We start from the raw sequence: 44208 nt of genomic DNA, 5'->3' as shown, positions 1-44208 counted from the left end.
TTGCCACTAACATAGTGGCAGTCACCGGGATGTCAGCCTGCCACAAGAACCGCATCGGCACCCCGTTGAAATGCCCGGACCACAAACTGGGGATTTACCCGGCCGGAACAGGGTACGCGAATAACACGTACATTGGGAGGATACTGAATTCTGTTTAAACCTGCAAGGTCGGCACCGGCGTAGGCACACCAATTGCAACAAAAAGCAACTATCTTGGGTTCCCAATTCTCCGCCGCCGGTTGAGTCGCTGTCCCTTTATCTACAGACATATCGCATCCACCTCCGCTAGGATCTGTTCGTTGGTAAATCCTTTCAGGTTCGCAGCCCCGGAACGGCAAGTTACCGTGCAGGTGCCGCAGCCCTGACATAATCCGGGGTTAACCGCCGCTACTTGGCGCTGCACTTCTTTTCCATGAACTCTTTCCTTGATTGTTTTCAGCTCAATGGCCTTATAAGGACACACCGGTACGCACAGGCCGCAACCGGAGCAGATACTTTCGTTAATTGAACATATCATGGGATCGGTAGCCATTTGGTCTTTAGAGAAAAGCGCACAGACTTTGGCTGCAGCAGCACTGGCCTGGGCCACCGTATCAGGAATATCCTTCGGCCCCTGGCAGGCCCCCGCCACATAAACTCCTGCCGTAAAGGTCTCTACCGGACGAAGCTTAGGATGAGCTTCCTGGAAGAAACCGTCCTTATCCGTGGTAAAGCCGACAATTTGTGCCAACTGGCTGGAACCCACACTGGGTACCATGGCGGTAGCCAGCACTACCAGGTCGGCTTCTACCTCCACGGGACGGCTTAAGAGAGTATCTTCCCCTCGTACTATTAATTTTTCACCCCGTTGGAATATCTTAGATACCCGTCCCCGGATATAAACAGCTCCTTCATGCAGAGAACGCTGATAAAATTCTTCATAAGTCTTGCCTGCTGTCCTGACATCCATGTAGAATACGATAGCCTGCGAATTTGGAATTTTTTCGAGAACCTGGTGAGCATGCTTAGCCGTGTACATACAGCAGGCACGGGAACAATAACTCTTACCTTTCGCCTCATCCCGCGAGCCGACACACTTGATAAACACTACTGTCTTAGGTTCTTTTCCGTCGGAAGGTCTTACAATTTTGCCTTCCGTTGGACCGGAAGCGTTAGCCATTCTTTCAAAATGCAGACCGGTAATAACATCGGGATATTTTCCGTAACCGTACTCCCCGTAAGTTTGCGTCCAGTCAAACAGGTCATAACCGGTAGCCATAACGATGGCACCGACTTTCTCGGTGACTAGCTTATCCTCATCTTCGTAATTAATAGCTCCCACCGGGCAGACCTTCTGACAAACGCCGCATTTGTTCTCCGTCAGCTTGCGGCAATTTTGGGCATCAATTACCGGCTTGTTGGGTACTGCCTGCGGGAAAGGTTTATATATAGCAGTTCTCTTGCCCAAACCCAGATTGAATTCACTGGGAACCTTCTTGGGACATTTGGTCTCACACAACCCGCAGCCGGTACATTTTTCATAGTCCACGTATTTGGCCTTCTGCCGAATTTTCACTTCGAAGTTCCCTATATATCCGGAAACTTCGGCTACTTCTGAATAGGTATAAAGTTTAATATTAGGGTGCTGCGCCGCAGCAACCATCTTGGGCGTGCTAATTCAGGCAGAGCAGTCGAGGGTAGGGAACGTCTTATCTAGCATAGCCATTTTTCCGCCTATAGTCGGTTCCCGTTCTACCAGTAACACCTCATATCCGGCATCGGCGATATCCAGAGCCGCCTGCATACCGGCAATACCAGCGCCGACGACCAACGCCCTTTTAGTCACCGGAATACTGCTTATCTGCAACGGTTCATTTTTCAGAACCTTAGCCACACTCATCCGAACCAGTTCCATAGCTTTGACCGTAGCCTTTTCCTTATCTTTACTGTGAACCCAAGAACACTGTTCCCTTATATTGGCTATTTCCAGTAAATAGGGGTTTAGTCCGGCACTTTCCAAAGTCTTACGAAAAGTTGGTTCATGGAGACGCGGCGTACAGGAGGCCACTACTATCCGATCAAGACGGTGTTCTTTAATGGCCTTACGTATTACTTCCTGACCCGGCTCCGAACACATGTACTTGTAGTCGGTAGCAAATACAACTCCCGGAATTTGCTTAGCCGTTTCGGCTACTTTTTCCACGTCTACTACGCTTGCAATGTTTGAACCACAGTGGCATACAAAAACACCAACTCTCTTCATGCCTCTTCCCTCCTCGTTGTAGGATGTCGTAACAAGTCTTTTTCATTTATTAACGTCTTAGCGTCAACAAAGTGACGTTCTATTCCGAGTTCCTTGGGGGCATATCCCATAGCCAGACCTACCAGTTCTGTAAAATAGAAAATGGGAAGATTGTACTTGATTCCATACCGCTGCTCTACTTCTTTTTGTCTCATATCCAGATTAAGCAAACATAGGGGACATGCGGTTACAATGCATTCCGCTCCCGCTAGCTGAGCATGGTATAAGATGTCATTAATCATCTTCAATCCTATCTCAGGCTTAGTAGTCGAATGAGCGGCACCACAACACTCGGTCTTATAAGGCCAGTCGACCGCCGTACCGCCAAGAGCTTCCATTAATTTATCCATAGTAGTAGGATTCTCCGGATCGTCAAATTCAGTTAATTGCGGCGGTCTAACTAACAGGCAACCGTAATAAGCAGCAACCTTTAAGTTGGTGAGCGGTCTCTTCACTTTTTCTTTAACGGAATCTAGTCCTACATCCGTAACAATTACATCCAGCAGTGCTTTCACCTGATTCGATGCAGAATAATTCATCTCAATAATATTTTCAATCGTCTGACGGGTAGCAGCTGATTCTCGAACCGCCTTGGCCGTAGCCTTCAGACGACTGAAACAGGCGGCGCAGGGAACAACTACATCCAGGCCTTCCTTTTCCGCTATAGCTAGATTGCGCGCGGGCAAGGCAAGAGCCAGTAAGTGGTTAGTATTATGGGCGGCAGAAGCACCGCAACAATTCCATTCGGGGATTTCCCAGAGTTCAATGCCTAAATGCTTGGCTACCGCCCGGGCAGACAGATTATATTCAATACCGGTTGCATGTAGAGAACATCCAGGATAGTAGGCGTACTTCATCAGCCCTCACCCCCTTGTGTCTTAACCCTTTGAAATATACGTTTAACAGCACCGCCGTCCTGAATCTTATCCGCCTGCAGGTGAATTTTACTGTTTTTGAATAACGTCGGGGCCAGGTTGGCATCTTTGAAAAATTGACCTGTCTTTAAATTATACTGTAATATCAACCCCATTTCATGGACCCGTCCGTACTTTTCTACTGAGTTTAGAAAGAGATCGGCAAAAAGATCAATGTTCCTTTCCGCCACCATTCCTCTCCTTTTAGCTTCGATCCGAAGCGTCTCCATAACTTTTGCCAAATCTATGTTTTTAGGACACCTGACCGAACAAGTTTCACAGCAGGCACACAACCAAATAGTATGCGAGCTCAGAGCCTCCTGCTCCATCCCTAACTGGATCATACGCATTACTTGACGCGGGGTGTAATCCATGGCAAAACTTACCGGGCACCCCGCCGTGCATTTCCCACACTGGTAACAACTACTGGGATCAACATTGCTATGCTTCTGAATATATTCCCGAAAACTATTTCCGTTTTTAAGCGTTTCATTTAACTGAAGCTTCTCCATTCTATCCCCCTCTTTTTAACAAGATGCGCTCTTGTACTGTTCAGCACAAATAAAGCAAAAAAGAAACCTACGCTAATTAACACATAGGGATAACGTTCGCTATCAAATTATTAATTTCCTGCTGATTTTTTAGAAATTTGCCGAGTCTTTGAGCACAAAAAAAGAGTGGGCATTAAGCCCACCCTATCTATTTAAAGGCTTCCCCGTGGCATGATCTGCAGATCTGCCGTGAGGGAAGCCTGGTATTGGTTTGTGGATTATGAACCAACCCCTCATGGCAGCGGGTACAAGCCATCTCCATAGCAAAATGTTTTTGATTGTGGGGGCCGTTGGATTTATCAACTACTTCTTGATGGCAGCGAAGACATCTTCGGGAAAATGACCAGGTTTCACTGTTAATCTTAATAGGAGTTTCATAAGTTTGCGTAAAATGGTGATAAACTTCTCCTAAGGCCTTAATCTTAGTTTTGATCAAACCGACTAATCCGGGATCAGAATGACACTTGAGACAATTGACATTTCGGTGGCTGGATGTTGTCCAAGAGGTATAAAATTCTTTCATTTCATGACAAGACGAACAAAATTCCGGCCTTGAGGTGTATTCAATTCCTAAAACTATAAGTGCAGTTATAGCTAATACGAAAATGATAAATATTCTAAAGTTCATTTATCACCGGCCCCTTTCACTAATTTAATATCTCCGTTCGTTTTACTTTTAACCTGCAAAATTATTGTTAACAAACACAGAATCTACACTACTTACAAAGCATTGGGTGCATAAATAAAAACCGAATTACTAAAAATAAACGTTGTGAGAAAAAATACGAAAGGAGGATAACCCAGGTGGCTAAAGTAATGGCTGTTTTTGACAATGTTAACCAAGCTCAAAATGCAATATCATTTCTTCGCCAGGCAGGATTTGACCGGGAAATCTCCTTGGTGACTAAAGAAGAACATTATGACCAGGGAAACAACGGGGAAGCTCAAAATCCCGTTGGCAATGGAGTAACTACCGGTGGAGTCTTGGGTGGACTGACGGGCCTCGCTGTGGGTGCCGGGGCGTTAGTAATTCCCGGATTGGGACCCCTTATTGCGGCCGGACCTCTTGCCGGACTGATATCCGGCGCCGCTACCGGAGGCATAGCCGGGGGATTAATTGACTGGGGTATCCCGGAAGAAGAAGGCCGGAAGTACGAAGAAGATGTGCGGCAGGGGAAAACTCTCGTTTCGGTCCAGACTACCGAAGATAAAGTTCCGCAAGCCGTCAACATACTGAAAGACAGCGGCGCGGCTGAAGTGAAGAAACATTAGAAAAAAGTGCCCTGCTGGATAGGGCACTTTTTCATATCTTGAATATATTTACTATAGCTTTTAACCGGTCCGCTGTGGCCGTAAGGTTAAATCCTGTCTTCTTTCCTTCGTATCTTAGATTTTTCAATAGTTCTAAGATTCCGGTATTGATAAGATACCTCCAGCCACATGTACACCAGGACTAAGTAAATCAGCGCTCCTAATAACATGGCATATACTCCCAGAAAACGATAAAGTAGATAAACTTCCAGGCTGAAAATAGCCATCAAAACTAACCCCATCCCCCAACCCCAGACCGCCAAGATCATTTCCGAAAATACTTTTTTAAAAGCTCCGCGCAGTATATGCCAGTTCAATTTATCACACCTCAGTTAACTTCTTTCCCAAATTTCTCTGCCAGAGAATTTTCCTCCATTTATTCTGGATAAAGGTTCTAATTCCTTCTTAAATTCCTTAAAATTACCTATTCAAATAACTGAAAAATTTAGCCGGTTTCTTTCTTTCTCTTTTTCTTATTCGCCCGTCTTCTTTTTTCCTCGGCCGCTTCAACACTGGCTCTTAAGGCTTCCATAAGATCTACCACTTTTGCCTCTGTTGGCCGATAAGGAATCTCAACCTTCTCTTTAGCTAATTTTTTTTCAATTAGTTCCCGCAACGCTTCTCGGTACTCACTGCGGTATTTGTCCGGTTTAAAAGGTGTTGAAAGGTTTTCAATTAAAGTAACAGCCATCTTCAATTCATTATCATGGATTTGTACTTTACCGCGCATCTCCGGAATATCTTCAGGCGTGCGAATTTCTTCCGGGTAAAACATGGTTTCCATCAAAAGCAGATTTCGGTATAAGCGGATACTAGTCAGGTGTTCTTTAGATCTTAAAACCACCTTGGCCACAGCGACCTTGCCTGTTTCCTTTAAAGCTTCATAAAGGAGACGATAAGCTTTCACTCCGTACTCACCGGGGGCTAAGAAGTAAGACTTTTGATAATAAATAGGATCAATTTCCTCTAAGTTTACAAAATCAATGATGTCTATAGTTTTAATTGTATTCAAAGGAAGTTCTTCCAAATCCTCATCCCGCAAAACTATATACTCACCTTTTCTATATTCATAACCTTTGACAATTTCCTCCATACCAACTTCCCGGTCGCACACGGGGCAAACCTTTTTATACTTTATAGGAGTTTTACATCGGTCGTGTAAATAAGTAAATTTAATACTTTTGGATTCTGTTGCCGGATACAACTTTACGGGAATATTTACCAGGCCAAAAGATATGGCTCCTTTCCATATGGTACGCATGAATTTTCCCCTTTCTTTTTTGCCATTATTATTTGGGGAAAAATATTTTAAAATGTATAAGTGAAAAAAGTTCTTCCGGTGACAGAAAAAATACAACATATATAAACCAAAACTACAAAAAATATAAATGGTGCGTAGTATAATAAATTATTTTCAAGGAGGTTCTTTATGGCTAGAAGGCGCGGTTTAATGTCTGAAGAACTCAAGTATGAACTGGCTAAGGAACTGGGGGTAGACCACATCGTCCGGACTGAAGGTTGGGGAGGCGTTTCTTCCCGCAACTGTGGTAACCTGGTGAAACTGGCCATAGAGCGCGCCGAAAGGAGCCTGTTGGAAAGAGAAAAGGTTTAACCTGCGCACCGGGCGCCGGGTTCTCCCGGCCTACATATTATGAACCTTGAAAATAAAAAAACCCCTTCATGGGGAACCTTATTGCAAAATCTTAACTCTTATAAAACATTTTATGAAATATTATATTTTTTTATTTTCCTATATAACGTACTACGAGCCACCCCTAATTTTCGGGCAGCCAAGCTTATATTTCCCTCACATTCCCGAATAATCTCCAATAACATATCCTTTTCCGCTCGTTCAACCGGCCCTAGTTGTACAGCCGTTGTGTCCGCAGGGGTTGAAGACATAAGTTCTCTTGGAACTTGATCAATTCTTAACTGTGGTTCGTTAGCCAGGACTACCATACGGTGAATAACATTTTTCAATTCCCTGACATTACCCGGCCAATCGTAATTCATGAACAAGTTTATTACTTCAGGATCAACCTTGTAATAGCTTGCCCCAAATTCATCTAAAAAATGTTCGACTAAAGAAGGAATATCTTTTTTCCTTTCCCGTAAAGGCGGAATTCTTAAAGTAATTACATTTAAACGGTAGTAAAGATCTACCCGGAAATGACCAGCCTTAACTTCTTCCATTAAATCTTTATTGGTAGCTGCAATAACTCGCACATCAACTGGGATAACCTTTTTCCCTCCAATACGTACCAGCTCTCTTTCTTCCAGCACGCGTAAGAAGTTGACCTGTTCCTCCAAAGACATTTCTCCAATTTCATCAAGAAATATAGTTCCCCCATTGGCCAGCTCGAATTTGCCAGGATTTCCGTTCTTACTGGCCCCGGTAAAAGCTCCCCCTACATAACCGAACAACTCACTACCAATCAATTCCTTCGGTATCGCTCCACAGTTTATAGAAACAAAAGGCTTATACCTCCGGCTGCTGGCCGTGTGTATTGCCTGCGCCACCAATTCCTTTCCGGTACCGCTCTCTCCCAGGATTAAAATAGTGGCCTCACTTTTAGCAGCTTCTTTAGCCATTTCTAAAGTCTCTTTAAAAGTTTCATCTTCACATATGATGTCCTGAAAAGTATATTTGGCAGAGAAGTTATGTGGTCGGGTTTCTACAGGACAACGTTTAGACCGTCTTACTATTACCAGCGCACCTATTGGATTCCCATTTCTTTCAACCATTTTTGCCGTAGCCTTGTAACCGGACAACTTACATTGTTCTTCAATTTTAATTTCTTTTTCCCTGATTCTCTGTTCCGTTACTTCTCGACTTAGAGTATAAATGTTGTTAAGTAGTTTTTTGGCTGGCTGCCCTACTAATTCTCTGGTATCAATAGCCAGAACTCTACTCACTTTTTCATTTACCTGAATAATCCTACCTCTGGAATCTAAAGCTATAATTCCGTCTGTGCTATAATCTTTCTCAGCCTGAATAAAAGCTTCCATTATTTGTTGCTGCTTCAATATATCTTGTTTGAGCAGCTCCTTTTCAATAGCATTGGCCTGGGCTACCACAATTCCTAGACTATGTGGCTGGTGAGATTGTCGATAACCGGTGAGATCCAAAACCCCAATAAGCTCTCTGGTAACAGGATCTCTAATAGGTGTTGCCGAACAAGTCCAACCATGCCACCCTCTGCAGAAATGCTCTGCCGCAAATACCTGAACGGGTTTATTTATGCTTATAGCTGTACCTATAGCATTGGTCCCCGCCCCCTGCTCACTCCAATCGGCACCGCACACAAAGTTCATTTCGGAGGCCCTATATTTAACTTCTTCGTTTCCGTATATTTGTAAAATGCGTCCCTTCGCGTCACACAGTACAACCAGGTGGTTAGTCCCTTCAATAATATCTGCCAGCAATCTTAGATAAGGTTCCGACACCTGTATAAGCTCGTTTTTCATCCTAATCTCTGCCAATTCATCATCAGTTAAAACAATCATTGCTCTGAGAAGTTGGGGATTAATACCTCTTTCTTCACACCTGCGCCACGATTCACCTATTACGTTCCTCACGCGGCTAGTTTCTAAGTCCCGGTAAGTAACAAATGTTTCCCATGATTTTTCCAACTTTCTGCTTAATTCCTTAAGGTCACAACCGCAAGCCGATGGGGTGACTAGCCACGAGTTTTCCACAAACAGCCCTCCTTTCTTCCTTTAAATTGTCTTAAAATTAAAAATTATCTCATTATTTATGTTATCACTTCTCCTTAAAGCCGGTCAATAAAACTGTCCCCGTTGGAAAATGCCGCTCCCTAATGGTCATTTTAGTCTGTGAATTGCATTTCATAATATCTATCTGCTCAACGGTTATATTCAAGAGTAAATGGTTATTTATCGTGGTTGAATGGAAATTCATCCGTTTATCTTCTCGGTCACACCGGTTGGTTGCAATGATGCCATTAAGTTACATTTTTTGCAATTTTCTTCGAATCTTTATTAAAAGATTAATTTTTATTACAGTTGCAGCTACCACCTTTTAATGTTATAATATTTACATCAGATGGCATCTTATGGGAGCCATACTGCGATTTTCATAATTTAGTGCAGTTGTCCAAAATTGCCGCTTGGAGCCAGGTAGGACCAAGACGGAAGGAAAGCAGGAAGAAAGCTTTAACCTTCTGGATTCTTGTCCGGAAGGTTTTTTAATTGTCGGGTCATAAACATCGGAAGGGGGGGGGACAGGTATGGCTGTAGTTTTTGGTATTGATAATTTCCGTTTCGTAAATTCCGTGCAAAATAAAGCGGATCTAAAAACTTGTCCTAAATGTAGAAGTGAAAAAATCGCCATAGGTAAGATAGCCGGGCCGGTGAGTTTTTTTGCCAGTGATGATTTTTCTCAAGAAGGAGAACCAGTTTTGATATCCAGCATTTTTGCCGTTTACTGCGACCACTGCCATGAAGTAACCTTAAAATTAGGATAGAAGTCCTTCCTTGTTTTGGAAGGACTTCTGCCACTTAAGGAAGAATACCACTCTACACCATTATCCAATCAATACGTCCTCACCTTTCAACCAAAGTGGCAATACCCTGCCCTCCACCGATACACAAGGTGGCCAGACCTTTCGAACTGTTCCGCTTGAGCATTTCATGAATCAGGGTAACCAGAATCCGAGCGCCACTGGCACCAATGGGATGTCCTAGAGCTATTGCCCCACCGTTGACATTAGTCTTGTCTGGATCAAACCCTAATTCTCGACTTACGGCTACGGCTTGGGCCGCAAATGCTTCATTTGCCTCCACCAAATCAATTTCCTCAACAGTCCATCCTGCCTTATCCAGAACTTTCCGGGTAGCATAAACTGGCCCCATTCCCATAATCGCGGGGTCTACTCCTGCTGAAGCATAAGCCACTATCCTGGCCAACGGCTGAATTCCTAATTGCCGGGCTTTTTCTTCTGACATAAGGACTAAAGCGGCTGCTCCATCGTTAATCCCGGAAGCATTACCGGCGGTAACGGTTCCATCCTTTTTGAAGGCAGGCCGTAATTTGCTCAGCTTCTCCACCGTGGTTCCGAAGCGCGGGAATTCGTCCTGCTTAAACTCAATGGGATCGCCTTTTCTTTGAGGAACCTTCACCGGAACGATTTCATCTTCAAACCTACCAGAAGTAATAGCCTTCTCGGCTCGTTGTTGACTTCTGGCCGCAAATTCGTCTTGCTCCTCCCGGGTAACGTTATATTTAGCCGCAATATTTTCGGCAGTTATTCCCATATGAACATCATTAAAAGCACACCATAGACCGTCATTGATCATGGAATCTATTAATTGATCATTCCCCATACGATAGCCCCAGCGAGCCTTACTTAAAAGATAGGGAGCGGCACTCATATTTTCCATACCACCGGCTACTATGATTTCCGCATCACCGGCCCTGATGGCTTGAGTTGCCAGATTGACAGCCTTTAAGCCCGACCCGCATACTTTATTGATGGTAAAAGCCGGCTTTTCTATCGGAATTCCAGACCGGACAGCTGCCTGCCGGGCCGGATTTTGTCCTAATCCAGCCTGCAAAACATTACCCATAATTACCTCATCTACCTGGTCCGGAGTGATTCCCGCCTTTTCCAAAGCAGCCTTAATTACCACACTTCCCAATTCAACCGCCGGCACTCCTGCTAAGGTTCCACCCATACTTCCGATGGCAGTCCTGACCGCACTGACAATTACGACTTCTCTCATGTTTTCCAACTCCTTTCCTAATATTTTTTTATTTTTTTAAAATTAAAAAAATTTTATGCTCAAATTTTCTCGCCTCATCCAGGTAAAAACTCAGCAGTCCGAAGGATGAATTGCTGTTTCCATTCAGGCTACAATTTGAGACAGGTCGGCAATTGGCAGTAAGAATAGTCAAAGGCTAAAATGATAATAATATAACAAAATTGGCAAAGGCCGACTTATCTCCCTTTGAATTGGGGAGTTCTTTTTTCCAGAAAAGCCAGGATTCCCTCCCTACTGTCCTCACTTTTCCCGGCGGCAATCATGGCTTGACGTTCTTTCTCCAGTTGAGTTTCCAGCGTCGGTAACAGGAAACTATTCAGAAGCATTTTAGCTTGAGCAAAGGCAAAAGTAGCTCCCGCGGCCAGCTTTTGGCCCCATTCCTGTGCCACAACCAGTAGCTCCTCCGGTGGTACTACCTTGCTGACCAGTCCCATCTGTAAAGCTTCTTGCGCATCGATAACCGGATCCGTGAAAACCAGTTCGCTGGCCTTACCCAAGCCTACCAGTAAAGGAACGAAAACAGTCCACCCTCCATCCGGTACCAAACCGTTGGCCGTGTAAGCCTGGCGGAATTTTGCCGTATCGGAAGCAATACGCAGGTCACAAGCTAAAGCCAGGCTCATTCCGGCTCCAGCGGCAGGCCCGTTGATGGCTGCGATTACCGGGCGGGGTAAAATCCGGAGATCAGTAATTGCTCTATGTAATACTTTGGTGATGTCTCCGATAACTTTGTCCAGTTGCTTTGTCTTCACTCCTTCCTGCATGACCTTGAGATCGCCGCCGGAACAAAAGGCTTTACCCGAACCAGTAATTATTACCGCCCTAATCTGGGAATCATTACAAAGCTCCAGCGCTCTCGAAAGCTCTTCCGCCATGGGAACATTGATGGCATTGTAGAACTCCGGCCGATCCAGGGTGATAGTCGCCACACCCTCATCCACTTGAAACTTGATATTCTTAAAATCCATTAAACACCTCCCCCTCCGTAAGTTTATTTTCTTTAATTTAAGTTATAACTTCAAATAATTTTCTTTCTACCGGAGTTAGGATTTCAGCTCCTTTCTCCGTAACTAATACAGTGTCCTCTATATCAACCGCCCCCCAACCTGGAATGATAAACTTTGGTTCGATAGCCAGTACCATACCTGCTTGTAGGGTTACAGACTCAATAGGATCGAGAGTCGGTGGTTCATCATTCTCTAAACCCACCCCATGACCTATGTATTTCCCCTTCATTCTTCCATAACCTTGAAAGTATTCCAGATAACCTAGTTCCGAGGCAGTACTTTCGGCCACGTTATACAAATAGTCTGACTTTACTCCCGGTCGTATTTCTCTTATAACCCTGTCTTGTATTTCTAGGACTGCCTCGAAAATTTCTTTTTGCCGGCTGTTGGCCCTTCCTGCCACATAAGTTCTCGCAATGTCAGCATGATAACCATGCCGATTGAGCGGAATATCAATGACCACCAGTTCCCCTTCTCTTATCACTTTAGTTGAAGCTCCCCACGCCAAAGAGGGACTAAGGCCAATTCCCGTAACCGTCATAGCGCTGCCAGATATTTCCCAACAATTTTCACCAGCCGCTATGATACCATCCGGATGTAAAGAAGCATCCCAACGCCGGTTTCTGACTATTCCTTCCAGCTCACAAGCCCTCAAAGACCCCAACACCCGGGAAGCCAATTCCAATTCGGTAATACCATCCCGGAGATTTTCCATAATTGCCTGGTGAGCTACCTTGTAGAGGGCAGCTGTTTTCTTAATAGCTTCTATCTCTCGGACGTCCTTCACCATCCGCTGTTCTAAAATCAGAGGAGAAATATTCTTAAACAAAAAACCTGCTAATTCCCTCTTTATTTTGTTATAAAGCAGCGCCGGTAGTACATCTTCCGTGATTCCGATGGTACCGCTTTTTATTCCCCGCCGTTCCAGTTCCTGCTTGACAACCCGTAGACTCCCCCCATCAACTTGACACTCCGCCGGCAGAAAAGTTTCCTTCTTCACAAAATCCCAAGCCCGCCTGATAAACAAGATCGGTTCCCCGTCCTGCGGCACAAAAAGATTACAGGGCTGGGCCGTACCAGCATAGTAATAGACATCCCTCGGATGCATTAAAAGGGCTCCTGTAAAAGCATGATCCTGCATCAGAGATTGTAGCCTTCTTAACCGATCTAGCAATATTAATTCCTCCCCAGGCTCAAAAATCTTCTCCCCCCAGGGCTAAATCATCAGGATCAACTGCCCTAGGAATATCTTCTCCCTCCTGGCACCATACTCTTTTAAGACCTGTATCGCTTAGCAATGACATCACCTGGTCAATGTGACGGTCGGATGCTTCCCCTTCCCCTCTCATCCTGAAGGCCGACTGATACACAATGAGGTTGACATCTATGTTCCTGTCCAGAGAAGCCAGTCTTTTGCCCATACTGAACAATTCTTCCTCCGAAATAAGTTTGGGATGATAAGGAAGGCCAACTGCAAGGTGAAGTTTATTGGCATACTTAGCAACTATATATTCAATGCTTTGCCATGCAGTATCTAAGTACCTCCTGGCAAGCTCCTTGTTCTTAACTCCAGTTATCTTTATGAAAGTATCAAGTTCCTGGGCCTTAAGGTCCGGAGAAATATCGGTCATACCTGCATCATATAGCTCATCAATATAATCTTTCGTAAGAACCGATGCATTGGTATCTACCTGAATTCTAAGCTGTTTATATTTAGCCTTTAGTTCTCCAATAAAAGCCACTAACCACCTGCGGTTTAAAGTCGGTTCTCCCCCTGATATTCCGATCCGGAAGTTGCCCTTGGAACCTATCATCTGGTTAACCAAACCGGCGGCCTCCAATGGGTTTAAAGGCGTTCCGGTAGAGGCAAAGGTGATGTTCCAATTATGACAGAAATCACAGTTGAAATTGCAACCGCAGGTAAAAACAGAAACACTGGCATGAAAATAGTTCGGGTAGAGCGATACCAGCCTAAGGGGCGGATGTCTCTCGATTTCTTTCGGTTGGGTTATTATCTCCATTTCCTCCAGGATTTCCGTACAACAACTCCTTACCAGCTTATCATTAACCAATACCGCGCAATTAAAGCAGCCTCCACTACAGCAATTCTGGGAAGATCTTAAGTTTTTCCCGATAAATTCTAAAGCCTGGCCAACAGTTATGCCGGCAGGTACGGAGTAACGTTCTCCATCAACAATAACGTTTGTCGAAACCCGGTCCTGGTTAAAAAAGTATAACGATCGCGCCCCTGTAGGACAGCCTTTAACACATATTCCACAACCCAAACAAATCTTATTTCCACCAGGGCATTCTACTAAATATTCACAAAAGCCACAATTAATACATTTTGAATTTCGCTTTATCCTGGCTAACATTTTTACCTACTCCCAAATGATCTTTATTCCGCCGACCTCGGAGGCAAATCTCCACCGATAATTGTTCCAAAATTCTTCTTCCATCTGCGGCGTTATATTTTCGGGATTAGTCACTTTATACTTTTCGCTAAAGTATTGATAAAATTCCTCCTTTTGAGGAATATTTAGAACCAGTTGGTCGATTCTGGCTATAGGAATAAAATCTAAAGCTGATTCTAAATCCTCAATTATATTAACAACGCTTCCCTTACCAAAGGTGAGACAATGATCTAAGGCAATGTAAATACTATCAGGAAACTCTACATTGTGGTAGTAATTAGATACTGTTTCCATAATTACCTTCTTACTGAGTTCCGTCTTTGTCAAATATAATTTACTGGAGTTAGAAAACTCCATATAGAACACCGTCCCCTCCGATTAATAAAAATTAATTTACCTTTGGCCCCCCGAAGGGAGGCCAAAGGTCTATAGTAAATTTTCAGCTTTATTTAAAGAACTCTTCCTTCGGCTCATAGCCAAATTCTTCTTCCGTAAGAGGTTCCCAGGAGTCTGGGAAGGCCATATCAGGTTCGTTCTTGAGGCCTTCAAACCACTGGCTGAGGAAGCGTTTTCTCGCGGCCTTACCTCTATAAGGTAGTTCATGATAGGGGATATGAGCATACATCAGACAGTAAGCAGGTCCCATAGTTGCTCTGTTAACTAAATGTTGATCCATAATGCAGTTCATAACAACCGGTTGTCCTTTCTCGGCGATGGAGTAAGCTTTCTTGAGGTCTTCTCTGAATTTTTCTGATCGGTTGCAAACCATACCGTAAGCACCAATCGATTCGGCAAATTTTTCAAACTGAATATCGATTGGCCGCTCTTCACCCATCTGCTTATGACCTTGCCAGATATTACCGTAAACATCCTGATCACCGAGCACATCCCAGTTCGGCCCGTACCAAATATACTTCATACCGGGCATCCAGCCACCATTATTAGTCACGAGATAAACAATAGGTAGTTTATGTCTTACGGCAACCTCTACGTCCCATCCGGCGTTCATCATACCGGAATCGCCCATCAGGGCCAGTATGGGCAGGAGCTCACCCTTCTCCATATCGCCAAAGGCGGCACCTATCGCCTGGCCAACACCGTGTCCTACGCCAGCCTGGTCGTTGGCCGTGATACAGGAGGCAGGTCTGGTAAACTCCAGGTAGGGCATGACAAAATCGGACATGGTATAACCGTCAATCATTACTCTCGTCTTGCTACCATACAGTTCATCATTGACCTCTCTGATAATCTGCGACATATAACCATAATGCAGGATATCTTTTTCCCGGTAGCGCGGATGATCCGGTCCATACTTGTAAGCTTTATCCCGTCGTTTGGATACCGCTTGCGCATGGCTTTCCTGGCACTTCCTCAGCCACTCATCTCTTTCCGGACTGAGCTGTGCCTGCAAGTTGTTGGCCTTGATATAATCGTTAAGCTGCTTGAACACCGCCTTTAAATTCCCCAAGAGAACTTCCAGGGTTTTAATGTAGGTCCATACCTGCTCCTGACAGTTGGAAATTTGAATTGTCTGAGGCCAGCCCCGGCCGTAACCATCGAAGAAACCTACTTTCAAGCCGGCACTGATCATCAAGTCAATGTCTTTTCTAAAGGGCGGGAACCCCCGATGATAATTTTTGTGTTTTTCAGAAATTACCGCCCGGCCCAACCTTCTGGTGGTGAAAGGTATCTTCATTAAATTAACAAATTCTTCCATTTCTGGCCCTGCTTGATCCCAGGCCGCCTGATCTCCTATGATAAGGAACGGTCTCTTGGCCTCTACAATAGCTTTAGCTGCTTTGGCCACAGCCTCCGGGTTGGCAGCGGAAGTAAGCGGTTTTGGTGTATCCTCGCCGCGCCATTTTTCTACGTAATCGCTATGTTTCTGGAAGAAGCCACCCCAGTAATGCTGTCTCATCTCATCGTCTTTGGAGAATAAAAGGTCAATACCCAGCTCAAAGGCCACCGGTGCTCTGGGCGCCGCCTGGGCGATTTTGAAACCCCTGGTCAGGAATTGTTTGACTTGCCACGGGTAGATTACCCGCGGGCTCCACTTGGTAACATGTTCGAAGAAACGGTGGGCATAACTCTCCTGAATGGTGTTAAATAAGCCGTCGTGCTCAACCTCAATTCCGCCAGCCAAGTAAATTATCGGCGTGTTGGAAAGCCAGGCTTGTTGCATGGCCGAAAAGGAGTTGCCTGTACCTGGTCCGACCGTGCCGTAGCAAACAGCAGGTTTTTGGGTGACCTGCGAATAAGCTTCACCGGCATAAACGGCATTTTGTTCGTGGGCAAAGGTAATTGTTTTGATCCCTATGCGGGAAATGGCGTCTATAAAATGCCAGATATGTCCTCCGGGAACTCCGAAAGCAATATTAACGCCCTGTTCCCTCAAAATCTCGGCTATATATTTCCCTACGCTGGGATAAAGTTCCCGTTGCCCTAAAGGAATATCTAATTTCTTTTGGGCTTCTTCATCAAATTCGATGCCTAATCTTACCATTCACTATCTCTCCTTTCTTTTGTCTTACTTTCAGTTTTCTCACCTAACTTTTTCGTTTGCAAATCCCTCTGCCCCCGCAAGCGCTCCATTCCGCCCCTACAACATATTTCCCACCTCCCTACACTCAACCATTAACCCCTCCAGCTAAAACTCTTTCTAAACATACTGCCTTTTAACCGGTATAAACAGCCATTAATATTCATAAAAACCTTTCCCCACTTTACGTCCCAAGTAACCAGCAGTTACCATTTTTCTAAGTAACGGGCACGGGCGATACTTGGAATCGGAAAAACCTTCGTATAATACCTCCATAATGGCCAGACAGGTATCTAATCCTATAAGATCAGCTAATTCCAGCGGTCCCATCGGTTGGTTGGTACCAAGCTTCATGATGGTATCAATTGACTCCTTAGTAGCTACACCTTCATACAGGGCGTATATCGCCTCATTAATCATGGGCATCAAAATTCGGTTAGCCACAAATCCAGGGTAATCATTTGCTTCACTGGGTACTTTCCCTAACTCTTTAGCCAGTTGAACTACCGTCTGGTAGGTTTCGTCACTGGTCTCAAACCCTCTGATCACTTCTACCAACCGCATGACCGGGACCGGGTTCATGAAGTGCATACCGATTACTTTGTCCCGGCGGGTAGTAGCCGTAGCTATTAGAGTGATAGATATAGACGACGTATTAGTCGCTAAGATAACATCGGGTGAACATATCTGGTCTAACCGGCGAAAGAGGTCCAACTTAAGCTGAACCTTTTCGGTAGCGGCCTCCACCACAAAATCTACTTCCTTGAATTCTTCCAGACTGGTAGTGGTCCTAATCCTTTCTAATATTTGGTCCTTATCAGCCGCACTGATCTTGTTCTTGTCTACGCTTCGTTGGATGTGTTTGCTGATAGTCTTTAAGCTCCCCTGGAGGATCTCTTCATTAATGTCATTCAAGATTACCTTAAAACCCTTGCTAGCGGCCACTTGGGCTATACCACTGCCCATTTGGCCGGCTCCGATTATACCTATGGTTTGAATTCCCATCATCCAACCTCCTCCACGATTTTCCTCTTAGGCGAGACGTATTCAGACCCATTTTCTTGCCTGTTTTCTCGTCTCCAGCATCTCGAAAAATGCCTCAATCCGGTTCTTAACCTGGGCGTCGGCATAATCCCTGGGATCCACCATGTCACCTTCTAGTATCAGAGTGGGAATGCCGTACTTTTCCTCAAAGATTTTTCTCTGGTATGGTAGAAAGCCGGAACTTATTTTACATCCGTACAGAATAAAACTGATGATACCATCTACCTGATAATCAAGAGCCTTGGGAATGATCAGATGGGGTAATTTTTGTCGCAGAGAAGTCATGTACCAGACCCCGTACAGGTACTTTCTGGCCAAACTTTCATATGGTTTAGCAGGATCCATTCGACCGCGACTGTAGTGAAAATACTGAGTATAGGTTTCTATCACGCTTACTGCATCGAAGTTGTGCAGATAATTAAAGATTCCTAAAGTATACCAAGGCGGAATATTGTCAAACAAAAGACGAAACCTCTCGTTTTCTATCACCCCTATCCCTTTTTCCACCCTTTCCTTCACTTCGTCTCGCAAACGGCGGTAGAAATCCACTGCTTCCTGGCTTCCGGCCCACTGGACTATAGGCATCAGACAAGACAACATATCTTCTGAGGCGGCCGGAGAGGGAACATTTTTCCGCAACTGCTGAACTTCTTCAAACAAGGCAGAAGCCTCGCCCGACAATCTCACTACTTCTTTGAGACGGTCTTCATCCAATTTTTTGCCAGTAACTTCCTCCAAGAAGTTCAGGCAGCGCTTGATCTGGTCCACCGTGTACTCCAAGTAATGTTCCTCTATCTGGTCCAAAGTCATGCGCGGAGTAATGTAAGGGACCTCCAAAATAAAGGTGGGAACTTTGTAATCATAAAAGCGCTCCATCTGCCGCCACCATTTCAAATGAAACATACAAGCCCCACTGTCACCCAGTAAAAAGTCAGGTTCGGGCATCCCGCCTCCAGCAAACGGGAGGTCCAGATTCTTCCCCCCCAGCATATACCCGTAAGTATTACGGAAGTATCCGCAGAGATCACGGGCAAAACCTGCACTCTCCGAAATCTCCAGCAGCGGCGGCGTTATCTGTTTTGCCGCACAAGAAGCATTAAAATTCTCCGGGTATACTGGAAGCACATTATCAAAAACCCAGGTAAGGTCCACAACTCCCGCACCCGTCACCCAGCCAACTTTTTTCGACCGGTCTTTCTTAACCCGGTTGGCCTCCTGATAATAGGCCTTGAGTAACGGGTATACTTCTTTTGCTGTATTCAACGATTTTTTAGATTTATCGGTCTTAATGGATTTAGCTGACATTTTTCTGCTCCCCTATCATTTCAAAAAATGCTTGTAACCTTGTTTTGAGCTGCCCAGCACCGATTGTTCGCTCTATCTCTGCCGACAGTACCGGCAACCCGGCCTTTTCCAGTTCCTTAATCATGAACGGCCGGTCCATCTGCTGCGAGTCACACCATTTGTGGGTAGTAAATATAACTGCGTCTACTCTGTACCTTTCGACCAGGTCCAGGATATGTTTGACTCTGTCTTCCGCCACAAATTCAGAACACATGGATGAACAGGGGATACGCTCTAATTTATATCTGGCCAGGGCCTCCAGCGGCGGCAAATCGGTTGCGACCTGGTCCCAGAAATATCGGCTTCCCGTACACAAATCGTCGGACACCACCATTCCGCCTAATTCCTCCACGAGTTCAAACAATTCCAAGTCCGGCAGTACAGTTCCGGTAACATGGATTCTAGGACCCGAAAATTCTTTCTTTACTCGTCTCTGTGCCTCTTTGATTACCTCCCGCAAAATAGCGTTGGCCTCTGATTTTGGAACCTCCATCACCCAACGAGCTATCTCTCCAACCTCAACGCCAGTCAGGAGCGGTATCTTCTCCTGCCCCCTCAGGTCGTAAACCCGGCGGAGCAGCTTCCTGTTCTCGTTATAAACAGCGATGGCATCTTTCAACGCATCATCCGTTATCTGGCTGCCGATATATTCTTCTAAGGACTCTTTAAAACGACTAAATTCTCTGAGCAAAAAGCGAAAAGCCAGATCAGTTTTGGCGTTATGGGGAAAATGGAGAAACTCGGTATAAGAAAATTCAACGGTTTCCATGAGAACCTGGATCAGGTTGCATCCTCCCTCGCAGGAATACGCTCCCACCACTCCATCCAGGTTGGCGTATTCCCCTTGCAGGCCCAGTTCTAAAATACTTCGACCGTAATGACACATATAAATGGAATGATACTGGTTGGCTTCTACAATGTCGACGGGACTCCCTAAAAACTTTACCGGAAATATGCCGGCGGCAAAAAGGATCTCTTCAGGCACGTGGTTACACATGTACCCGAATACTTTATTACCAGTGTCCTTCCATCGTTTAATACTTTCATTTTTAATCGGCAAAGCATCGTACGTCTTTCGTATTTTCTCAATCATTTAAACAGGCCCCCGCATCTAAATTTTCAGTATTTTCTGAACGTTACAGTTGCAAGTTAGCAGTACAAATTACCGTCTTTTTTCCACCAAAATGGCACAATCAGGGCATACAATCTGACATAGGCTACACCCGTTGCATTCCTTTTCTCCATGCCCCGGTTCTACGGTGGGAGTACCGTAAACCCCTAGGTATTCAGACCAGCCCAGGGTTTGCCGAGGGCATTTCTCGATACATAATCCGCAGCCTTTACACAGTCCTGTAACTATGTGAAAACGAGCTTTTTCTAATTCAATGGTTCTGGTCTTAAAAGCCACCGACACCACTTGTCCCTCCTCTGAAACATTTCTGGACTAAACCTATACCTTCTTCCAGGGCTTTGTGGTTCAAAACGCGCAATTGGGGATCCTGTTGAAATCTATGCCCTAGCTTTTTCTCTAAAGCTTCTTTAGCTTTGGCTTCAGTAATCACCCCGGTAGCTTTTATTATGGTCCCTAAGATAATTACATTGAAAACTCGAGGATTTAACTTCTTTTTGGCAATTTCCAGCGCGGGTAGTTTAACCACTTCCCAAGCGTTGTCGGGTAAATCTTTTTCCACTCCCTGAATAGATGAATCGTATACAAATATGGTAGCACTGTTGACGTACTGGCGAGTTCGCCTGACTGCCCGGTCACTGAGTGCAACCACTACATCGGCCTTGTCAAATTTGGGAGACCCTATCTTTTGCCGCGACACCTGAATAAAAGCTACCGAAACCCCTCCTCTCTGTTCCACCCCGAAGTTAGGGATATAGAGGGCCTGCTTCCCTTCTTCATAAGCTGCTTCGCCTATTATCTCCGCTATCGCTTGAACCCCTTGCCCGCCTTCTCCGGCTATCACTATCTTGGTTATTCGGGACATGCCGCTACCTCCTTTTCTGCTGCGGTTACTCCTATTTCACCTACTTTGAAGTATTTGGTCATTTCTTCTTCGAGAAACTTCCAGGTGTCTCGGGCATTGGTACGCCAATTAGTGGGACAGCTCGATAAAACTTCTATAAAGGAAAAACCCTTGCCCGCAATCTGATGTTCTAAAGCTCGCAGGAAAAACCGTTTGAGCTGCCTAACATTGGCGACTGTGCCCCGGGCAACATATGCATTTTCTCCGGCTATGGCTTTAACCATCTCCGGCCCTTGGGTAGGAAATCCTGCTTCCTCTACTGTTCTTCCGTAAGGAGTTGTCTCGGTCTTCTGTCCTAATAGAGTAGTAGGTGCCATTTGTCCGCCCGTCATGCCATAATTGGTGTTGTTTATCAGGATAACTGTTATTTTTTCGTTACGGGACGCCGCATTTACCAGGTGCTGGGAGCCAATGGCATAACCGCCTCCATCTCCCATATAAGCAATACCTATCACTTCTGGCCGGGCCCGCTTGATACCGGCGATAACCGGTGTGGTGCGACCGTGGTGTGTCTGCACCGTATCGACATCAAAAAAGTCCCACGCCAGCAAGGAACAGCCTATATCACAGCCGAATACTACTTTGTTCTGAATGTTCAACTCATCAATGGCGATTCCCAGAGCTTTAAGAGCCAATCCATGACCACAGCCGGGACAAAATTTGTGCGGCTTGGAAGCCAATCGCCAGCATCTAGGCATCTGCGCCAAGGAATTCATTTACGGATGCCTCCTTTATCTTTCCCGTGCCTCAATTCGGTTACCTTAGCTACAATTTCGGCAGCAGTCACCCCAACCCCAGGTTTTAAATGCCCGGAAATAGAAGCGTTCGATCCGTAAATCGCTATCTGTACCAGTTTTTGCAGCTGACCGTAGGCTGATTCGACCACTAACAATTCCTTCACCCGGTCGGCAATTTCCCGCAGGTGCTTGACAGGAAAAGGCCTTAAGGTAATTGGTCGAAAGTATCCCGCGGCAATTCCCGATGCGCGAAGTTCTTCCACCGCCATCCGGGCAGCCCGGCTCACTACACCATGGCTTACTACAACTATCTCAGCGTCCTCTATGGCCCAGGTTTCGTATTCCTCGATTTCCCCAGCAACCGCTTCATAGTCCCTTATATGTCCGGATATTACTTCATATAGTTCTTCCTCGGTGTTATAAGTGTTACGCAGGTGAGCAGCTTCTCGGTCAATTCCAATGATACCCGGTCTTACTACATACGGCTCAGGATCTACCAGTTGTATACCTCTTAACTCGGGATCATATATTTCCAAAGGTTCCCGCATCTTGGCCTGGTATCCGTCGCCCAGAACAAAGGTGGGAAACCTGTATTTCCAGGCTGTGTTAAATGCTTTAATGGTATAGTCAAATAGTTCCTGGTGGGACGCAGTTGAATACACAACTCTCAATCCCTCTCCGTTGCCTCCAAAGCAGGTCATGGTTACTTCCTGTTGCGAATAGATAACCGTGGCTGTTGAAGGACCACCCCGTTGTTGAATGATAACTACCGAAGGAATGCGCATCATTTCCGCCATGGACATGGGTTCCTGCATCAGGGTGTTTCCGGGTCCTGCCGTAGCGGTAAAGGCTTTGACTCCCGACAGGACCCCTCCCAAAGTGGTAAATCCCGCCGATAGTTCATCCTCGGTCTGCAAAAATTTTCTTCCAAATCTGGGCGCCAGCCGCGTCCAGTAGTGCATGATTTCGTTCTGAGGCGTGATTGGATAACCATACATGATTTCCGCTCCCGCCGCCAGAGCAGCCCATGCTACTACTTCATTCCCCGTCATAAATACTTTTTTCTCGCCCTCAATAGGTTTCCTCAGCATAGTTTTTATCTCCCCCGCAAAATTAGCTACAGTTCTTTAAATCATCCGTTCCTGTCCTCTCCAGTAAGGTTCCCGCAACGATCTTTTGATAATTTTGCCGGTAGCCGTACGCGGGAAATCTTCTACAAAATCGACGCTGCGGGGACGTTTATAACCGGCAAGTTTCCCCTTGCACCACTCTAATATTTCTTCCTCCGTTGCTGTCTCGCCGTCCTTAAGCTTGACTACTGCTTTAACCTCTTCACCCCATTCTTCATTGGGAACTCCAATCACCGCTACTTCCGAAATCTTTGGATGTTTAATCAGGACCTCTTCAATCTCTGCGGGATAGATGTTCTCTCCTCCGCTGATTATCATGTCGTGTTTCCTGTCCACCAGGTAGTAGTACCCCTCTTCATCGAAATAGGCCATGTCACCCGCTGTAACCCATTCCCCATTTATTGCTTCTTTCGTTTTCTCAGGATCTTTATAATAGCCGACAAATGCCGACCGCGTCTTGGCCCAAAGCACTCCCACCTTGCCCGGTTCGGTAACTTCATTTCCTTCTTCGTCTATCAGTTTGATTTCTATCCCCGGATTAGGCTTTCCAATGCTCCGCACTTTCCTCATCTGATCCTTGTGCCGCAAAGTCGTCAGCGCACCGGTCTCGGTCGAACCATAACCTTCACTAAACCGGGCATTCTTGAAAAACTGTAATGCCGCCTCTTTAGTCTTGGTGTGCAACGGCGCGGATGAGGACCCTACGGACTGTAAGGACGATATGTCATATTTATTTTTAATTTCATCCGGCAGCTCTAAAATGCGTGTAATCATGGTCGGTACCATGGAAGTAGTCGTTACTTTCTCCCGCTCTATTATCTGCAGAACCTTCTCCGGATCGAATTTCCCGGAAGGGAAGATTACGTTGGTCCCCCCTACCCAGAAAGTTATAAGGGTGGCCCATATGCTGTTGGAATGACAAATTGGCATGATGGCTAAAAAAACTCTCTTGGATATGTCTATGCCTTTACGGTTCGCATTCCTTATCAAGGCGTTCTTGATAATGTCCAGAGTACCCCTCGTCTGGATCATCGCTCCTTTGGGAAATCCCGTAGTTCCGGAAGTATAACCTAAATAGAATAAGTCTGTCTCCTTTTGCTCTACATCATCCGGCTCATAATCCGGTTTTCCTGCAATGAAATCTTCGTAGTTAATCAAACCTTCAGGTGTCTCTTCCTTCTCCCCTACTACAATTACTCTTCCCTTGGCTATGTTTGGAATATTATCCCACTTCAAATCCTTAACAAACTCAGTACCTAATACCAGCCCTACAGAATCAGAGTTGTTTATGATATATTCTCTCTCCGCAGGCACTAAACGAAAGTTTATAGGTACGGAAACTACTCCTATGCGCGCTAAACCGTGATATATCTCCAGAAATTCTATACAGTTATGCAGGATTATAGAAACTTTGTCGCCCCGACGGAAGCCTTTCTCTAACATGGCATGGGCAAACTGGTTGGCTCGAGCGTTCAATTCGGCATACGTCACCCGTTTGTCTTCAAAAACTGCCGCTATCTTATCCGGATGCCTCCATGAGTTTATCCTTAGACCGTCGGCAAGATTCACGAGCCATTCCTCCTTTGCTTAATTTTTACAACTTTTTTGATTTTTCAGGATTTATTTTTGACTGTGACTTGGTTGCTTCGATAATTTTCCCGCGCTATTACGGCTGCTCCCAAAGCACCAACAATTTGAGGCTCTTCAGGCACCCGTATACTAACGCCTATCTTTTCTTCCAGGGCATTTACCATCCCCTTATTTTTAGCAACTCCACCGGTCATAACTATACTCCCTTCAACATATTTCTCGGCCGTCTTACTTCTTAACAAAGCATAAACCCTACTGGCTACAGCCCGGTGGATACCAGCTACAATGTCGGCCCTTGAGGTTCCTTCGGCAATGCGGGAGATTACTTCGCTTTCGGCAAAAACAGTACAGGTGCTACTAATTTCGATATGATTCTTAGACTGGGCAGCTAACTCCGCCAGATCATCTACCTTGACTTCCAAAGCGTTGGCCATTACCTCCAGAAAACGTCCAGTCCCAGCTGCACACTTGTCGTTCATCGCAAAATCAATTACCATGCCGCCCTTTCCCAGTTTGATTATTTTGCTGTCCTGTCCGCCAATATCAATGACCAGCCGGGCATCTGAAAATAACCAGTGAGCTCCTCTCGCATGGCAGGTAATCTCCGTTACCTGTTTATCCTTAAAGGGCACACTAACTCTTCCGTAACCTGTAGCTACAGTAAAATAAATGTCTTCGTAACTAAGCCCTAAACGCTCCAGTATTCTATCCATTACCCTTCGTGCAGCTTCTTTACCGCCAATGCCTGTAGGGATCACTTCATATCCTACTATTTCCCCTTGTTCATCGATAATGACTACCTTTGCCGTAAGCGAACCAACATCTATACCGGCAAACCGCATATAATTCACCCTTTTCACCAGGTCATGTTATTGCCTTCCTCCGGAGGGAGGACTTGAGAGATACAACCGGTCGGGCTTTTTCAAGCCTGGAATTCCTCCGGAGGAAGGACTTGATTTAACTGTTGGATTCCTCCTTAGAACTGGCGGCTTCGGTTATGCCTTCCGGCATAGGTCTCTGGGGGTAGGCCCAGTAGGCAGAATTATAAGGCGGAATAGCGTTCCAGTAAGTCCTTCCTTTGGGAATTCTGCCGGTCTTCGTACAGTAAGGCCTCAAGTCTCGTCCTAACACTCTTTCCAGCAATCGACCAAGTTCTAAGACCTTATCTACATCTACTCCCGTATCAATTCCCATTTCATCAAACATTACTACCAAGTCTTCGGTGGAACAGTTGCCCGTCAACTCACTGGGACAGTAATTAGGCCCAGTCCCGATTCCCGGCACTCCATCAACTATAAATGCAGGCTGACCTCCCAACTGCCCCAGGGAACTTTCAAATTTCGTCACCCCTGCCAGAAGAGCAGCCAGGTTGTTGGCTAAGGCCATACCCCTGGAATCGTGAAAATGAGCTGCATGAACGTCCTGATCGGGGAAACGTTCCCGTAATTCCGAATAAAACTCAAAAACCCGGTCCGGAGAAGCTTCTCCTGTGGTGTCGCAAGGAGTTACACTATCTACCCCTAACTCCAATCCCCTCTCAATAAATTCAAAAGTCCTGCTGATCGGTACCGGCCCTTCAATGGGACAGCCAAATACTGTAGCCAGGGCCATATCTACTTTAATGCCCACGCTATGGGCCAGCTTTATCCATCGGGGAATCTGCTCCCAGTATTCTTTGTGCGTACGGTTGGCATTACGTAAGTTATGTGTCTCACTGATAGACAGAGTAAAAGCCATCACATCCGGACCGTAACCGGCTTCTTTTGCCCGCGCTGCCCGTTCAAAAGCTTTATCAGACATACCGTAGCATTTGTAAATAACCCCGGGTTTCCTCTTGATCCTCTTTAATACCTCTTCAGCATCACGAAACTGCGGGAGATATTTGGGGTGGCTGAAGTTGGTCACTTCTACGCAGGCAAAACCTAACTCTGAACAGGCATTTACAAAGTAAATTTTGGTTTCCGTTGGTATAAATCGATCTTCGTTTTGCAGGCCGTCCCGGGCCAACAATTCAGTTATTTGTACTGACTTGGGTAGTTGTAGTTTCAACGGATACACCTCCTTTCCCCAGAAGCAAGCTAAAATCGAGTTTCAGTGTGATTGGCTCTCCGGTATGTAACCGGACCGAATAACTACCTTCACCATGATCGAGATAAATACTGTTTCAGCTATAAATTAATAAAAGCAAAGGCTGTGCCAGAACAGAAATGCCCAAATACCAAACGATTTTTTGGAATTCGTTGTTTCACCGCTACACTTTACCGGTAAGACAGTGTTGCAAGGCTGACACAGGGAAAATTCCAATTTTACGTATTTTCTGCTATTCTTTAAACATTACCAGGGCTTCACCGGTCGTTATCAATTTGCCTTCCTGATTGAAACATTCGGTTTTCAATCTTAATCTTTGTTTTTCCGGCAGCTTCTCAATTACTTCCACCCTGGCCGTAATGCTGTCCCCGATAAAGACAGGTGCTCTGAAACTTAGCGTTTGCGAAAGGTAAATGGTACCAGGACCGGGAAGTTTTGTCCCTAATACAGTGGATATGAAACCCGCACTTAACATTCCGTGGGCAATCCGTTTCTGGAAGATCGTTTTACTGGCAAAGCCTTCATCTATGTGTACCGGATTTAAATCGCCCGTTATTCCAGCAAATAAAACAATGTCTGTCTCGGAAACGGTCTTAGTAAAGGTTGCCGAGTCTCCGACTTTAATCTCCTCAAATCTTCCCATTCAACATCCCCCTCTGGATAACAAGATGGATTTTGGGAATGGCCACGGTTTGATATACCGTGGCAAAAATCCCTAGCTGGCAATCCGGCTTCCTACTTGCTTCCGGATAAAGTCAGCTATGTCCTTAATAGGTGTCTCCGGTCCGAAAACCTCTGCAATCCCCGCTTTCTTCAGAAGTGGAATATCGTCAGGCGGGATAACTCCTCCCATAACTACCAGTATCTGTTCCAACCCTTTTTCCTTCAAAAGTCGCACCACCTTAGGTCCGACGGTTAAATGGTTCCCGCCTAAGGTACTCAGCCCCACCACATCCGCGCCTTCTTGCACGGCAGCATTTACTATAGCTTCCGGAAATTGATTGCCCAGATAAACGACTTCCATACCTTCATCCCGCAATAAGCGAGATACTGCAACCGCACCCCGCCAATGTATATCCAGTCCCAGTTTAGCTATCACGACCTTGATTTTTCTATCCATAATTTCCCTCCTCAATTCAAGAAATTATCTATATTAATTTAAGTAAGTGGAAACTGCCACAAACCAAACTCCTGCCTGAATACCTCTTCTATTTCTCCCAATGTAGCATTGACTTTTACGGCTTCAATCACGTAGGGCATTATATTTTCCTGGGTCTTGAGTTTTTCTCTTACCACTTCAAGGCACTCTTTTACCTTGGCATTATCTCTCTTCTTCATGAGCGCCTCCAGCTTGGCCTTCTGCTTCTGTTCCGTTTCCGGGTAACGAAATACCTCAATTTCTGGTTCTTGCTGCTCTGACCGCATGTAGTTAACTCCCACAATCTTTTTCTTTCCTGTTTCTATGGCCTTTTGCTGTTCGTAAGCATAATTAGAGATTTCCCGGTGAAGCCAGCCGCTTTCCGTAACTGCTACAATGCCACCCCTTCTTTCTATTTCTTCGATATACTCAAAAATGCGCTTCTCCATTTCATTGGTTAAATACTCAACGTAATAGGAACCAGCTAAAGGATCAACCGTATTAACAATATTAGTTTCCGTTTGCAGGATCTGCTGGGTTCTTAGCGAAACGAGAGCGGCTTCCTCGGTAGGAGCCGAATAGGCTTCATCAAAAGAGTCAACATGGAGTGACTGGGCTCCACCCAAAATAGCTGCTAACGCCTGGATAGCAGATCTGGCAATATTATTCAGCGGTTCCACCTTGGTCAAGGTAATTCCCGCCGTTTGCACATGAAATCGCATAAGGAGGGACCTGGGATTTTGAGCCTTAAACCGCTCCTTCATCACTTTATAGAAAACCCGCCGCGATGCCCTGCATTTCGCTATCTCCTCAAAAAAGTCGTTGCACAGGTCCCAGAAGAAAGACATCCGACGGGCGAAGCTGTCTACCGGCAACCCTCTTCTGACCAACTCTTCCGCTGTAGCAATAGCATTGGCAATAGCTATAGCTACTTCTTGCACAGCGTTGGTTCCAGCCTCTCTCAAGTTATAACCGTTGTAACTGATAGAGTTCCAGCGAGGCAAGTTACGGGCAGCATACTCTACCACATCACACTGAAATCTAAAAGAATGGCGGGGAGGAAGAATCTCCGGGGCGCTTCCTATGGTAGTCTCCATCAGAAAATCATTTTGGGTCGTACCGGCCAACTTTTCCAACGGGATACCCCGTTTTTCGGCCATAACCACATACATGGCCAACAGGGCTACCGAAACACTGGGAAGGTGTGTCACGAGCGAAACAGATATTTCATCAACAGGCACACCATCAAAGAGGGCTTCCATATCCTCCAAAGAATCTATCGCCACACCACACTGTCCCACATTACCCTCCGCTTCAGGATCACTGGAATTGTATCCCCTGATAGTAGGAAGATCAAAGACGATATTGACACCCGTAGCTCCATGATCCAGCAAAAACTTTATTCTCTTGTTACAGTCCTCCGGCCCTCCGAACCCGGCCAACTGGCGAACGGTAAACAACCTTCCCCGGTACATATTGGGATAAACCCCTCTTACATAAGGTTCATCCCCTGAAAATCCAATATCTTGTAAATAGTCCAGCTCGGAAATATCGACGGGCGTATACAATAGTTTGATAGGAATACCGGATTCCGTAAAATAATCTTCATCTCCACCCTTATCTTTTAAAATTTCATTCTCCCACCGTACCATCTCTTTTTTAATTAATTCCAAAGCTTTTTCATTGAAAAGTTTAATTCTACTCACTGCTTTACCCCCTCACTTTTTTATTGAACAACCGGAAATCGCATTTTCCGGCTGTATAGTGGTATCGGATAACCATTCCCGGCAGGTTGCCCTTAGAAAGCTTGCAAGTATGATGGCAGCTCCACTATAGGGATCCACCCCTCCCTCTTTGACTCGATCTACTATTTCCCTACATCTACTATTATTTTCCAGGTATTCTTCCATTCGCTTGTTTATATTAACCTGAACTATCTCCATTAACCTTTTCACATTTCGTTGCTGTCGTCTGAGAGTACCAATATTGGTTTGCTGCAAGTAGTTTTTATGTTCCTGTATGGCTTGGTACAGTTTCTCAATTCCTCGGTTGTTAACAGCCTCCGTAGCCAAAACCCGGGGCTTCCAGCCAAAAATTTTGGCTTCTTCCACCATTATTTCCAGGTCTCTGACGGTTTCCTTAGCCCCTTCGCGGTCGGCCTGGTTCACCACAAATAGGTCGCCAATCTCCATAATGCCCGCTTTAAGCGTTTGAACACGGTCACCTAACCCGGGAACAGTGACCACGATGATCGTATCTGCCACATCCATAATGTCAAATTCAATTTGTCCTGTTCCTACCGTTTCCACCAAAACTATCTCTTTTCCCGCAGCGGCTAGTATCTCAACCACGTCCTTGGTAGCCCTGGAAATCCCCCCCAAACTTCCCCGGGTAGCCAGACTTCTTATAAATACCTCTGCCCTTTTATTCAATTCCATCATCCGGATGCGGTCCCCTAATAAAGCGCCTCCAGTGAAGGGGCTGGTAGGATCAACACAAACTACCCCAACTGAAAAGCCTTTCGCTACAAGTAATCGAACAAGTTGATAAATCAAAGTGCTTTTCCCCGCCCCGGGTGGTCCCGTAAAACCCACTACGTAAGCTTCCCTCTTCAAAGCAGCAACTGCTTTCATAATGTCTTCTTTATTAGGACTTTCATTTTCTACCAAATTGATAAGCTGGCTGATTGCCCAGGGATCGCCTCGTTGAAACCCAGGCCAGAATTTTTCCCAACTCAATAGGTTCCCCCCTGTCTTCACTAAATAGAATTGCTACAATGGAGCGGCAAGATTAAATTGTTTAACCCTATCCCACTTTAATGGAAGCACTTCCCTCCTTCCTTTCTTAAAAATCCAGAAAATTTTGTCATTATTTTCTAATAAAGCATTTACCAATTATGTTCGTTTCGTATCCTATGATGGTGCTACACTGTAGCACTTTTAATACACCGTCGGCCGGCAGGTAAAATAGAATTGACCAAATCTTTGGATACCTGTTCAATTGGATCTAAAGCATTTCATGCTTACTTTCTGGTTCCCATCGCCTTTGATTATTTTGTTTTTATTGTTAAAGAAGCAAGACTTATGCCAATGGAAAATTCAAGCAGCGCTGCACACAGCCTATACGCTGGTAATCATTTTTCGTCAGTGATAAGTCATAAAAAAATCCTTCCCGTGGGAAGGGCTTTTAAGTCTTCAGAAAACTATCAAATTTACATTTTTCTCTCTCTTCTCCCAATACCGATAATATTTTATTCCGTTGATTTACCAGTACAATTTTAGGCGTAAAACTCTGTAATTCTTTCTCCGAAAGATAGGCGTAAGAGATGATAATAATTAAATCCTCGGGTTGAACTAAGCGGGCCGCCGCTCCGTTGACACAAATACTTCCTTTACCTTCCTCTCCTGCAATGACATAAGTATCAAAACGGGCACCGTTATTAATATTAACCACCGAAACCTTCTCTCCCGGCAAGATGTCCGCAGCCTTCAGCAGGGAACTATCAATGGTAATGCTGCCTACGTAGTTTAAATTCGCTTCCGTCACCATCGCCCGATGAATTTTAGATTTTAACATGCAGCGCAACATAAGCCTCCCCCTTTTTTCTTAAACCTCCAACTTCTTCAGACTAATAATACTTTTGGAAAGACAGGATTGCTCCATCAGCACTTTTCGGCTTTTTTACCCAGATATTCTCCAACTATTTTCATGGCACAAAACTGGTTGCACATGGAACAGGTATCCCCATCCTCTGGATTGCGCTGCTGTCGGTACTGTTTGGCCTTATACGGATCTATGGCTAATTCTATTTGCTTTGTCCAATCAAGATTTTTCCGGGCTGCAGCCATTTCCTTATCCCATTCCCACGCCTTCTTTATCCCCTTAACCAGATCGGCAGCATGCGCAGCAATTCTGGCCGTTATCACACCTTCTCTAACGTCCTCTATGGTTGGAAGCCCAAGGTGCTCCGCCGGTGTTACGTAACATAAAAAATCCGCCCCTGCCGCCGCAGCTATCGCTCCGCCGATGGCAGCGCTGATATGATCGTATCCTGGAGCCACATCAGTTACCACCGGACCCAATACGTAAAATGGTGCCCCTCTGCATAGCTGTTTCTCCAACACTACATTCGCTTCAACTTGATTCAAAGGCACATGTCCCGGTCCTTCAACCATTACCTGAACTCCTGCTTCGCGAGCCCTTTCTACCAACTCACCCAAGATTATTAATTCCTGGATTTGCGGACTATCGGTCGCGTCGGCCAGGCACCCCGGCCGCAATCCGTCCCCCAGACTCAAAGTTACATCGTATTTTTCCGCAATTGACAAAAGGCGGTCGAATTGTTCGTAAAGAGGGTTTTCTTTTTCATGATGAAGCATCCAGCCGGTTAAAAAAGATCCTCCCCGGCTTACTATGTCGGCTATACGACCTCGTTTTTTTAGTCGTTCGATTACCTCCAAAGTGACCCCGCAGTGCACCGTCATAAAGTCAACTCCGTCTTGGGCCTGTTTCTCAATGACCTGGAACAAATCCTCTGCAGTCATGGCCACGATTGAACCATATTTATCTAACGCCTCTACCGCCGCCTGGTAAATCGGTACCGTACCTACAGGGACTTTTGAAGCTTCCAGAATCCTTTTACGGCAAGCATCCAGCTCCGGCCCGGTACTTAAATCCATTATCGTATCGGCCCCTGCTTCTATAGCTACCCGTAATTTTTGCAATTCTTCTTCAATACTGGTGTATACCGAGGAAGTTCCAATGTTGGCGTTAATCTTGGTAGTCAGGCCTTCTCCGATCCCGCAAGGTTCAAGACCTCGATGATTAATGTTGGCCGGGATAACTACCGTTCCTTCCCTTACTTTTTGACATATGTCCTCGGCAGAAAGCCCTTCCCGGACAGCTACTCGCTCCATTTCTTCCGTTATTCTTCCTGCCATGGCCTTTTTTAGTTGGGTCAACAAGTTCACCTCCAGTAAATTTTTTCTCTTTCTGTCAATTCTTTTTTCGGACATCCCTTAATCCATTACTAGTGACTACGCTTCCGATTTTTATCACCTGTCATTTTAGATATATTTGGAGCAGTAAAAATCTGGTTATCGGGCTCCGAAAGGTCTATTATCTCCAGTTCCCGCAAACATTCTAAAAGTATCTTCATAGCAACAGACAATATTGCCGAACACCTTCTCATATGGGTAGCACTGTAAAAATCGTTTCCGTTCAGAACCTTGCATCGACTATCTCCAAAGTAATCTATAAAACGAGAATACATTTCCTTTTGCGCTTTCTCTCTAATCTGAACCGAAAAATGCTCTCCCTTACGTTTACTGAGTAAATTTAGGATCAAGATGTTTCCCTTTAAAGCATCACACATTTGAGCTTTTCCCGCTATGATGTTTTCAGTTCGGTCTGCAGTTTTGTACTCAAGTTTGCCGTACAAGACTTCAAAGGCCTTTAATATAGCCTGCCGGCAGTTGGTACCCGTAAAATATTTTTCTATTTCTTCTCGAGCCTGTTGCAACAAGGTAACATTCATAATCTTATCTCCCCTTCTCTCTACTGCCCCACTTGACACAAGTGCCTCTGAAACGCTCTAACAAAGCTTGCAACTCTTCCGGAGATATTTTCCTTTTATAGATACCGATAAATTCCTTGGATTAAAGCAGCGTACATCTGCATCAAAAGCTCAAAAAGATGGACACATCCCTGAGATCAACGAAATCAATAACCTTCACTGAATTACCACAAAAATTGCCGCCCTTTCAAAGCCATCTTGGCCAAAAGCAAATATGACTACGGGTAACCCCTAATTAGCAGTGTTCATGAATACCCAACCTTACCGCCAGCATAACCAATTAGAATGTTAGGATTACCAGTTTAAAATTCTATAAATACCATAATCTTCTCTCCTTACTTAAATTTTTCTTCATGCAAAAGCTGTACCACATTAGTTGCGATAACAAAAACAAGTATTTTAGGGGTATACGCACGTTGTTTGTATTCAAAAATGGAAAAACAGTGTTGTAGATGTATCATAACTAAAACACTACCCATAGACCTGTTTCAAGAGCACCGATTAAACTCCTTTTAAAAAAAAGGGGATTTTTCGTTTCCCGGTCTTTAGTACATAAAAGCAATATTATTACCGGCCCTCCACTTCTTCTAAAAAAAAAGCCTCGCTATCAGGAGCGAGGAATGCTCATATTATTACATTAAACATTAAACTTTAAACTTTTGGATCATATCGTGAAGCTCTTTGGCCATATTGGTCAACATAGTAGCTGAAGCAGCTACCTCCTCGACGGAAGCAGCCTGTTGTTCCGCAGCAGCAGCTACCTGCTGGGCCCCGGCCGCGGTTTCAACGGAGATGGAGGCAATATTGGACATGGTATCAACGGCTTTCTTAGCACTGGAGGCCATCTGCTGACTGGCAATCGAGACTTTTTCAATCTGATCGTTTACATTTTTAACTGCTTCCGCAATCTCTCGGAAAGCTTGACCGGCATGCTTCACTATTTCCAGACCGCTGTTAACTTCTTCCGTTCCTGCCCGCATAGCCTCCACCGCCTGTTGAGTTTCGCCTTGAATATGTTCTATTAGAACGGCAATCTGCCGCGCTGCTTCCGCCGACTGTTCGGCCAGTTTGCGTACCTCCTCCGCTACCACGGCGAAGCCTCTGCCCTGCTCTCCTGCCCGCGCCGCCTCGATAGCTGCATTCAGGGCCAAAAGATTTGTCTGCTCTGCAATACCGGTAATTGTATCTACAATTTGTCCAATTTCCTGAGAACGGTCACCCAAAGTTTTCACTATATCCGCCGAACGATTAACCGTATCATTGATGATTTCCATTTGATTGGTCGCCTTATCTATCGCTTTTTCCCCTTCCCCGGCTGATTCGGCAGCCTGATGTGAAGCCTGGGAAGCTTCTTTAGCACTTTGGGCTACCTGTTCCGCTCCCTGCGACATATTCTTAATGATCTCGGTGGCTTCTTCAATGCTTTTGGCCTGATTATCTGTACCCATGGCTACTTGCTGGATAGTAGAGGCGATTTGTTCGGTAGTTTGAGTGGATTCATCCGCCCCCCGGCTCAATTCCTGAGCCGAGCTGGAAACCTTCTCCGCCACTTCTGTCAACTTTTTAATCAAACCGGCAATTTGCACCAGCATTGAGTTAAAACTCTTGCTTAAAGCCCCCAATTCGTCCCGACTGGTAATTTTGACGGTGGCCGTAAGATCTCCCTGTTCCGCCTTCTTCATGGCTGCGACCAGTTGTTGGATGGGCGATACTATTCGCCCTGCCAAGAACCAACCTACCAGCACCGTGAAAAGAGTACCTGAGATACCGGCCAGAATAACATTGCGCTTAAAGTCTACCAACAGCCCCCCTACCTGTTCCGGACTCAAGTCTTCCTTGGCTACTTGAAGCAGTTTGCCGTCTACGGTAGGAAAAGTATAAATTATGGTAAGAGTCCACAGCAGCACCGTAACAAGGGAAAAGGTAGCTATGACTTTAAACTTGACACTCCTTCCCACCTAAAATACCCCCTTTCTCAGTTACAATTCTCGTCTCCTCAAATTGTTAATTCTTTCTACCGGGTCTATAATGTTGGTAATTTTTACACCAAAATTCTCGTTAACCACAACCACCTCACCTTGGGCAATAAGGGTCCCATTTACCAAAATGTCTACCGGTTCATCCGCCAGCTTTTCCAATTCCACGATGGAACCTGAGGTTAGATTAAGCACCTCCTTGATCTGTTTTTTCGTTTTACCCAGGACAACCGAAATCTGCAAAGGGACATCGAGAATCAAATCTATGTTTCTGGTTCCCGCTTCCGCAGTATCCTTGTCCCCGGGGCCACCGGTCGGTTCCGGTAAGGGCTGATTGGGGGAGGACGAATAAACTGCTTCTGCCGGTTCGTCTTTGTCCTGTTCCAGGAAGGAAAGACTTAAAAGCATTTCTGCCTCTTTCTTGGCAATATCTATAGGAATAACCTGCATAATTTCACTGTTTACCAGGTCTCCTACAACCATCTTAAAGTACACTACCGCAACCTGTGCCTCTTTATCCAAGTAAGGCTGGTAAGCATCTTCATCCAAACTTACCTGAGTTACATTAGGGGGAGTAATTTTTATACTGTTGTGGAGCATGGAGGACATAGAAGTAGCAGCCGAACCGATCATCTGGTTCATGGCTTCTCCCAAAGCACTTAACTCCAGATCCGATAGTTCCTCCCGCTCAATCTTCCCGTCTCCTCCCATCATAAGGTCGGCAATTACCGCCGCATCTGATACCTTTATAATCAACAAATTGGAACCCTGAATTCCCTCGGTAAATTGAACTTCTACCACTACATAGGGAACTTCAAAGGAAGCGAGTAATTCTTCTAAAGTGGTTACAATTACTTTTGGTGTCGTAATAGTTACCTTTTGATTGATCAACTGAGATAAAGCCGTGGCTGCAGAACCCATGGATATATTTCCAATTTCTCCCAGAGCATCCTTTTCTCGATCTGTCAGTTCCGTTGCTAAAGCATCTTCCGATTTCTTCTCTCCCTCCTGCGTCTGCTTTAGCAAAGCGTCAATTTCCTCCTGTGACAAAAAAGAATTACTCATTCTTGTTCTTCCTCCTTATTAGAGAAGCCCGTTATCTGTACCGCGAGCTTTCTACCCATAACCCCGGGCTGGACTTTGTATTTGAGCTTATCCTCCACATAAAGGTCCAGGTCTTGTCCTACCGCCCGGTCCAGAGGAATTACATCGCCTTCCTGGAGCTGTAGAAAATCGCGCACCGTAATATAAGCATGACCACAAACTCCGGTGAGCTCGACAAAAGCATCTGCTATTTTCCGCCGTATACGAGACCGTTGCTCTCCTTCTTGTTCGCTATCCAGACTGGCCAACCAGAAATGAGCCGAAAGCTTGGAAATTACTGTTTCCAAGGTCAAATACGGCAGGCACAGATTGATCAAACCTTTATGGTTTCCAATTGCCGTGGACATAGTTACCACCGCAACCGTTTCGCTGGGCGAAATTATTTGGTTGAATTGAGGATTGGTTTCCAGGCTTTCAATTTTTGTTTCTATTTCAACTATATCTGCCCATGCATAGGCAAGGTTTTCCAAAAGTTTGGCGTTCAGTTTCCGGAGCACTCCCATTTCAATATCCGTAAGTTCCCTGATTTGTTCAGGCATCTCTCCCGGTCCACCAAACAAGAGATCTATGATAGGAAATATGAATTCCGGATTGGTTTCTAAGACAGCCATTCCCTTTAAAGGAGGCATCGAAAATACCGTCATGAGAGTGGGACTGGGAATGGAAACCATGAAATCTTCGTAAGTCAATTGATCGACGGAAGCCATTCTTATTTGTACGTTAGTGCGCAGGTAAGCCGACAAGAAATTAGACAGCAGACGGGCATAATTGTCATGAAGCATGAACAGGGTTCTTAACTGTCCTTTGGAAAACTTGTTGGGTCTGCGGAAGTCATAAGTTTTAACCTTGACCTCGCTTTCCTCTTTCTTAAAGTCTTCTGCTTTTACCTTTCCTGAAGACATGGCGCTAAGTAATAGATCAATTTCTGCCTGGGTCAAAACTTCTTTCAAATTATCATACCGCCTTTCTACCGAAAATCATGAACATGAACCTTAGGACAAAACCTTGTTAAGCGCCTGTAGAACCCGGTCCTGTTGAAACGGTTTTACAATGAAGTCCTTAGCCCCAGCCTGTATCGCCTCCATCACCATCATCTGCTGTCCCATAGCGCTGCACATAATTATTTTAGCTTCCGGGTCTATAGCCCGGATAGCTTTCACCGCTTCAATCCCATCCATTTCCGGCATGGTAATGTCCATCGTTACAACATCCGGTTTTAATTCCTTATACATCTCCACGGCCACTGCTCCGTTTTCCGCTTCTCCCACTACTTCGTAGCCGTTTTTGGTTAAAATGTCTTTAATCATCATCCGCATAAAAGCAGCATCATCCACAATTAGCACTCTTTTGCCCAATTCCTATCTCCCCTTCCTTCATATTGATAATCCTAAAGATTTTAAAATTGTTGAAAGAGCCTTTACTTCTGGAACTAAAAAGAAATGGCCGTCTATTTTGGTCTGGTCGTTAAAAAATCTAGTTCTGATTATTAAAACTTCTTCCGCAAAACAACCACCCTCAAGAAAGGCCGAGCTCAGGACTGCTCCCAGCATATCAAAAGCTAACGCCGGGACCGAAGGTACCAGGGTAATGTTGGTAGCTTGAGAAAGCGCAGTGAGGAAGGCTCCCGTCAATATGTTGCCTAGTTCCTCCAGCAAGGAACTGGTCATATCATTTAGTTCCCGCGTCGTCCCTATCTTCAAGCCCATCATCAAATCTACCAGAGCATGGGCACTTTTCTCGTCCAGGATAAACAAAATGCTCCCCGGCGCTTTTCCGCTAACTTTACTGATTACACAGGCTACCAACTCATCTTCCCGGCCGACCATACTGAAAATATCGTTAAAACGAATTACCCCCGCTTCCGGAACCTCCATTTTAACCATTTGATTTACCAGCTTGGATAAAGCTGTTGCGGCATGACCGGCTCCGATATTGCCGATTTCCTTTAAAGCATCGAGGTGTATGGGAGATAAATTAATCCACTGCATCTTGATTCCCCTTTTTTTCTTCTTTTTTATAAAGGGAAGGAGATATTTTGCTAAAACCTATTTCTTTGAAACCTATAATACTCTCACTGGCCCCTATACAGAGCACTCCCCCCGGTTTCAGGGACTCAAAAAACTTCCGGTGCATTTTTTCCTGGGTTTCCCGCGTGAAATAGATCGCCACATTCCGACACAGGATCAAATCGTAATTGGTACCGTACCGGTCCACCAGCAAATCATGCTGCCGGAACCAAACTCTACGCCGAATAGTTTCCTTTATCACATAACGCCCTTCTCGAATGGTGAAATAACGGTGCAACCGCTGGGGGGACACGTTTTTTACCGCATCAGGTCCGTACTCACCCGCTCTGGCCACCCTTAGTATTTCCAGGTCTACATCTGTGGCGACTATGGTGTGTTGTCCTCGGGGATCAATCTCATCCAACAGGATGGCTATGGAATACGGCTCCGCCCCGTTCGAACAGGCAGCACTCCATACCCGCAATCGCTTGCTTCGTTCCAGCAAGGCGGGAAGTATCTGCCTTTCCAACTGGGCAAATACTTCCGGGTTGCGAAAAAACTCTGACACATTGATGGTAAGCTTATCCAAGAAAAGTTTTAATTGATGCCTGTCCTTTTGTAATTGGAGAAAATAATCCCTATAATCTTTAAAACCCTGGGCCAACATCAGGCTGGTAATTCGCCTCTTCAATTGCCTTTCCTTATAACCATTAAGATCGATTCCAAATTGTTTGTATACCTGCTGTTTAAAATCAGTAAATTCCATTTTGCAGCCACCAACCAGATAAACTATTTTTTAAATTGTTTTCTGCGGCCGGCCTACAATTCGTATATACACCTCACCGTTGGCAGTGTTTAATATCATAGTGCGCCCGTAGTTCCCGCCAACATCTTCGGCCACCAGCTTTATACCTAATTCCTGTAAAACCTTCCGGGCTACCTGAATGTTCCGTTCTCCAATATTGAAGACGCTGATACGCCGATCTTTAAAAGAAAACATTTGTGCCCCGCCGGCCAGTTTAGCCTCCAAACGGTGTTTGCTAGCTCCTAAATCCTCCAGTTTCTTCACTAACAACGGAATAGCCAGGTCTGCAAATTTAGCCTTATTAACCACCTGGGAAAACTGCTTGCTATCAGGCAACATTATATGAGCTAAACCTCCAACCTTTGCCAAGCGGTCCCATAAGGCAACTCCTATACATGAACCTAAACCGATGGTCACTAAAAGTGTCGGGCTCCTGGCCACTTTAAGCTCTGCTATACCTACTTTTAGTTCTAGGTTAAAGATGTTCATAATTTCCTCCGTTATTGGTAGATTTTAACAATTATGGTATAATAATCTATCGGGTGGTCAATATGTCTTGTCCTTACTGTCAGTTCCCGGGTACTGGATCTTCCAGATTCTGTCCGAAATGCGGCCATCGGCTGACTATTCCCTTGCCGTCGGAAGAAGAAATTAATCTCTCCCAATCCCGTTACCACAACGCTCTAGGCAATTCCTATTTCCTTCAGGGATTATGGGGCCTGGCCTCTATTTTTTATCAAAAAGCGATAAACATTAGTCCAGAACTTTGGCAAAGCCACTACAATCTCGGGTGTATATACTATCGCCAGGGCAATTTATCTTCAGCCGAACATCATTTTCGCCGCGTGCTTGAGCTGCAGAGTAATTATTATCCAGCCCGGTACAACCTGGGTACTATCTATCTGAAACAGAAACATTATATAAAGGCTTTAGAAAACCTCGTCGTGGTGAAAAAGCAGGTACCGTATTTCTGGCCGAACCGGCTCAATCTTGCCGCCACTTATTATTGCCTCGGTTTATACCAGGCAGCCCTGGAAGAATACCTTGCCGTCCACCGTCACAACCTCTGTCAAGAGGAGGCCCTGAAGGGAATTAAACTTACCTGTCAGAAATTAGGCCTGAAACCGTCAACCCTTATCTCCTCCAGGTAACATTAACTTTTGTTCTTGAAGCTGTTGGTAAATCTTTTCCGCTATTCCCAGTTGGAAATTTTCAGATACCAGGCGAGCCAGTTCCATGTAATACATGTCCCGGTAAAGTTCGGTGGCTGCTGTTTCCGCGCTTCTAAAAGTCGTCCGGTCCATGGCCTCCAGTAACCTCTCAACGAGAAGGGCTTCAAACCGGCGGCATACTTTCTCCAGCTTATCTGCCTGGGAATGATTCGCTACTTCTTTATTTTTCACCAAAGCTGTTTCCGGAAGGTTAACTTTCATCTTCTATCACCTAACGGCGAATATTGTTGGCTAAAGCCCACATTTCGTCACTGGTTCTGACCACTCGGGCGTTAATTTCATAAGCCCTTTGGGCAATGATCATCTCCGTAATCTCTTCCGCCAACTGTACATTAGAACCCTCCAATACTCCCTGTTGCACAGTGCCAAAACCATCTTCTCCCGGATTTCCCTCCTGAACTTCCCCGGCAGCATCCGTAGGAGTAAAGAGATTTTTCCCTAACGGCTTTAGAGCCGCCGGATTGGTAAACCGGTAAAGCTTTATTCTTCCTATATTTCTGTTTTCTCCACCGGCACCGGTAACCAGGACTTCCCCTTCCCGGGTGATAGTTACTCCCGTGGTCCCCTCCGGCATCCGAATCGCGGGACTAAGACGGTTCCCTCCTGCCGTCACCAGGTAGCCTTCCGCATCTATTTCCAGGGAACCGACGCGGGTATAAGCCTTTTCTCCGGAAGGAAGCTCTACCCGGAAGAAACCTTTGCCACTTATGGCCAGATCCAGTTCTCTACCGGTTTCCATCAGATTACCTTGCCAAAAGACTCTACTAATTCCTTCCACCCGGCTGCCAACACCTATTTGCGGGGACAAGTAGGTAGGGTTTTCCCTTTTTACCGGCAATCCTTTTTCCCTAAGCGGCTGATAGACTAAATCGGCAAAAGTCACTCTACTTTTCTTAAATCCGGGCGTATTAACATTGGCAATATTATTGGCAATATTATCTAATTTGAGAGACTGAGCCCTCATGCCCGCAGCGCCGTTCCATAATGATCTAATCATCAACTAACCCTCCTTTCTTATCTTAACGTTCCAATTTCATTAACTGCTTTACCTAAAGCCTCATCATGGGCCTGAATCATTTTCTGGTTGGTTTCATAAGTCCTCAAAGCTTGTATCATATCAATCATCTCGGTAATCAGGTTAAGATTTGCTTTCTCCAGGTACCCCTGTCGCAGCTGAACCGGCTCAGCCTTAATCCGTATGGCTCCCGGTTCTTCTATAAAAAGGGTATGTCCCACCTTTTTCAAGTAACGGTAATCCTCAAAATCGGTTATACGGAGACGGTCAATCGTCTCTCCGTCAATCATAACCTCTCCCCGTTCGGTCACCACGAAATCTCTCGCTCCTACCTGGAGGCGACCTTTTTCGCCCAGCAGGTAAAACCCTTCAGGCGTAACCAAGAAACCTTCTCCATCTAATTGAAAAGTTCCGTTTCGGGTATACCTTATTTCTCCCTTCCTCTCTACAGTGAAAAATCCATCCCCGACCAGTGCCAAATGGAATGGGTTCCCCGTTTCCTCCCCAATCCCTTTTTGGTAGTCAGTAACAACCTGATCAACCAAAGCCCCCGGGCTCAGGTTCCCCACTACCTTAATTTCTTTCTTGCCGGCATTCGCTTCCACATGGTACAGCAACGTTTCGGAAAAAGAACTGTAAACGACCCGATCTTTCTTGTAACCCGGGGTGCTGGCATTGGCCAAATTATGGGAAATTACATCATGCTTTATTTCCTGGGCGGCCATTCCGCTGGCCGCAATATAAATGCCTCTTATCAATTTCAATCCCTCCTAGTGGGAGCGGTAAGTTCTAAAATAATATCGTAAAGGTCTCCGTCGGCAGGCAGACGGTAATCACCCGCTCTGATTTTATGACTTAGGTGTAAGAGCTTAACGAGTTCTTCAAATTTTTCTGCTTTGTCTACCACCCCTTTGCTGGCCAACAGCAGGGATATCTCTTTGAGGGTGGAACCTTTCGGAATGGTCACCTCTATTTCCTGCGGTAACGGCGGAATTTCTTCTCCTTTTTCTTCCTCCCTGCCCTTTTCCTCAAAGACAACCACTTCTTCCGGGAAAACCATACCGTACTCCCGCGCCAGTTGGATTACTTGCTGCCGGTCGGGCGGGGCGGCTTCAACTCCCAAGAAAAACAAAGCAGAAAGACATAAGCCAATACCTAATCCGAAAATTACTGGAGCCAGTTGTTTTATCCAACTCATTGCCTCCGCAAACTTAGAATTAATTCTATCTCCCCCTTCCCTCTCTGTAACTCTCTGGCAATTTCAGTTACGTCCTTCCCCTCGTCATAAGCCTTATACACAGCCTCATACAGGTTTGTCGTCTGGGCGTCCTCGAGCACGGTAGCAAAGCTTTTACTTTTCCCTACTTCTTGTATCATCCTGTCTATCTTCTTGGTCAGCAGGCTCAGAGCTCTGCCGTTCTCCTCCACCAGACCGGTTAATAATTCCAACTGCTGTTTTATTTCATCCACAGATTCACTTCCGGAGTACTCAGATTTTTCGGCTTCAAACTGATGGGACAAAACAGTTTTCCTCGTGAGAAACTGCCAGGTCTCCCGAGCAGTCAGAACGACCAAAACCAGTCCTAAAAACAGCATTCCGTAAATCATAGAATTTAACCACTTCCCTTCGGTTCCAGGGCTTCCATTTGTTCCAATATATTCCGCAGGCGTATTAAAGCTCGTGCGTGAAGCTGAGACACTCGAGACTCGGAAATTTTAAGAAGTTTCCCTATTTCCTTAAGGGTTAATTCTTCATAGTAGTATAGAGAAAGAATTAGACGGTCCCGCTCCGGGAGACGTTCAATAGCCTCCGCTAAAAGTTTTTTCATTTCTTTTTCTTCCTGAACAGTTTGCGGGTCCGGACTTTGTTCATTGGCAATAGTTCCGGTCACGATCTCTTCCAGGGAAACTAAAGAAAGGTAGTTAACTTGCGCCAAAGTTTTCTCAACTTCGGCTACCTCCATCCCTAAAAATTCAGCTACTTCCCTGTCATCGACCTCGCCCCGTTCTTTTTCCAATTGATTATAAGCTTCACTGACCTTCTTGATGCGTTCCGTTACCGTTCGGGGCAACCAGCTGCTCTGGCGAAGTTCATCAATAATCGCTCCTTTTATCCTTTGACGGGCGTAGGTCTCAAACTTGGTGCCCTTCCGGGAATCGTACCGCTTAACGGCGTCAATCAAGCCGAAAATGCCGTAGCTTATCAAATCTTCCCGTTCGATAAAGTTGGGGGTTTTTAGTCTAAGATGGTCTACAATATGGCTCACCAGCGGCAGATACTCTATGATCATTTCTTCCCGCATCTCTTTCTTCTGTTTCCCGTTTTCTTTGTAGGTCTTAACTCCTGCCCCTGTCTCCATTCTTCAGAACGCCCCTTCACTCAAATATCCAGCCGGTGCCGCTCGAGCATTTTCCGAAAAATATATCCTATCAGGTGATCCCTATCTCTTTCCCTAATAACTTCAAAAGCAATTCCTGTCTTGTAGCGCCCGGGGTTGCGGTCGAGTTTTTCGGAGGGTCGGACAACCCGCCCCAGACAGAGGATAGTCATCTCATCCTCCCTGCGGGGAATAATAAACTTTAACAGAAG

At 45.4% G+C, this 44208-nt stretch carries 47 protein-coding genes and 2 pseudogenes; 4 read left to right on the top strand and 45 right to left on the bottom strand.

Annotated elements, in window-relative coordinates; translation table 11 throughout:
• Window positions 1-35: 35 nt before the first annotated feature.
• The 5 genes and pseudogenes from KKC1_RS16805 to KKC1_RS09515 form a co-directional block, all read right to left on the bottom strand.
• A pseudogene (locus KKC1_RS16805) lies at window positions 36-269 on the bottom strand (hydrogenase iron-sulfur subunit); the annotation flags it as partial.
• Window positions 260-2242, bottom strand: a complete 1983-nt coding sequence (locus KKC1_RS09530) for a CoB--CoM heterodisulfide reductase iron-sulfur subunit A family protein (protein WP_088554229.1) — start codon at window positions 2240-2242, stop codon at window positions 260-262. The gene KKC1_RS09530 and the pseudogene KKC1_RS16805, both read right to left, overlap by 10 nt.
• Window positions 2239-3138: a CoB--CoM heterodisulfide reductase iron-sulfur subunit B family protein gene (locus KKC1_RS09525; RefSeq protein ID WP_088554228.1), complete on the bottom strand. Its 900-nt coding sequence runs from the start codon at window positions 3136-3138 to the stop codon at window positions 2239-2241. The genes KKC1_RS09530 and KKC1_RS09525 overlap by 4 nt, the downstream gene beginning before the upstream one ends.
• On the bottom strand, window positions 3138-3707 hold the full coding sequence (locus KKC1_RS09520) for a 4Fe-4S dicluster domain-containing protein (protein WP_088554227.1): 570 nt from the start codon (window positions 3705-3707) through the stop codon (window positions 3138-3140). Before KKC1_RS09520 ends, KKC1_RS09525 begins: the two co-directional genes overlap by 1 nt.
• A 187-nt stretch (window positions 3708-3894) precedes the next feature.
• On the bottom strand, window positions 3895-4374 hold the full coding sequence (locus tag KKC1_RS09515) for a cytochrome c3 family protein (RefSeq protein ID WP_088554226.1): 480 nt from the start codon (window positions 4372-4374) through the stop codon (window positions 3895-3897).
• A 176-nt stretch (window positions 4375-4550) separates the two neighbouring features.
• Between KKC1_RS09515 and KKC1_RS09510 the strand changes: the two genes are divergently transcribed.
• A complete protein-coding gene (locus tag KKC1_RS09510; RefSeq protein WP_088554225.1) occupies window positions 4551-5018 on the top strand; it encodes a DUF1269 domain-containing protein in 468 nt (155 codons plus the stop codon).
• A gap of 86 nt (window positions 5019-5104) precedes the next feature.
• On the opposite strand, the gene KKC1_RS09505 is transcribed toward KKC1_RS09510, so the two are convergent.
• A complete protein-coding gene (locus tag KKC1_RS09505) occupies window positions 5105-5374 on the bottom strand; it encodes a hypothetical protein (RefSeq protein WP_088554224.1) in 270 nt (89 codons plus the stop codon).
• A gap of 128 nt (window positions 5375-5502) precedes the next feature.
• Window positions 5503-6318 (bottom strand): non-homologous end joining protein Ku, encoded by an 816-nt coding sequence (gene ku / locus KKC1_RS09500; protein WP_088554223.1) that lies wholly within the window; start codon window positions 6316-6318, stop codon window positions 5503-5505.
• A 168-nt stretch (window positions 6319-6486) separates the two neighbouring features.
• On the opposite strand from ku, the gene KKC1_RS09495 reads away from it, so the two are divergent.
• The gene (locus KKC1_RS09495; protein ID WP_088554222.1) at window positions 6487-6669 is read left to right on the top strand and encodes a small, acid-soluble spore protein, alpha/beta type; all 183 of its coding nucleotides are present in this window, start codon (window positions 6487-6489) and stop codon (window positions 6667-6669) included.
• A gap of 110 nt (window positions 6670-6779) precedes the next feature.
• Here the strand turns inward: KKC1_RS09495 and KKC1_RS09490 are convergent, their stop codons facing one another.
• Entirely contained in the window at window positions 6780-8756 is a 1977-nt protein-coding gene (locus tag KKC1_RS09490; RefSeq protein ID WP_088554221.1) for a sigma-54-dependent Fis family transcriptional regulator, read from the bottom strand.
• Window positions 8757-9307: 551 nt separating this feature from the next.
• Here KKC1_RS09490 and KKC1_RS09485 point away from each other — a divergent pair.
• Window positions 9308-9544 (top strand): hypothetical protein, encoded by a 237-nt coding sequence (locus KKC1_RS09485; protein WP_088554220.1) that lies wholly within the window; start codon window positions 9308-9310, stop codon window positions 9542-9544.
• A 79-nt stretch (window positions 9545-9623) separates the two neighbouring features.
• On the opposite strand, the gene KKC1_RS09480 is transcribed toward KKC1_RS09485, so the two are convergent.
• The 30 genes from KKC1_RS09480 to KKC1_RS09335 all read right to left on the bottom strand — a co-directional run bounded on the left by KKC1_RS09480 (window position 9624) and on the right by KKC1_RS09335 (window position 39854).
• Window positions 9624-10802, bottom strand: a complete 1179-nt coding sequence (locus KKC1_RS09480) for an acetyl-CoA C-acetyltransferase (RefSeq protein ID WP_088554219.1) — start codon at window positions 10800-10802, stop codon at window positions 9624-9626.
• Between the two features lie 215 nt (window positions 10803-11017).
• Window positions 11018-11809 carry an enoyl-CoA hydratase/isomerase family protein gene (locus tag KKC1_RS09475; protein WP_088554218.1) on the bottom strand — a complete coding sequence of 264 codons (792 nt, stop codon included), beginning with the start codon at window positions 11807-11809 and terminating at the stop codon, window positions 11018-11020.
• Window positions 11810-11846: 37 nt separating this feature from the next.
• Window positions 11847-13022 (bottom strand): M24 family metallopeptidase, encoded by a 1176-nt coding sequence (locus KKC1_RS09470; RefSeq protein ID WP_088554217.1) that lies wholly within the window; start codon window positions 13020-13022, stop codon window positions 11847-11849.
• A 19-nt stretch (window positions 13023-13041) separates the two neighbouring features.
• Window positions 13042-14223 (bottom strand): radical SAM protein, encoded by a 1182-nt coding sequence (locus KKC1_RS09465; protein ID WP_088554216.1) that lies wholly within the window; start codon window positions 14221-14223, stop codon window positions 13042-13044.
• Window positions 14224-14229: 6 nt separating this feature from the next.
• Entirely contained in the window at window positions 14230-14556 is a 327-nt protein-coding gene (locus KKC1_RS09460) for a hypothetical protein (RefSeq protein ID WP_143288723.1), read from the bottom strand.
• A 151-nt stretch (window positions 14557-14707) separates the two neighbouring features.
• A complete protein-coding gene (locus KKC1_RS09455) occupies window positions 14708-16765 on the bottom strand; it encodes a thiamine pyrophosphate-binding protein (RefSeq protein WP_088554214.1) in 2058 nt (685 codons plus the stop codon).
• A 192-nt stretch (window positions 16766-16957) separates the two neighbouring features.
• Complete coding sequence (locus KKC1_RS09450) at window positions 16958-17806, bottom strand: 3-hydroxybutyryl-CoA dehydrogenase (protein WP_088554213.1); 849 nt, start codon at window positions 17804-17806, stop codon at window positions 16958-16960.
• 42 nt (window positions 17807-17848) lie between these two features.
• Window positions 17849-19150 (bottom strand): 2-hydroxyacyl-CoA dehydratase subunit D, encoded by a 1302-nt coding sequence (locus KKC1_RS09445; protein ID WP_088554212.1) that lies wholly within the window; start codon window positions 19148-19150, stop codon window positions 17849-17851.
• Window positions 19140-20282 carry a 2-hydroxyacyl-CoA dehydratase subunit D gene (locus tag KKC1_RS09440; RefSeq protein WP_088554211.1) on the bottom strand — a complete coding sequence of 381 codons (1143 nt, stop codon included), beginning with the start codon at window positions 20280-20282 and terminating at the stop codon, window positions 19140-19142. The genes KKC1_RS09445 and KKC1_RS09440 overlap by 11 nt, the downstream gene beginning before the upstream one ends.
• Before the next feature lie 69 nt (window positions 20283-20351).
• A complete protein-coding gene (locus tag KKC1_RS09435) occupies window positions 20352-20597 on the bottom strand; it encodes a 4Fe-4S dicluster domain-containing protein (RefSeq protein ID WP_192868181.1) in 246 nt (81 codons plus the stop codon).
• Entirely contained in the window at window positions 20587-21183 is a 597-nt protein-coding gene (locus KKC1_RS09430; RefSeq protein ID WP_088554209.1) for a 2-oxoacid:ferredoxin oxidoreductase subunit gamma family protein, read from the bottom strand. Before KKC1_RS09430 ends, KKC1_RS09435 begins: the two co-directional genes overlap by 11 nt.
• On the bottom strand, window positions 21171-21938 hold the full coding sequence (locus KKC1_RS09425; protein WP_088554208.1) for a thiamine pyrophosphate-dependent enzyme: 768 nt from the start codon (window positions 21936-21938) through the stop codon (window positions 21171-21173). Before KKC1_RS09425 ends, KKC1_RS09430 begins: the two co-directional genes overlap by 13 nt.
• On the bottom strand, window positions 21935-23050 hold the full coding sequence (locus KKC1_RS09420) for a ferredoxin oxidoreductase (protein ID WP_088554207.1): 1116 nt from the start codon (window positions 23048-23050) through the stop codon (window positions 21935-21937). The genes KKC1_RS09425 and KKC1_RS09420 overlap by 4 nt, the downstream gene beginning before the upstream one ends.
• Window positions 23051-23086: 36 nt before the next feature.
• On the bottom strand, window positions 23087-24658 hold the full coding sequence (locus KKC1_RS09415) for a class I adenylate-forming enzyme family protein (RefSeq protein WP_088554206.1): 1572 nt from the start codon (window positions 24656-24658) through the stop codon (window positions 23087-23089).
• A 44-nt stretch (window positions 24659-24702) separates the two neighbouring features.
• The gene (locus KKC1_RS09410) at window positions 24703-25521 is read right to left on the bottom strand and encodes an acyl-CoA dehydratase activase (RefSeq protein ID WP_088554205.1); all 819 of its coding nucleotides are present in this window, start codon (window positions 25519-25521) and stop codon (window positions 24703-24705) included.
• Window positions 25522-25636: 115 nt separating this feature from the next.
• A complete protein-coding gene (locus KKC1_RS09405) occupies window positions 25637-26728 on the bottom strand; it encodes a hydroxymethylglutaryl-CoA lyase (RefSeq protein WP_192868169.1) in 1092 nt (363 codons plus the stop codon).
• Between the two features lie 271 nt (window positions 26729-26999).
• Window positions 27000-27410, bottom strand: coding sequence for a MaoC family dehydratase (locus KKC1_RS09400; protein WP_088554203.1), 411 nt, complete (start codon window positions 27408-27410; stop codon window positions 27000-27002).
• Window positions 27411-27482: 72 nt separating this feature from the next.
• Window positions 27483-27887, bottom strand: a complete 405-nt coding sequence (locus KKC1_RS09395) for a cobalamin B12-binding domain-containing protein (protein WP_088554202.1) — start codon at window positions 27885-27887, stop codon at window positions 27483-27485.
• Window positions 27888-27925: 38 nt separating this feature from the next.
• Entirely contained in the window at window positions 27926-29611 is a 1686-nt protein-coding gene (locus KKC1_RS09390) for an acyl-CoA mutase large subunit family protein (protein ID WP_238134262.1), read from the bottom strand.
• 12 nt (window positions 29612-29623) lie between these two features.
• Complete coding sequence (gene meaB / locus KKC1_RS09385; RefSeq protein ID WP_192868168.1) at window positions 29624-30643, bottom strand: methylmalonyl Co-A mutase-associated GTPase MeaB; 1020 nt, start codon at window positions 30641-30643, stop codon at window positions 29624-29626.
• 448 nt (window positions 30644-31091) lie between these two features.
• Window positions 31092-31493 carry an aspartate 1-decarboxylase gene (panD, locus tag KKC1_RS09380; RefSeq protein ID WP_088554200.1) on the bottom strand — a complete coding sequence of 134 codons (402 nt, stop codon included), beginning with the start codon at window positions 31491-31493 and terminating at the stop codon, window positions 31092-31094.
• Between the two features lie 74 nt (window positions 31494-31567).
• Window positions 31568-32866: a phosphomethylpyrimidine synthase ThiC gene (gene thiC / locus KKC1_RS09375; RefSeq protein WP_088554199.1), complete on the bottom strand. Its 1299-nt coding sequence runs from the start codon at window positions 32864-32866 to the stop codon at window positions 31568-31570.
• 68 nt (window positions 32867-32934) lie between these two features.
• Complete coding sequence (locus KKC1_RS09370) at window positions 32935-33441, bottom strand: C-GCAxxG-C-C family (seleno)protein (RefSeq protein WP_088554198.1); 507 nt, start codon at window positions 33439-33441, stop codon at window positions 32935-32937.
• A gap of 683 nt (window positions 33442-34124) precedes the next feature.
• Window positions 34125-35438, bottom strand: coding sequence for a methyl-accepting chemotaxis protein (locus tag KKC1_RS09365; protein WP_088554197.1), 1314 nt, complete (start codon window positions 35436-35438; stop codon window positions 34125-34127).
• Between the two features lie 21 nt (window positions 35439-35459).
• Window positions 35460-36521 (bottom strand): flagellar motor switch phosphatase FliY, encoded by a 1062-nt coding sequence (fliY, locus tag KKC1_RS09360; protein ID WP_088554196.1) that lies wholly within the window; start codon window positions 36519-36521, stop codon window positions 35460-35462.
• Window positions 36518-37510, bottom strand: coding sequence for a flagellar motor switch protein FliM (fliM, locus tag KKC1_RS09355; RefSeq protein WP_088554195.1), 993 nt, complete (start codon window positions 37508-37510; stop codon window positions 36518-36520). Before fliM ends, fliY begins: the two co-directional genes overlap by 4 nt.
• A gap of 42 nt (window positions 37511-37552) precedes the next feature.
• Window positions 37553-37915, bottom strand: a complete 363-nt coding sequence (locus KKC1_RS09350; protein ID WP_088554194.1) for a response regulator — start codon at window positions 37913-37915, stop codon at window positions 37553-37555.
• An 18-nt stretch (window positions 37916-37933) separates the two neighbouring features.
• Window positions 37934-38548 (bottom strand): chemotaxis protein CheC, encoded by a 615-nt coding sequence (locus KKC1_RS09345; RefSeq protein ID WP_088554193.1) that lies wholly within the window; start codon window positions 38546-38548, stop codon window positions 37934-37936.
• Window positions 38535-39332 (bottom strand): CheR family methyltransferase, encoded by a 798-nt coding sequence (locus KKC1_RS09340; RefSeq protein WP_088554192.1) that lies wholly within the window; start codon window positions 39330-39332, stop codon window positions 38535-38537. The genes KKC1_RS09345 and KKC1_RS09340 overlap by 14 nt, the downstream gene beginning before the upstream one ends.
• Before the next feature lie 30 nt (window positions 39333-39362).
• Complete coding sequence (locus tag KKC1_RS09335; RefSeq protein ID WP_192868180.1) at window positions 39363-39854, bottom strand: chemotaxis protein CheD; 492 nt, start codon at window positions 39852-39854, stop codon at window positions 39363-39365.
• A 68-nt stretch (window positions 39855-39922) separates the two neighbouring features.
• On the opposite strand from KKC1_RS09335, the gene KKC1_RS09330 reads away from it, so the two are divergent.
• Window positions 39923-40522, top strand: a complete 600-nt coding sequence (locus KKC1_RS09330) for a tetratricopeptide repeat protein (RefSeq protein WP_088554190.1) — start codon at window positions 39923-39925, stop codon at window positions 40520-40522.
• On the opposite strand, the gene KKC1_RS09325 is transcribed toward KKC1_RS09330, so the two are convergent.
• From KKC1_RS09325 to KKC1_RS16055, 7 genes and pseudogenes are all read right to left on the bottom strand, one after another.
• A complete protein-coding gene (locus KKC1_RS09325) occupies window positions 40499-40804 on the bottom strand; it encodes a rod-binding protein (RefSeq protein ID WP_088554189.1) in 306 nt (101 codons plus the stop codon). The two genes, KKC1_RS09330 and KKC1_RS09325, sit on opposite strands and share 24 nt — an antisense overlap.
• Window positions 40805-40814: 10 nt before the next feature.
• Window positions 40815-41600, bottom strand: coding sequence for a flagellar basal-body rod protein FlgG (gene flgG / locus KKC1_RS09320; RefSeq protein ID WP_088554188.1), 786 nt, complete (start codon window positions 41598-41600; stop codon window positions 40815-40817).
• A 17-nt stretch (window positions 41601-41617) separates the two neighbouring features.
• Window positions 41618-42376, bottom strand: coding sequence for a flagellar hook-basal body protein (locus KKC1_RS09315; RefSeq protein ID WP_088554187.1), 759 nt, complete (start codon window positions 42374-42376; stop codon window positions 41618-41620).
• Between the two features lie 2 nt (window positions 42377-42378).
• Window positions 42379-42816: an MltG/YceG/YrrL family protein gene (locus tag KKC1_RS09310; RefSeq protein ID WP_088554186.1), complete on the bottom strand. Its 438-nt coding sequence runs from the start codon at window positions 42814-42816 to the stop codon at window positions 42379-42381.
• Window positions 42813-43226 carry a DUF6115 domain-containing protein gene (locus KKC1_RS09305; protein WP_088554185.1) on the bottom strand — a complete coding sequence of 138 codons (414 nt, stop codon included), beginning with the start codon at window positions 43224-43226 and terminating at the stop codon, window positions 42813-42815. The genes KKC1_RS09310 and KKC1_RS09305 overlap by 4 nt, the downstream gene beginning before the upstream one ends.
• Window positions 43227-43231: 5 nt before the next feature.
• Window positions 43232-43978, bottom strand: a complete 747-nt coding sequence (locus KKC1_RS09300; RefSeq protein WP_088554184.1) for a sigma-70 family RNA polymerase sigma factor — start codon at window positions 43976-43978, stop codon at window positions 43232-43234.
• Between the two features lie 20 nt (window positions 43979-43998).
• A pseudogene (locus KKC1_RS16055) lies at window positions 43999-44208 on the bottom strand (hypothetical protein); the annotation flags it as partial.

Origin of the sequence: Calderihabitans maritimus (assembly GCF_002207765.1) — a bacterium.
In the GTDB taxonomy this organism is placed as follows: domain Bacteria; phylum Bacillota; class KKC1; order Calderihabitantales; family Calderihabitantaceae; genus Calderihabitans; species Calderihabitans maritimus.
The sequence above is the reverse complement of the archived record's forward strand: the minus strand, read 5'-3'. Positions and strand labels throughout refer to the sequence as shown.

Excerpts from the sequence above, each read along its gene's own strand:
- KKC1_RS09455 (WP_088554214.1), bottom strand. The coding sequence starts at position 16,765 with ATGGTAAGATTAGGCATCGAATTTGATGAAGAAGCCCAAAAGAAATTA.
- KKC1_RS09485 (WP_088554220.1), top strand. The coding sequence starts at position 9,308 with ATGGCTGTAGTTTTTGGTATTGATAATTTCCGTTTCGTAAATTCCGTG.
- KKC1_RS09300 (WP_088554184.1), bottom strand. The coding sequence starts at position 43,978 with ATGGAGACAGGGGCAGGAGTTAAGACCTACAAAGAAAACGGGAAACAG.
- KKC1_RS09420 (WP_088554207.1), bottom strand. The coding sequence starts at position 23,050 with ATGCTGAGGAAACCTATTGAGGGCGAGAAAAAAGTATTTATGACGGGG.
- KKC1_RS09480 (WP_088554219.1), bottom strand. The coding sequence starts at position 10,802 with ATGAGAGAAGTCGTAATTGTCAGTGCGGTCAGGACTGCCATCGGAAGT.
- KKC1_RS09430 (WP_088554209.1), bottom strand. The coding sequence starts at position 21,183 with ATGTCCCGAATAACCAAGATAGTGATAGCCGGAGAAGGCGGGCAAGGG.
- KKC1_RS09450 (WP_088554213.1), bottom strand. The coding sequence starts at position 17,806 with ATGGGAATTCAAACCATAGGTATAATCGGAGCCGGCCAAATGGGCAGT.
- KKC1_RS09425 (WP_088554208.1), bottom strand. The coding sequence starts at position 21,938 with ATGAATTCCTTGGCGCAGATGCCTAGATGCTGGCGATTGGCTTCCAAG.
- KKC1_RS09440 (WP_088554211.1), bottom strand. The coding sequence starts at position 20,282 with ATGATTGAGAAAATACGAAAGACGTACGATGCTTTGCCGATTAAAAAT.
- panD (WP_088554200.1), bottom strand. The coding sequence starts at position 31,493 with ATGTTGCGCTGCATGTTAAAATCTAAAATTCATCGGGCGATGGTGACG.
- KKC1_RS09410 (WP_088554205.1), bottom strand. The coding sequence starts at position 25,521 with ATGCGGTTTGCCGGTATAGATGTTGGTTCGCTTACGGCAAAGGTAGTC.
- KKC1_RS09495 (WP_088554222.1), top strand. The coding sequence starts at position 6,487 with ATGGCTAGAAGGCGCGGTTTAATGTCTGAAGAACTCAAGTATGAACTG.
- KKC1_RS09520 (WP_088554227.1), bottom strand. The coding sequence starts at position 3,707 with ATGGAGAAGCTTCAGTTAAATGAAACGCTTAAAAACGGAAATAGTTTT.
- KKC1_RS09345 (WP_088554193.1), bottom strand. The coding sequence starts at position 38,548 with ATGCAGTGGATTAATTTATCTCCCATACACCTCGATGCTTTAAAGGAA.
- KKC1_RS09340 (WP_088554192.1), bottom strand. The coding sequence starts at position 39,332 with ATGGAATTTACTGATTTTAAACAGCAGGTATACAAACAATTTGGAATC.
- KKC1_RS09465 (WP_088554216.1), bottom strand. The coding sequence starts at position 14,223 with ATGTTAGCCAGGATAAAGCGAAATTCAAAATGTATTAATTGTGGCTTT.
- KKC1_RS09330 (WP_088554190.1), top strand. The coding sequence starts at position 39,923 with ATGTCTTGTCCTTACTGTCAGTTCCCGGGTACTGGATCTTCCAGATTC.
- KKC1_RS09305 (WP_088554185.1), bottom strand. The coding sequence starts at position 43,226 with ATGATTTACGGAATGCTGTTTTTAGGACTGGTTTTGGTCGTTCTGACT.
- KKC1_RS09525 (WP_088554228.1), bottom strand. The coding sequence starts at position 3,138 with ATGAAGTACGCCTACTATCCTGGATGTTCTCTACATGCAACCGGTATT.
- ku (WP_088554223.1), bottom strand. The coding sequence starts at position 6,318 with ATGCGTACCATATGGAAAGGAGCCATATCTTTTGGCCTGGTAAATATT.
- KKC1_RS09400 (WP_088554203.1), bottom strand. The coding sequence starts at position 27,410 with ATGGGAAGATTTGAGGAGATTAAAGTCGGAGACTCGGCAACCTTTACT.
- KKC1_RS09310 (WP_088554186.1), bottom strand. The coding sequence starts at position 42,816 with ATGAGTTGGATAAAACAACTGGCTCCAGTAATTTTCGGATTAGGTATT.
- KKC1_RS09325 (WP_088554189.1), bottom strand. The coding sequence starts at position 40,804 with ATGAAAGTTAACCTTCCGGAAACAGCTTTGGTGAAAAATAAAGAAGTA.
- KKC1_RS09445 (WP_088554212.1), bottom strand. The coding sequence starts at position 19,150 with ATGTCAGCTAAATCCATTAAGACCGATAAATCTAAAAAATCGTTGAAT.
- flgG (WP_088554188.1), bottom strand. The coding sequence starts at position 41,600 with ATGATTAGATCATTATGGAACGGCGCTGCGGGCATGAGGGCTCAGTCT.
- KKC1_RS09395 (WP_088554202.1), bottom strand. The coding sequence starts at position 27,887 with ATGGATAGAAAAATCAAGGTCGTGATAGCTAAACTGGGACTGGATATA.
- KKC1_RS09370 (WP_088554198.1), bottom strand. The coding sequence starts at position 33,441 with ATGAATGTTACCTTGTTGCAACAGGCTCGAGAAGAAATAGAAAAATAT.
- KKC1_RS09475 (WP_088554218.1), bottom strand. The coding sequence starts at position 11,809 with ATGGATTTTAAGAATATCAAGTTTCAAGTGGATGAGGGTGTGGCGACT.
- KKC1_RS09515 (WP_088554226.1), bottom strand. The coding sequence starts at position 4,374 with ATGAACTTTAGAATATTTATCATTTTCGTATTAGCTATAACTGCACTT.
- KKC1_RS09460 (WP_143288723.1), bottom strand. The coding sequence starts at position 14,556 with ATGGAAACAGTATCTAATTACTACCACAATGTAGAGTTTCCTGATAGT.
- fliY (WP_088554196.1), bottom strand. The coding sequence starts at position 36,521 with ATGAGTAATTCTTTTTTGTCACAGGAGGAAATTGACGCTTTGCTAAAG.